At 52.7% G+C, this 43,692-nt stretch carries 35 protein-coding genes; 7 read left to right on the top strand and 28 right to left on the bottom strand.

The window, feature by feature from the left end:
- Positions 1-1,008 precede the first annotated feature (1,008 nt).
- The 14 genes from QEH52_RS14165 to QEH52_RS14100 all read right to left on the bottom strand — a co-directional run bounded on the left by QEH52_RS14165 (position 1,009) and on the right by QEH52_RS14100 (position 23,778).
- Positions 1,009-1,254, bottom strand: a complete 246-nt coding sequence (locus QEH52_RS14165; protein ID WP_308951296.1) for a type B 50S ribosomal protein L31 — start codon at positions 1,252-1,254, stop codon at positions 1,009-1,011.
- 55 nt (positions 1,255-1,309) lie between these two features.
- Positions 1,310-1,435, bottom strand: coding sequence for a type B 50S ribosomal protein L36 (ykgO, locus tag QEH52_RS14160; protein ID WP_110129775.1), 126 nt, complete (start codon positions 1,433-1,435; stop codon positions 1,310-1,312).
- An 89-nt stretch (positions 1,436-1,524) separates the two neighbouring features.
- Entirely contained in the window at positions 1,525-2,097 is a 573-nt protein-coding gene (locus QEH52_RS14155) for a YqgE/AlgH family protein (protein WP_308951295.1), read from the bottom strand.
- A gap of 11 nt (positions 2,098-2,108) precedes the next feature.
- A complete protein-coding gene (locus QEH52_RS14150; RefSeq protein WP_345785476.1) occupies positions 2,109-2,564 on the bottom strand; it encodes a deoxycytidylate deaminase in 456 nt (151 codons plus the stop codon).
- A gap of 52 nt (positions 2,565-2,616) precedes the next feature.
- The gene (locus QEH52_RS14145; RefSeq protein ID WP_308951293.1) at positions 2,617-3,375 is read right to left on the bottom strand and encodes a hypothetical protein; all 759 of its coding nucleotides are present in this window, start codon (positions 3,373-3,375) and stop codon (positions 2,617-2,619) included.
- Positions 3,375-3,929: an ExbD/TolR family protein gene (locus tag QEH52_RS14140; protein WP_308951292.1), complete on the bottom strand. Its 555-nt coding sequence runs from the start codon at positions 3,927-3,929 to the stop codon at positions 3,375-3,377. The genes QEH52_RS14145 and QEH52_RS14140 overlap by 1 nt, the downstream gene beginning before the upstream one ends.
- Before the next feature lies 1 nt (position 3,930).
- Entirely contained in the window at positions 3,931-4,608 is a 678-nt protein-coding gene (locus QEH52_RS14135) for a MotA/TolQ/ExbB proton channel family protein (protein WP_308951291.1), read from the bottom strand.
- Positions 4,609-4,639: 31 nt separating this feature from the next.
- Positions 4,640-7,267, bottom strand: coding sequence for a tetratricopeptide repeat protein (locus tag QEH52_RS14130; RefSeq protein WP_308951290.1), 2,628 nt, complete (start codon positions 7,265-7,267; stop codon positions 4,640-4,642).
- 187 nt (positions 7,268-7,454) lie between these two features.
- Positions 7,455-16,634, bottom strand: coding sequence for a hypothetical protein (locus QEH52_RS14125; protein ID WP_308951289.1), 9,180 nt, complete (start codon positions 16,632-16,634; stop codon positions 7,455-7,457).
- A gap of 142 nt (positions 16,635-16,776) precedes the next feature.
- A complete protein-coding gene (locus tag QEH52_RS14120) occupies positions 16,777-19,518 on the bottom strand; it encodes a type II secretion system protein GspD (RefSeq protein WP_308951288.1) in 2,742 nt (913 codons plus the stop codon).
- Positions 19,519-19,580: 62 nt separating this feature from the next.
- Entirely contained in the window at positions 19,581-20,471 is an 891-nt protein-coding gene (locus tag QEH52_RS14115) for a hypothetical protein (RefSeq protein WP_308951286.1), read from the bottom strand.
- A 5-nt stretch (positions 20,472-20,476) separates the two neighbouring features.
- Positions 20,477-21,457, bottom strand: coding sequence for an Amuc_1100 family pilus-like protein (locus QEH52_RS14110; RefSeq protein ID WP_308951285.1), 981 nt, complete (start codon positions 21,455-21,457; stop codon positions 20,477-20,479).
- Between the two features lie 5 nt (positions 21,458-21,462).
- Positions 21,463-23,130 carry a pilus assembly protein PilM gene (gene pilM, locus QEH52_RS14105; RefSeq protein ID WP_308951284.1) on the bottom strand — a complete coding sequence of 556 codons (1,668 nt, stop codon included), beginning with the start codon at positions 23,128-23,130 and terminating at the stop codon, positions 21,463-21,465.
- A gap of 60 nt (positions 23,131-23,190) precedes the next feature.
- Entirely contained in the window at positions 23,191-23,778 is a 588-nt protein-coding gene (locus QEH52_RS14100; RefSeq protein WP_308951283.1) for a hypothetical protein, read from the bottom strand.
- A 239-nt stretch (positions 23,779-24,017) separates the two neighbouring features.
- Here QEH52_RS14100 and QEH52_RS14095 point away from each other — a divergent pair, with 239 nt between their 5' ends.
- The gene (locus tag QEH52_RS14095) at positions 24,018-24,515 is read left to right on the top strand and encodes an NUDIX hydrolase (RefSeq protein ID WP_308951282.1); all 498 of its coding nucleotides are present in this window, start codon (positions 24,018-24,020) and stop codon (positions 24,513-24,515) included.
- Here QEH52_RS14095 and recF read toward each other — a convergent pair.
- From recF to QEH52_RS14080, 3 genes are all read right to left on the bottom strand, one after another.
- Positions 24,505-25,575: a DNA replication/repair protein RecF gene (gene recF, locus QEH52_RS14090; RefSeq protein ID WP_308951280.1), complete on the bottom strand. Its 1,071-nt coding sequence runs from the start codon at positions 25,573-25,575 to the stop codon at positions 24,505-24,507. The two genes, QEH52_RS14095 and recF, sit on opposite strands and share 11 nt — an antisense overlap.
- Before the next feature lie 19 nt (positions 25,576-25,594).
- Complete coding sequence (locus tag QEH52_RS14085; RefSeq protein ID WP_308951279.1) at positions 25,595-26,752, bottom strand: cysteine desulfurase family protein; 1,158 nt, start codon at positions 26,750-26,752, stop codon at positions 25,595-25,597.
- A 68-nt stretch (positions 26,753-26,820) separates the two neighbouring features.
- Positions 26,821-27,612 carry a Cell division protein CpoB gene (locus tag QEH52_RS14080; RefSeq protein WP_308951278.1) on the bottom strand — a complete coding sequence of 264 codons (792 nt, stop codon included), beginning with the start codon at positions 27,610-27,612 and terminating at the stop codon, positions 26,821-26,823.
- A gap of 117 nt (positions 27,613-27,729) precedes the next feature.
- Here QEH52_RS14080 and QEH52_RS14075 point away from each other — a divergent pair, with 117 nt between their 5' ends.
- Positions 27,730-28,107, top strand: a complete 378-nt coding sequence (locus QEH52_RS14075; RefSeq protein WP_308951277.1) for a Crp/Fnr family transcriptional regulator — start codon at positions 27,730-27,732, stop codon at positions 28,105-28,107.
- Between the two features lie 60 nt (positions 28,108-28,167).
- A complete protein-coding gene (locus tag QEH52_RS14070) occupies positions 28,168-28,668 on the top strand; it encodes a peroxiredoxin (RefSeq protein ID WP_308951276.1) in 501 nt (166 codons plus the stop codon).
- Positions 28,669-28,704: 36 nt separating this feature from the next.
- Here QEH52_RS14070 and QEH52_RS14065 read toward each other — a convergent pair whose 3' ends face one another.
- The 3 genes from QEH52_RS14065 to QEH52_RS14055 are packed head-to-tail and all read right to left on the bottom strand — an operon-like array spanning position 28,705 to position 31,738.
- Complete coding sequence (locus QEH52_RS14065; protein ID WP_308951275.1) at positions 28,705-29,691, bottom strand: glucose-6-phosphate dehydrogenase assembly protein OpcA; 987 nt, start codon at positions 29,689-29,691, stop codon at positions 28,705-28,707.
- Positions 29,692-29,738: 47 nt separating this feature from the next.
- On the bottom strand, positions 29,739-31,292 hold the full coding sequence (gene zwf / locus QEH52_RS14060) for a glucose-6-phosphate dehydrogenase (RefSeq protein ID WP_308951274.1): 1,554 nt from the start codon (positions 31,290-31,292) through the stop codon (positions 29,739-29,741).
- Complete coding sequence (locus QEH52_RS14055) at positions 31,289-31,738, bottom strand: YraN family protein (RefSeq protein ID WP_308951273.1); 450 nt, start codon at positions 31,736-31,738, stop codon at positions 31,289-31,291. The genes zwf and QEH52_RS14055 overlap by 4 nt, the downstream gene beginning before the upstream one ends.
- Before the next feature lie 956 nt (positions 31,739-32,694).
- Between QEH52_RS14055 and QEH52_RS20750 the strand changes: the two genes are divergently transcribed.
- The 4 genes from QEH52_RS20750 to mnmM are packed head-to-tail and all read left to right on the top strand — an operon-like array spanning position 32,695 to position 35,148.
- On the top strand, positions 32,695-33,012 hold the full coding sequence (locus QEH52_RS20750) for a type II toxin-antitoxin system HigB family toxin (RefSeq protein WP_425609290.1): 318 nt from the start codon (positions 32,695-32,697) through the stop codon (positions 33,010-33,012).
- A gap of 3 nt (positions 33,013-33,015) precedes the next feature.
- Complete coding sequence (locus QEH52_RS14050) at positions 33,016-33,438, top strand: helix-turn-helix domain-containing protein (RefSeq protein ID WP_308951272.1); 423 nt, start codon at positions 33,016-33,018, stop codon at positions 33,436-33,438.
- A gap of 58 nt (positions 33,439-33,496) precedes the next feature.
- Positions 33,497-34,582: an NAD(P)/FAD-dependent oxidoreductase gene (locus tag QEH52_RS14045; RefSeq protein WP_308951297.1), complete on the top strand. Its 1,086-nt coding sequence runs from the start codon at positions 33,497-33,499 to the stop codon at positions 34,580-34,582.
- Positions 34,583-34,584: 2 nt separating this feature from the next.
- Positions 34,585-35,148, top strand: a complete 564-nt coding sequence (gene mnmM / locus QEH52_RS14040; RefSeq protein ID WP_308951271.1) for a tRNA 5-(aminomethyl)-2-thiouridylate-methyltransferase MnmM — start codon at positions 34,585-34,587, stop codon at positions 35,146-35,148.
- 437 nt (positions 35,149-35,585) lie between these two features.
- On the opposite strand, the gene QEH52_RS14035 is transcribed toward mnmM, so the two are convergent.
- The 8 genes from QEH52_RS14035 to QEH52_RS14000 form a co-directional block, all read right to left on the bottom strand.
- Positions 35,586-36,158, bottom strand: a complete 573-nt coding sequence (locus tag QEH52_RS14035) for a PEP-CTERM sorting domain-containing protein (RefSeq protein WP_308951270.1) — start codon at positions 36,156-36,158, stop codon at positions 35,586-35,588.
- Between the two features lie 84 nt (positions 36,159-36,242).
- Complete coding sequence (locus QEH52_RS14030) at positions 36,243-37,298, bottom strand: TIGR02597 family protein (RefSeq protein ID WP_308951269.1); 1,056 nt, start codon at positions 37,296-37,298, stop codon at positions 36,243-36,245.
- Positions 37,299-37,426: 128 nt separating this feature from the next.
- A complete protein-coding gene (locus QEH52_RS14025) occupies positions 37,427-38,527 on the bottom strand; it encodes a hypothetical protein (protein ID WP_308951268.1) in 1,101 nt (366 codons plus the stop codon).
- A 78-nt stretch (positions 38,528-38,605) separates the two neighbouring features.
- Positions 38,606-39,256: a hypothetical protein gene (locus QEH52_RS14020; protein WP_308951267.1), complete on the bottom strand. Its 651-nt coding sequence runs from the start codon at positions 39,254-39,256 to the stop codon at positions 38,606-38,608.
- Between the two features lie 147 nt (positions 39,257-39,403).
- Positions 39,404-39,766: a four helix bundle protein gene (locus tag QEH52_RS14015; RefSeq protein WP_308951266.1), complete on the bottom strand. Its 363-nt coding sequence runs from the start codon at positions 39,764-39,766 to the stop codon at positions 39,404-39,406.
- Positions 39,767-39,856: 90 nt separating this feature from the next.
- Entirely contained in the window at positions 39,857-40,888 is a 1,032-nt protein-coding gene (floA, locus tag QEH52_RS14010) for a flotillin-like protein FloA (protein ID WP_308951265.1), read from the bottom strand.
- Positions 40,885-41,349: an NfeD family protein gene (locus QEH52_RS14005; protein ID WP_308951264.1), complete on the bottom strand. Its 465-nt coding sequence runs from the start codon at positions 41,347-41,349 to the stop codon at positions 40,885-40,887. Before QEH52_RS14005 ends, floA begins: the two co-directional genes overlap by 4 nt.
- Complete coding sequence (locus QEH52_RS14000) at positions 41,346-42,995, bottom strand: NfeD family protein (protein ID WP_308951263.1); 1,650 nt, start codon at positions 42,993-42,995, stop codon at positions 41,346-41,348. Before QEH52_RS14000 ends, QEH52_RS14005 begins: the two co-directional genes overlap by 4 nt.
- Positions 42,996-43,692: the final 697 nt, after the last annotated feature.

The following is a 43,692-nucleotide window of genomic DNA, read 5'->3' as shown; positions in this document are numbered from 1 at the left end:
GCAGAAAGTGCGCAAAGTACTTCGTACGTTCAAGTACTTTTTATCAAAAATTGCATTTATTTTACCCTAAAGTCACAAGATGCTAAAAACCAGTGTATTACGGTACCACTTTTTTCACACTTTTCGCTGTACTAACGACGATTAACCCAACAATTTCGCACAAGCCAGCGTCGCTAGCCACGTTTTACGCCAATAATCTCACCTCGAAATGACTTGGCTAATGCGGGCGCGACAAGTCGCAATGCCATTGCATAATTCAATGTGCCCCCTCCAGGACCGTAATTAGAACTGGTTGCCTGGGTTCGCTTCTTATCCTGACTTTGGGCCAATGGCTGACGCTTTGCCTTACTTTCCTGGGGCATTTTCTCCGGACTGAGCCGATTGCCTTGCGCTTTTTTTCGTGGATGCGTTGCCGCTCGCGCGCAACAAGCGCACTGGCCCAGACCATGGACAGGATTTCAATCTGAGTAGTTTCCAAGAGTTGGGAACTGAGGTATTTGTGTTTCTTCATTTCAAGCTTTAGCTCTCGACAGTCGCCTTCGTGCTCCCAGCGAGTCACCGAACAGGAGAACTTGTCTGCGAATGGAAGACTTTTAGTAAAAATGCACCGCATGGGCTCGTGCCTACGAGTTAATGCAAGAACCAGCCAACACCATAAAGACAGTCGCCCATTAGCATGTCGCCTGGCCCGAGCCCAGCCAGCAGGCTGGTCGCTAGACTGAGTTCACAATCTCCACCAGCAGCGACGGACACTGCAAGTGGGTTGCGAGCGCCCAACTCGACCAGCGAACTTGCGTAGATTTGCGGAAAAGCCCCTTAAGCCCGTGCAATGCTAGCACGACAGTGATAGCCGCAGCCGATCATACGATGCCCACGCAAACACCGGCTCCCGCCAGGCCCCGCATTTCAACACACACACACACACACACACACACACACACAAAAAAAAAAAAAGGCCCCACTCGCAAGAGTGGGGCCTTCTTAGAAAATAATCGATCCGATGCGCGACTAGCGGCGACGGCTGAACTTGTTCTGGAACTTCTCGACACGACCTGCAGTATCGACGAAACGCTTCTCACCCGTGAAGGCTGGGTGCGAGTCCGCAGTAATGTCGCAGATCACGACTTGATATTCAGTGCCGTCGATTGTCTCAGTCTTGCTACCACGCATGGTGGATTGCGTCAGGAACTTGTGCCCAGTGGAGACGTCGACAAAAGCGACAGGATTGAGCTTAGGATGGAGATCAGCTTTCACGGTAAATGCTTTCTAATAAAGTTATTGCGGATTGGCGCAGTTTTTCTTGCCCAGTTTAACCCTGACGCGCTTTGAAGCGAGGGTTAGACTTGCAGATTACGTAGACTCGGCCCTTACGACGTACGACTTGGCAGTCAGGGTGGCGGTCTTTAAGTGATTTGAGTGAAGATACGACTTTCATAGCGAAAAATTGAAGAATGGGAGAAAAAAGGGCCCACGCTCGCGCCTGTCAATGGCAAAGGCTAATTATTTCACCGAATCGTAAATCGTTTAATTCAACGAGGGATCGTCGGGGGCGTCTGCCAGTAAACGAAGTTCAGGTCGTTCATGGCAAATCAGCTCATGCCAATCAATCTCCTCTGGCTTGCCATCTAAGACTGGCAGGCAGCCGGACACCACCCACGATTTTTGCTCAATTTCTGCATCTAACTGCCCCTCGCTCCAACCGGCATGGCCCAGATAGCCACGCAGTTGAAATTCGGGATCATCCTGCAAAATTTGCTGCGCTTTCAAGTGGTCGATTCCAAAATACAACTTAAATACACCGGCCTCTGCAGACAACTTCCAAGCCACTAAAATCAATTGATCCCGTGCAACGGGTCCACCGATAAAGAGTGGCACATCAGCAAGCAAGGAGGTGCTCAGTTCCGGATCGTATTCACCCAGCGTTTTCCCAATCGGACGATTCACAACCACGCCGATCGAGCCTTCCGACTCTCCATAGGCTGTCAGTAAAATCACACTGCGCCGGAAATTAGGATCAAGCAAACTGGGATGCGCCAGCAATAAGCTACCCGCGTGTGCTGCGAGCTCATTTGAATGACTGCTTCGATTCATCCGCATACGATCCATACTTAAAGTTGCACTAATTCGACTCCACTCTCACCGAGAATATCTTTTACCAGATCATCGTTTCGGTAATCCCGATGGTATTTAATACAGTGTATCCCCGCCGCTGCCAAGATTTTGGCACAGTTGATACAAGGAAAGTGTGTAATATAAATTGTTGCGCCTTCCAAAGAGACCCCTCTTCGCGCCGCATCACTAATCGCATTCTGCTCTGCATGCACAGTTGCTTGCTCATGCCCATCGCGCATGCGTGAGGTATGTGAGGCCCCCGGCAGAAAGCCATTATAGCCAGCAGCCACAATTCGATTACGTTGTGCGCCGCCTGACACAATGACGCAGCCCACATTCAAGCGCTCGCAACTAGAACGCGACGCCATCAATAGAGCAGTGGCCATAAAATAGGCGTCCCAAGAAGGACGCTCCGCCCAGGACTGCGTCAAAGCTTCCAGCTGATCTAGCATTGCGGCATCCTTATTGGCATTGGTTTCAGTCATAAGCTTAACTTGATATCAATTAAGGATAAATCCGAACCTCAAAAAATCCAGCCTGTAAATCAGCCGGAAAGCCCGCCTCAAGGAGCCAAGTATAAGCCACCGCATCGAAACTAGTATCCCCTGAGCTGGCTGAAAGTGTCGGACGCCCGACGATGCGTCCCCCTGCTTCCACTCGCAAATAATACGTCGCAGGCTGCACCGCCTGCATCGAAAGTAAATCGACCGCAGTTGGCAACACGCGCAATACATGCCCATCGAGAGATCTCACCTCGGCAACACGCTCCAGCGCCTGAAAGGGCTTTGGCGTCAGCGCGCCTTGGCCGAAGTAACGAAACAAATCCCAGTAGCGCAGATCCAAGAGGTCGATCGGCTCTGAAACCGAAGCATCCAATCCATCCATTAAATCGGGCGGAACCAATGCTGTGGAAAAGTCGATCTTCGGCTCGTATGCTGGAAAGCGCAGTTGTCCGCGCTCCAACGAGGGTGGATTTAAATTATGCGCCGCGTTCCACTGGCCAGGCACAAAAAGCGGGGCCGAGTCAAACAAGGCGGCCTGCTCCTCAAGTGCAGCCCCTGAAAGTAGGCGATCCTGTGAGACATACTGCACAAAAGGTGGACTCGCTTCGCGCTTCGGCAAAGGATTCGAAATAACATGAAACAGCAAAAAACCTGCTAAATGCACACAGACTCCAACTAAGAGGGATATGCGCAACAACGGCGACAGAATACGCCGTGAGAGACTCGCACCGACGCTCGACTGTGCTTTAACAACAGGCATTACATTACAGATAAGAAGCCCGAATCGCCGCCGTCACTGGCTCCGGGAGCCGATGGCAAAGACGAATTTGGGCTGGGTATAGTTTCATGCTCCCCCGCAATTTGCACCTGCACAAAGCCTGCTCGCTGCGCCATACTACAGAGCTTTAAAAAAAGCTGCAGATCCATGGTCCCCTCCGTTTTGACCAATAAAACGACATCTTGCGTGTTGGCATCCTCGATATGCTGCTGAAAGCCGCGTTCAATTGAGCCCAACTCGAAGACTGCACCATCAAAAAAAAGCATACCACGGTTCCCAATCGTAAGCACAGCCACGGGAGAACTGCTCGGTTGCATCTGCATATCCGAATCGGGCAAATCGACCCGCACACCGGGCACCATCACAAAGCGCGTAAAGACCAAGCTAAAGAGTAGTGCGATCACTAACAAATCGAGCACCGGCACCACATCTAACTTGATCGATGGACGCTGTAATTGCTGCATCAAGCCCAGCGGCTCCGTATAGCCATGCTCTTGCGAGCGGACAGGCAGCTTGTCTGAATTTGGCGCGGCCATCTTAATTCGGGGCACTCTCCTCGGCACTGTTGCTAGCTTCTCCAAGCTCGGCCTGTGTCTGTAATGCCGGCTCCGTACTTAAAAACTCGTGGATATCATGGCCGACCCACTCGAAATCATGCACCAGCGCTCGTACACGCCCTGTAAGAAAGTGGTAAGCCAACATTGCCATCACCGCGATCGCTAAGCCGGAGGCCGAGGTCACTAACGCCTCCGCTAGTAAACGGCTAAGCACACCGCTATCCCCATTAAAAGATTCTAAGGCATACAAGGCCTGCAGCGCGGCAATCAAGGTGCCCAAAAAACCAAGCAAGGGTGCCACTCGAGCAAGCGCGGCAATTGTTGCAATGCGACGCTCCAAAGTAGGAATCTCCACAATTGCAGCCGACTGGATCGCAGAGCGAACCGAATCGCGCGACTCCCCGTAGTGCAACAGCGCTGACTTCACAATACGTGCCATCGGGCCGGGCGTATCCTCACACAAGGTTAAGGCTTCCACTAAGCGCTTCTTACGCACCAAATTCTTAATACCACTCAAAAAGTCTTCCGTACCAATTTGCCCCTTATGTAAATACAAAGCACGCTCAATAAAGAGCACAAAGCCCAGCAAGCTCACAAAAAGAAGCGGGTACATCACAGGCCCGCCCTGTAGGATGAAATTATTTTGAAAGTAATCCATATCTTAACACCAATCTCTTTTTCTTAATATACTATTCAACATCAAGCAAGCGATCTGCCCGAGAGATCGCGATATGCCGCCCCGGTAAGTCGTAAGCAATGATCATCCGATAGACTCGTCGTGCTTCAGACGCAGCACCCTCGCCTTCCAGGATTTCCCCTAAGTGCAGCATCGAACGCGCCACCCAATATAGCCCAGTAGGCCCCAAGTCTTCCACTTTTTCTCCATTAGAGAGGAAGCGATCCACACTTAACCACAGAACTTCCTTCGCCGCTTCCAAAGACTTTCTTTTGATCAAGGCAAAAGCCCACTTGTGCGCCGCCTCAGCTTGGAAATCGAGCGGTAAATTCGGCAGATCCAATAAACGCTCCAAAATAACCACAACATCACCCAGCGCACTGGGCTCATTTCCCGCCAAGGCCAACATACAATCGGCTCGCGACAATTCCGCCACGTAGCGCAATTCATGCGCTGGAAAACCATTAATCAAATTCTCATATACAATTTGCGCCCCCGCAAAGTCATTCATCGAGCGCAAGAGGTTCCCTTGCTTGAGGCGTGCAAAATAAAATAGTGGATCGGAAGCATAACGCTCGGCCAAATCATTATGTAGCACCACCGCCTGCGGATAAAACTCCGAACCACGGCGCTCACAATACAAAGCCGCCTCAAAAAGCGCCTGCGGAGCCAATCGGCTGCTCGGGTAAGTTTCCGCTAAATTCGTGAGCGTAGCTTGAGCCGAAACAAAATCCCCCACCAAGCCATGGTAAGCAGCCTCAATCAGATACGAACGCTGCGCAGCCGCAGTCTCGGCGAATTTTTGACGTAAGCGCGTCAAAACGACCATCCCTTCATTCGCATTGCCTCCGCGCATCAAGACGTCGCCCTGCAATAGCAGTATTTCCGTATGCAATAAAACCACATCCTCTTCGCCCAGTGAATTGGCCCCGCCCTTCGGCAAGGAATTTAAGCGCGCTAACAACCGAGTCACTCGCTCAGCAAGCCCCTCAGTTTCGCCAATCTCAAGGGAGAGATAAGCCTCCAACCAGCGTAGGCGTATATCTAGGGCGACCGGAATTGCGATCGACTGAGAATCTTTCAGCAATAAACGCACCCGCGTCAGAGCGCGCTCCAATTCACCATCAACTTGCAGTGCCTGTGCCACGTTCCATTCTGCCCTCCAACGATCCAGCAAGCTGACGCTGCCACTAAAATCGACCTCATCAATCAGCTGCAAAGCAGCATCCACAGCCCCGACGCGCAATTGAGCCGAAATCAGACGCAGAAATAGCCCCCCATCCCGACGCCCCAATTCTCGACTACGCGCCGCGGCATAAAAATCCACCGCATTGGCGAAATCTCGATTAAGGAAATAGCAATCCCCAATCAAACGGTTCAACTCCACCAACTCCTGAGAATCTGTAGATTGATCCCGCAATTGGATTAAAAGATCGGCCGCCGCACGGTACTGGGGTGGATTCCGCTCTAAAGCCGCATAGGCCAACAAGCGATAGACATTGCCGATGCCACTCAGCCCAGGAAAGCGCTCCAACAAAATACGCGCATCGCGCTCCGCCAGCTCCAACATCGCGGGGTCCTTCATCGCAATTTGACTGCGTAAATAATACATTTGCCCCAGCAAGGGGTGCGGCTCAGTGCGTGAAATGATGACCTTTAAGAAATCCAGCAAGTCAGCCTCTTGCCCAGGCACCTGTGCCAGTAATTGCAAGGCGATGCGCATCGCTTCGCGATTTTTCCCATTCTGGATCAATTGCTTCAACGCGGCGCGCCCACTCTCTGAGTCCGCGCCTAGAATTAGCCCCTTCAATAAGCGTAAATGCTCACGCTCTCCCGCAGCATAGCCGGCGGTAATATTCCCCAACTCGCGCTCAATAGCTCCAACGGCTTCGGCGACACGCCCCTGACTATATAAGGTCACCGCGTATTCTCGCACATAGGGATAAGCCGCAGCCTGCCCTTCCAGCCGACCGATCTTAGAGCGCAACTCCGCCGCCAAGCCCTCGTCCGCCGGTGCCGTCAACAACTCCTGACGCAGCACTAAGCCCTCAAAATAGGAACGCAGCAAAGGCAATTTAGCCGCCTCTACGGCATCCTTATAGGCGGCAATCGCCCGTACCGGCTCGCCCTCCAGTTCCGCATTAAAGCCTTGCAACAAAGCAAACCAAGGCTGGTCCTCATCTGACAGAGCCGACTCAGAAACCGCCTGTAGCGCCGTTTGAAATGCATCCACGTCCATGCGCGCAGACCCATCTCCATAAATAGCGATGGCGCGGTAGAGTGGATAAGCCCCCGTTTGGGCTGCTGCCGGAATCGAGTCTAATTGCTCTAGAGCCGCGAGATAGCGCCCCTGCGCAATCAGGGCTTTAGCCAAACCAAGTTTTAGCAAATGCATGCGTTCTGGCAACAAAGTCGGCTGCGTCATCGAGCGCTCCAGTAGCGAGCGATAAATCGCCTCGCCCACAGCAGGTAAGCCAGCAAGTAAAGCACGCTCAGCACTGTCAATGCGCCACTCCAGTTCAATTTGATCGCTCACATCCATCTCTGCGACCTGATTGACCGTGAGCGGCGATTGTGCCCACACGCTAGCCCCCACTAGTAATGGAAAAATATAAAGGGCAAGCAGCCGAAAACGAATCATCCTATCAAAACACATACAGAGAGCTCAAAGACAAGCACTCTGCCCTCCAGTTGCAAAATGATTTTCACAGCATCTTTCCCTAGCAATTTCCATCCGAAAGGATCGCGGTGATATTCATAATAAAAAGCCCCCACTCGCGGATCGCGAAGTGGAGGCTTTGAATAAATGAGACCAACCGAACTGGAGACTATTCTAACTGTTCCGCAGGCTCGTTGACGACCAAGCGGAAGAAACAACGAGGCTCGTCATCAATTGGCTTTGTGGAGCGATAGATCACCCGCTCCAGATCCGTATCAGCAATGGTTTCTTTATCGTAATAAACTGCTTGCTTGGAACCGAAGTTCAGATTCGTGCTCTCCTGCACCGTGAATTCGTATCCGAGACCGATTGCATTTACGTTTCTCAAGAATGCGAACTGGTAGTATTCAACGCCATCGATTTCAAACACGGAGTGTTCAATAATCTGCAAATCAGCTACGGTGCGATCGAGTCCCAGCACGTATTCCGCCCAGTTTGGATAGGCATCTCCATCCAGATTATCGTAAGGATTCTCGATCGCATCGCCAGGTAGTTGGCTCGGAATCACGATGCTCCAACGACCATTGACATAATCATCTATGATAGCGGCATCGAGAACCGGATCATCGTCACCACCGATATCATCCCACTTAAAGGTATAAGGGTGGCTGCGATTATCATAGTAAATACGGATAAAGTAGATACCAGACTCCTCGACATCAAAGACTCCATTCTCAGTGATCTTGGTAGTGATGTCCTCACTGATCCCTTTGGCCTCAATGCCTTCGCTACTAAACAGATCTTCATCCGTATCGGTAGTCGAACGCCCGATCAGCACTGGTCTGCGTAAATCAGCAGTCGTTTTATCTCCGTCATTACCAGCGAGGAAGTAAACCTCAAAATCGATATCCAAGTCATCCGGCTTGTAGTCATAACCAGTATCATTATCGGAGAAGAACTCAACATCCACCGAGATTTGAGTCGCCCCCTCAGATACCACGACAGCATACCAGTCGTCAGTCGTTTGTGTGCCATAGCCCGTCGTACTGGTGAATCCACCATCTAAGCTATCGATGACGCCATCACCGTTCACATCCAGCAGATATTCGATTTGGTGCAACCAAATGCCCTCAGTGGAAACTCCATTGGCAGTGGTCAAATCGTATGCGAGATCAACGAAGTTGTTGGTATCGTTTAATGGATACTCATCTTCGAGCTCTTCATAGGCATCCTGCTTAGACACATCCCACTTCAGACTGTAGTCATTGGCACGATCATCCCCATAGACACGAATGTAGTAATTCAATGCTGCATCTAGCGGATCAATGCTAGCAATGACCGACTCAATATCATTCGTCGTTTCAGAGCGCACTATAGGATTCACCAAGTCATTCTCATCGTAGATCTCGATGTTAATATCCCCATCGATATGCATGAATTCAATCTCGGCCGACAGCCTCACATTATAATCACGCTTCAAGACCGTTACCGATTCATTACCTTTCTTGGCGGTCGCTAAGAACCAAGAAGGAATTTGAATCTTATACCAGTCATCGGCTTCTTGAATCGCATGGCCAAACGGATCCATACCAGGAACTCCCAAAGTCAAGCTACTCAACAATCCATAATCGAAAGCAAGCTCCTTGATGGGGTCCAAAGGCCCTGGGGCATCGGGATCATAAGGTGGCTCTAAACGTAAGCGGGTGAGCTCCGTCGCGTCACTAGGGGTATTGTTGTTAAAATACTCATAGTAATCGGCAATCGCAAACGGGCCATCATATTCATATTGGTCGATATTATTATAAGTCCAAGTTAGACCATAGGTCAGTCCTGATGTAGCTGTGACCTGCAAGTAATAAATACCTGCATCTGGAGCAATGACCCCCGCGCTTGAATTATCATTGCCTGCCGTGCTACGCCCTGACTCTTCAAAACCACTCGGCAACTCGGCTCCGCTCTCATCTAAAACACTTAATCCGAAAGCGATGCCAGGGTTATCAACACTAAAGTCCAAGTGCACCTGATCGGCCGGCACATAGATACGATACAAATCGATGTCGCGCGAAACAAGCCCAGTGATAGTCACACCGTTCAAGTTCTCAATAACGGCATTCACATCTGCCTCCGCTAGAGTCTCATTATCTTCGTAGTCGTCGTCAAAGTAACCGCGCATTTCAAGTGTGTAAGGCACACCTAAGTTGTTACCCACCACACGTAGATAATACGTCGTGAGGCCTTCGCCACTCGCTTCAACTGACTCTACAAAGGCATCTTCGCGGGGCGAAGAATCAATCAGCTCTCCATCTTGCGAATACAAATACAGGTCTAGATCTCCATGCAGGTTATTGTAGTAGATAGATGCGAAGAACTGATGATCGCCCCCGGTATCCACTGGAATTTCGAACCAATCCTCATCGAATTGAGCCAAATCCCTGTAGCGATAAACCGGACGATAGCTCACAGTCACTTGTTCGCCACTGTCATTCGTAGCCGTATACGTTCTACGAACTTCAGGGTCTGACACTGCAGTATCAACGACCCCCTGCTCATCGATCAAAGTAGGCACGGCCGCCTTGACTCGCGTATCATTCACGCTCGCGTCAGCTTCGTCGACCTCCACTGTGGGGTCTAACACAGGTGCCTCGAGGTCATAAATATCCTCACTCGAACTCACCCATTGCAAGGAATAGCTATTCCCCAGACCACGGGCAGTTTCTTCGGCTAAATCATAGTAATCGTCGACCCCATCTTCTTTAATCGAGTCGTAATCAGCCCAATCGAGCAGGTCCTGAGTATAGGGATCAAAATCGCCCTCCGACCAATCCTCAGAGTCCTTAGGATTCACAATACCATAGCCGTATACACAAATAAGGTAGTCTCCTGGATCCAAGTCCAACAGGACGATGCGCTCCCCATCGAGCATCCCTTCAGACTGCTTCACCAGATATGCTGGCTCCAAAATGATGCTAGGATCGCTGATATCGGTGACTGCACGCTTATAGACAGCCACATCAATGTCCCCGTAGGCATGTTCAAACTGCACATCGACAACAAAGATGTCCTCATCGGAGTTCACTTCCACGGAATACCAGTCTTCATCCAGCTGAGTCTGTCCCTCCAAAAGGAAAAACTCGAGGTCGGGTCGAGGTCCCCCGCCCATTGCCTCGTAGAAATTGGCATTATAATCGGTATCCAGCAAACGACGTGGCCAATCTGGTGTATCATTATCGGGCGTATCCGACTTCACCTCGAAATCAAACTCAGCAGCCTTTTCAAGATCATCCTCCTTGTAGCTGTTCCAAACAAGATTGTAAGGCTTACCACCGCTCTTACCGAAGACACGTAGATAATAGTCTCCAGCTCCTCCAGTATAATGGATACGCTCAACATTTGAGGTTCCAATCGAGCGTTTTAAGAACTGTTGATTCGCGTCAAATAACTCGATATCAATATTGGTGTCATCTGTATGCTCAAAGTAAGCTTCAATGACGATGCCTTCATCGCCGGAGTTAATACGCACCTGATACCAATCGTCATTCAAAGCACCGCCATAGCCGATAGTCTCCGAAATACGCTGACCTTCGGTCGCAAGTAAGGCATCAGAAGCATCTTCAAAGGTATTATTACCTGTCTCGCCTTCGAAGCCATCCTCAGGTGAGGCGAACCAAGAGAGCGAATAGCTGGTGCCGAGGTTCACGCCCGACACCTTAATGTAATAGGTGACTGCATCCGAAGCCCACGGGTCCACGCCATAAGCGATCAACTCGTTATCTTCTGTCGTATCCGCGACTACAAGCTCTTCACCGGCAGCATCGTATAAAGTCAGGATCAAATTTCCATCCGCTTGCTCATATTCTAAATCCGCAGTTAGGCTGACGTTGTCTGGTTGCACCAAGACTTCAAACCAATCCTCATCGAACTGAACCGCATGGATCACCGTGCCGGCATCATTCGTCAGGTCAGTCGCTTCCTCTAAGGAATCATTCTGCTCATACTCGTCATCCGGTGCAGTGGTCCAGAGTAACTGATAGTCACCATTGATGTTATCCCCCGTGACTTGCACGTAGTAAGTGCCGGGCCCATTTTCAATACGAACACCATCGCTATTCGCTGTAGTTGCCGAAACCTCAATTGGATTCACCAGGTCGTCACTACTGTAAAGTGCCAGATCAATATTGCCTTCGTCATGCACAAAGGTCGCGATAACTGTGATGAAGGAGTTCGCCTCGACCTCCGTAATATCGAACTTATACCAATCTTCATCGTATTGCTTTGCAGTGATGACCGGTGTTTCGGTGATATCAAAAGCATCCGCGTCGACATCATTCTCTTCGTATTCGTCATCGTCGTAGATGGCCCAAGAGATGTCGTAGGTATTATAGTCATTGTCACCAAAGACATGAATGTAGTTCCAGCCCGGCTCTACGCCCACAAAGACGGATTCTGTATCATCCGTTGAGCTCGCGGTGGTGATCACTTCACCGTCGGCATCCACGATGCTGAAATTAATCGCGCCGTTAAGCTCAATGTAATCCAGTGTTACAGACAAGTAAGGGTGCGCCTCCGTAACATTGATCTTATACCAGTCATCGTCACTCTGCGTCGGCACTTCAAACTCCGACAACGGCGATGTCTGCGAAGTAATGTCATACGCAGTGCCACGCGTATCATTCTCTTCATAGGCATCCTCGGTGCGAGCGACAAAGTAAAGATCGTATGAATTGCCAAGATTCGGACCATAAACGCGGATGTAGTAAACGCCCCCTGGAATAGTCGAGTTCAAATCTACGATTTCATTGTCGGTCACACTATCGCGACGGATGATGGGCGTGCCGAAGTCGTCGTAGATTTCGAGATCGATATCACCCTCGGCGTCAGAAAACAAACATTCAACATAGAGACCGTAATTCGCATCACCGACAGTGATTGCATACCAATCCTCGTCACTCTGATTGGCCAGGCCTGCTAAATTACTGAGACGAGAATCCGCAGACGTCAGTTCGTATGCCTCTTCGAGCGAATCATTTTCTTCATAGGCATCCTCGCCCACGTTCACCTGAGCGACTTCATCGGCGGTTAAAGCAGCCCAAGTTAGGTTGTATTTATTGCCCGCATCACCGTAGTGCACGCGCACGAAATAATAACCTACAGCAGGATTCGAAAGAACGAGCGATTCATTATCATCTGAAGAAGTGGCTCTGGCCAGAATAGCACCCGATTCATTGAAAATCTCCATATCGATATCGCCGTCCTCATGCGTGAAGCTGGCCAAGACGCGTAGCTCGGCCGTGTCGGCGCGCGCTTCAATCTTATACCAATCTTCATCCTTTTGAATGCCGAAGCCGTCCAATTTAGTCAGCAGTCGACGTTCATGCCCAAGAAGATCAAATGCGCTTAATCTTGAATCATTCTCTTCATACTGATCTTCCGCAAAGGTAACATCCCAGAACAGGTTATAGCGGTTACCCACATAATCCCCCAATACGACCACGGAGAGTGCACCCGCAAGTGGATTCTCCACAATAATTTCTTCCGTATCGCCACCATCAGTCGATTCGGCCAACACGATACCGCCATTGGCGGTTCTCAAGTAGAGATCAATATTACCAAGTGTGGAGTCTGCACGAGCAACGACCTCAAGCTTAGTGGCTCCGACTGGCACATTGATGCTATACCAATCGAAATCAAACAAGGCACCGTAGCCATCAATTGAACTCAACCAAGCACCCGCATTATTGCCGATATTGTAACGCTGGCTATAACGGTCATTCTGTTCGTAGTTATCTTCAACAGCTCCTTCGATAATAGTGTTACCAGTGACAAGATCGACAGAAAAGTCGTAGGCCGTCAAAAAGCCAATATCTTCGCTCGCCTCAACCGAGATCAAATACTCAGTCTCATCGGGACTATTGATATACAATACATGCGTTTCATTCGCGAGGAACTCGTTATTGGTAACCAGGCTATCAATCAAGGTTCCGTCTGTTTTACGCAAACGATAGACTAAATTATCATTACTGACCCCTAGGCCTGTAAAGGCAACTTGCACCTGAGTCACTCCGCTGGCGCTGATCGTAAACTTGTAAAAATCGGTATCGTTGTAGTGCGTAAAGGACTCAGTGGAAGCACTGACCGCGTAGGAAGCGGTCATGCCGTAACCATCGACTTCAGACAAAGACTTACCAATGATAGAGGTGCCCAGATCATAGGGATTTGAGAATTGATCATTCTCAATCACTTCGTCCGCCTCATCATCGTAGTCAACAGCCTCGTAGGTATCATCTTCCAGGACCCCGAAATACATGTCGTAAACATTATCGTCTGAATAATCACCGGTCACGCGAACATAATAAGTGCCTTCAGGCACGCCTTGAATGGCCGTATTATTCTTTGGCGTCCATTCATCAGCCACATCCGCGATATCCATGATCTCGAAGTAAGAAATCAAAGAACGTCCATCGAGATCGACTCCTTCACTCAACAAGCGTAAGTCTTCACTGTAGAGCTCGACTTGGACATTGCCGATGCTCTCATCGAAGTCAGCGGCAATATAAATGAAACGCGCAAAAGGATCTCTGGCGACATCGAGACGATACCAGTCCTCGTCATCCAGCGTAGCTGTGCCCAAGATATTGGAAAGCAGAGAAGACTGTGCCCGTGTAATATCGAAAGCTTCAGTTGCAGTGTCATTATCCTCATAGAGGTCTCCATCTGTGGCTCCCAAAGCGCGCGCATTCCACTTCAAATCATATGTATTCTTTAAGCTAAGCCCTTCTTCAGCTGGCTTGACTAAGATAAAATAATCTAAAGATTCCACGTCGCTGGAGATCCGATACTGCAGAGTCTCAGCCCCGGCTTCCCCGAACATGACTGCAACCAGAATAGCCTGATTACCCACGAGACGATAGAGCTCGAATTCAATCGCACCGGCCTCGAAATCATGGAAGGTTTCGATCGTAATGAGCTGATCAGTCGCTTCGACACTGAATCTATAATGATCCAAAGCATCGGTCATCCAGCCCAAGCCCTGGTAATCTGAAATCAAGACGTCTTCGTAGTCACTCAGATCAACTGAGCCGACTAAATTGGTTCCATTCTCATAGTTGTCTTCAAATTGAGTGGGAGTACAAGTGCCTCCAATAGCAAAAGTAAAGACCTCTGACTGCTCACCTTCATAAGATATAATTACCGTATCTCTATCCAAGCCATTGCTCACGGCGTCATACGCGATGGTGAGCGGATAAGTCGCGCCGACCTCGATGCGGCTTGGGACTGTTGAAGTAAGGCTAAAGACCGTGCCATTTGAGAGCGACAATTCAAAATCGGTCAGATTAAAGCTCGAGTTATTAGTCAGATAAAAGGTGTGCTCAATGACACCCGCATTAGGCTGAGTAAAACCGAAGTCAGTCCCATTGCTAACGCTAACCTCAGTATCTTCGGTCAAGACAGCTTGCAACTGCTTCGCCCCGCCATAAACCGCTAGGGGCGGTGCAGCGATGGTACCAGAAATTGTATATTGCCCCAAGCTACCATAATCCGAGAATCCGCTGCTAGGTCCAGCGCCACGACCACCACCTTCGATCAGTAGATAGTATTTACCATTGGGAACCGTTACATTGATATTGGAGGAAAGCTGCACTTCGCCAGTGTTCACCCCAGTCGCAATTTCAAAGCCCCATGAGGTGAGCAAACGCGTGTTCACTGCAAGGTTGGCGCCTTTCTTATCGGAATCAACCTCTCCTTCTTGTGAGTCAACATCCAGTGGAGCTACGGTGATATCCAACTCACCCGACGCAGTAACAAAGCTAAAAACGTCCACATCAGTATTACGCGTGATCAAGCCCGAACCGCTAATCTGGTTATTTGTCAGTGTTGTGAGAGTTCCCAGTGGCAATACATTCGAACTCAATGTATCCGCATAATCATCTTCCTTATAGCCAAAACCATTGGCTTCAGAAGCGATAATAGCTAAGTCATCCTCTTGATTGTTGGCATTCAAATATTCGCCGCGGCTCCATTGGTAAACTTCGTCAACTAGCTGGATGCTACCATCATCCGACCAAGGGGCTCCCATGATCGGAGCCCAACCAGGACTGTAATCAGTATTGTGCCCGCCATAATATTCATCGTCTCCGGTACGACCATCGTGTGATAGACCAAATACGTGACCTGCTTCATGGGAAATCGTCGCGGCACAGCCATACTCATCGGAATTAAATACCCAGCAGACTGGATCATTTGTCCGAAAGTAGCCAATATCAGCCGCCACGCCACCCGCACCGGGTGCTGCAGTATCATCCGGCGTAATCACCACTAGCAAGCGCTTATCGGAATCCGCGGCATCATACACGGCACGATCTGTAGTAACGGTAATATCGAAAGGTGCAAAGTCCTCGGCAACGCGCTGCCAAACAGCTGTCACCCATGTGGTGTTGTTCGCTTTCGGGTGTGCCGCTGCGAGAATGGTCATCACATTATCCCCATCAAAAAAGATATCGAAATCTTCGACCAGTTCACCGTCGAAGTCGCAATAGAGCACATATTCTGCGCCCGGAATACTATTGAGCTTTGGCTGCGCAGCTGTGCTAGTCGTCGCAGACGTGCTGGCAAGCGCAGGTGTGCTGCGAGAACTCGCGCTGATATTGGCGTGACGGGTGCTGCCGAACTTATCTATATTCGCAGGGCTAGACAATGGATAGACGACACCGGGAGGCGCGCAATAAAGGTCACTGACAGTCACCTCCTCCACGAGTAAGCCGTCGTTCACTTGCAATCCACTTGCCTGCGAAACCCAAAAGGCTCGGGAATCTTGGTTAAAGGCAACTTGAGCCACCTGCCGACCGTTGCCGTCTTGGCTATAAATAACACGCCCTTTGCCATCATCTAAGTTTAGAGCGTACTTACTTGCATTCGGATGCTCCCGCACACCGACCACAGTACCTTCAAATTGAACCACATCAAAATCTAGCGTCAACCGATCGCCCACCGAAGAACCTTTAAATCCTGCAAAGGTATTTTCGGACAAAAGCAGAGGTCCATGCGCGCCCACACGCTTAAAATAATGGTCAAATTCCGGCTGTTGACGCACTACGATTGGTGCAGGCACCTTTACAGGCGCCACTGCGGGAGCGGTGGTAGACGCTGTAGCTGACGGTGTCGCAGTGGCCGGCGCGCCTGGATTCGCCTCTTGTTCTGACTGCGGATCTTGGCGCTCTACCGTAGCGGCGGCACTTTGGCCGTCCCCACTGCTATGATTTTGCGAAGAGACCGAGAGATACACTCCCCCCGCAATTAAAATCGCGAGAGCGGAAAGTATCAGAAACGGAGAAGAAGACTTATTAGCGGACATGGCTATAAACGGTTATGCAACACATTACACGCGAGTTAGGGGGGCGTGATTGAAATGTATAATTTTGTAATGAATCTGATGTTAGAAAAGAAAGCCAGCCGATTGGCTGGCTTTCTTGATACTTAAAAATCAGCGAGATTGCTTATTCAGCTTCCAGCGCACCGATTGATCGCTGTGCAGCACCAGATGGTGTCATGATCATAGGGTTCTGGAACATAGAATTTGCATTCACATTGCGATAATTTTGACGTGCAGGAGAGCCGCCTGGGCTCACAAGGTTTGCAGTTACGAAAATCAGCAAGTTGCGCTTTTGACGAGTTTCACCTTCCGAGCGGAAGAGGCGTCCGAGGCCTGGGATGTCACCCAATACGGGCACCTTGTCACTGACAGTTTTGACAGAATCACGAGTCAAACCACCCATCACGACAGTTGCACCGTCATAAACAGTCACTTCAGTCGATAATTCACGAGTCGAGAAGATCGGCTGATAGAAACCAGCAGGCACAGTCACGACTGTCTCACCTGTGATCGCGACACTAGGACCACCATACTCAACAAAGCCTTCAAACTCTGTGACACGTGGCTCCAAGATGAGGCTGATGGTATCATCGTTTTCAACATTGGGAGTCACTGACATTTCAACACCGACATTACGAGTGATGAAGTCTTGAGGTGTGCCGGCTGTAATGGAGATCGCAGCACTGCCGCTGCCAGTGCTGCTGCTGCTGCTGTTGCTAGATGAAGCAGTCGATTCGATATCGCCATAGCTTTCAGGATAGCGGAGTTCTTGTGCCACAGTGATGTTGGCACGCTTACCTGAGAGAACGGTGACCTTAGGTGCACTCATAAGGTCGCTGCCGGATTGGCGAGACAATGCGCGCAGCGCGAAGTCAACATCCATACCATTAATGCTCCAGCCAGATGCGGTGAACAAGCTGGTAGCATCCGAAGCCAAATCAATCGCACTCGCAAGGTCTGGGGGTGAATTGGAGAAGCTCAAGCTGCCGGAAGGACTATCAATTGTAATAGTAGAGGAATCCGAACCAGTGGAGAAGGTGTCATTCAAAGTTCTGCCACCAGTCGATGCAGAGCGAGAGTACTCACCAGTCACGTTGCCGAAAGAATCGACAACCGAGGCACCTGTAGTGCTATCAACATAAGGCTGGAAGCCATCGGAAACAGTCCAATCGAAACCAAGCTCTTCGAGATCACCTTGAGTCACTTCAAGGAACTTCGCTTCAATTTCAACCTGCTTCACTTCGTTATAGTTACGAAGGATAGTGCGCATACGCTCCAAGTTACGACGTGTTTGAGTCACAATTAGTTGCTCACCATCGAAAGCGAGGCTGGCGCCCGGCAACTCGAAGTTCACACCCGCACTTTGGAAGAATGTTTGCAAGGCTTCCACTTCGTCATTAGCTGAGGGTCCGGATGAACCACCGCTGGAAGGAGCCGAAAAAGGATCAACTGGACCAGAGCTGCCACCACCATCGCGGAAGCCAGTCAAACGAATAACAGTTGCACGAGATACGGGGAAGAACTCAGTTACAGTTGTAGAACTACCACCAACACTGTCGCTAGGTTGAATTGTCACAGCATCCCCACCGACATCGTAAGCGAAGTTCACTTGTTGTGTCACGAACTGCAGGATGCGGTCCAGATTCAGATTACGCAGACTGATGTTCACACGTGGATTTGAATCGTTGGGATTGAAGAGAGGCACAATGTTTACACCGACGCGCTCTACATCATACTCCACAGAAAGTTCGGAGAGAGTCTCGATCACACGAGTGAGTTCCATGCCTGAGAAGTTCACTTGTGGAATCACAATGCCATTCAACTTATCTTGAATGCGGCCACCTTCATCCACGACGGTTTCATTCGTCGCAGATACATCAAATACTTTCGGACGCTCCCATGCGCGGTCCACCTCGGACAGCATTTGGCTGCGTGTCTTGTAGAGGTTTTGCTTGTGAATCGCAGTGACGATCTCGGCGATCTTAGTTTGTAAAAGCTTGGCTTCTGTATTGTTGGCATCGCGTGCTTCGACTTCTTTCAATGTGCCTGAAGCACCTTCCAAGTCGCCATTCAAGAACTGCGCACGACCACGTGCCACTAGGTCACGAATGATTTTATCCTGCGCGACGTATTCTGGGCTGATCTCGTTAATATCGAGGCTGTAGGGATCGGAGATTTGATCGTCCAATTGACGAGCCAACTTTGCAGCGGACTTAGAATGGCCACCGGCTGCGCGGTAATCTTCAATCAAGGCTTCAGCGCCCTTAGGGTCGCCTGCCTCCGCGAGTGCTTTCGCCTCTTCAAGAACGACTTCAGCCTTGGCTGCTTCAACAGCCTCAATGGTGCTAGCAGTTGCGGTGTTAAGCATCAGGCTGCTGCCTGCTGCATTCAAGAGATTCGTAGCGTCGGTATAAGCGCCCAATTCAGCGAGCTGCTGTGCTTCGTCAATCGCGCTTTTCGCAGCAGCGATCTTGGCATCTTGCGCAGCAGCAGCGGCCGCGACGATCGAGTCGGCACCGGCGGCACCGTCCTCAGCACTCATGGCTGCCTCGGTGGTTGCATTGGCGGCCTGGCCGTAAACAGCGCCCGTAGCTGAAGCGCGACGATCGAGCTCGCGGTTAATTGAAGCGAGCAAACGCTGCACATTTTCATCGTCAGGAGCGATTTTGATTAGGCTTTCCGCCTTTTCTTTCGCTAGCTCCAGATTCCCGGAGTCACGTGCACGAAGCGTATCGGCCATAAGACTGATCTTCTCCGATGCGCTTTGCGCCTCAGCCAACTGTGGCGTAGCTAAGGCAAAGGTTCCTAGCGCGCCTGCCACAAGTAGTGCGGAGACGCGTGTGCGTGCTGCGAGGTATTTTTTCATAATATTAGATGACAACTAGTTGTTTGTTAAAGTGGCTTAAGTGGCTCGTAATGCCAGTGGCATTAAAACATCAGATCAAAGACATCGCTTTGCTCTTGAGCCGGTTTTGTGTTTGTGGGGGGGGTGGATGAAGATGCGGACTGTATTGACAAGACCCGAACTTCAGGCTCCTCGTCTTCAACGGCATCTTTCTCCACTGTAACGGAGGATTCTTCAAGGTTAATTTGTTGTAAGGTATAGGTCCCCGTGGGGCCTTCAAACTCTGTTGGAACTTCAGTTAGCTCCCGCACATATGTAGCATCCTCTTCGGAGCGTATAATTACGGTCACACCCGAATCAAAGCGGCGTTCGCCATGCGTGAGCACCACTTCTTCTCCAGTGCGTTGGTCGAGAATGGTGGCCTTCGCGATCACCTCTACATTGTAATCGGCATCGCGCTTACGATCGATATCGAAGCTCAACAGTTTGAATTCAGACTGTGCTTTCTCATCACCTGGGCGGGCACGTACTTGTTTCTGTGTCTCTTCATCGAACATAAGGAGCAATGTCTTAGAAGCATCGGAACTGTCCTCTTCGATATATCCTTCGAGTTGGATGCGGTATGGCTTGCGCTCGAGGTCTGCAAGGTAAATGCCAAAGGGCACGGGTGGCGCGACCTTAACTGGTGGGTCCGCGGAAAACTCCCCCGTATCCAAATCTACATAAATCTTAGGTGGCGTGAATACGTCGTAGATCCACTTGGGACCTGCAGGCTGCGCTTCAGCTTCGGGCCAATTGGCATCCGCCGACTCGGAAGGTTGCACCGGCACCAACTGGTAAGGGTTGTCAGCAGTTTGAACGTTCACCGAAGCCGCCTGAGAGGTGGCCCCCGCTTGTTTCAAATAGAGGGCGACTCCACCCGCTAGGATCAACGCTGCGACGGCAAGTATGAGCTTATCGTAAATCTTATTCATCGAAACTAAATGTTGTCTTCAGCAGTATCCGCCGGAAGGACGATCTCGATGTATTCGAGAACGACAGTAAATGTGGAAGTATTTTCAGAGATCACCAACTTTTTGGTCACTTCTGCGGGTTCAGGCTCAGCATCTGCATTGCCTCCGAAAGCACCAAAAATAGCGTCTAAATTATTCGCATTATTTGAGCGGGCCGCAGGCGCTTTCTGCCCGGTCGGACGCTCCACCTCGATGCTGCGCACGACGATCGGCAAATCAAATTTAGCGAGGTCGTTAAGGAAAGAACGAAGTGAGCTAGTGTATCCGGTAAAGGAAAGGCTAAAGCCTAAGGTGTCGATCGCTCCCGGCACTCGTGCCGAAACGGGTGCTTCAATCCGAAAGCCCTGATCCTTACCCTTAGCATTCGATGCCAAGGGAGCCTGCTCCAGCACTTCACGCTTTACCGATTGAATGCTCACAGGGTTGGCGTCATACAAACGATCCAGCAAGTAGCCTAAAATATGACGCTGCATATCAAGCACTTTAATCTTCTCAGGATCTTCCAGCGGGCTGGCATCATCCACATATTGTTCGAAACCAAAGCCAAAGTCAGCGGGTAACTCGATCGGACTCTCAATATCATTCTCATCCACATGCGTCGCGGCCTTACGACGATACTCTGCGATAAACTGCTGAATTCCCGCCATCACGCCAATACCATCTGTCGATGCTGCAATACGGGCTCCGCGCTCAAGGTCCTCGCGAATCTTCTCAAGCTCTGCCACTAGCTGTGTCACATTTCCCTCAGAGGCCTCAACATTGGCCTTAGAAGGAGCTGGATCAGCCATGCGCAAGCCGTTGAGCTGAGACTCCGCACTGGTAATTTTTTGCTTGGCCTGGTCGATCTTACCCGACTCGGCAAACGCGAGATATGCACCGGCGCCAAATGCCAATAGACAAATGACCACAACGATGGTGAATGTTAGATTTTTCTTTAAGAAACCCATGGTGTCTAGAGTGGTTTGGCGGTATCCACGACCAAGTTAATAGTGAAAGGCAAAACGTTAAGTCCGCTATGTATACTGCTCCAATTAATCTTTGGCGGCTTGGACGAAACAATAAACTCGGAGCTCTCGAAACTATCCTGTAAACTCTTGATGCGACGAGACAGCACTTCTTGGTCGATGTCACTGCTACCATTGGCAGTTTCACGCACCAGCATCTGGCCTTCGACAACCACTTCATAGGAAGCTCCGCTCTTGCCCGATTGTCCGCGATTCACTTTGAGCGTGTCCAGCCACACATCTTGAGCAGTGGTCAGGCTATCCTGTAGTTCCGCAAAAAATTGAATCCAATTGCTCTTCGAGTTCACCAGCCCTTCGACACGACTGATCGATTCGCTCACCTCAACGGCGCGCTCCGCATTCTGACGTATCGCAGCCTGACGACTCTGCAAAGGAGCCACTTCTGCCTGGGTAGCAATGGCTGCCTTTTCGTACCCCGCACTCAATTGCTTATAGCCCACATACGCAGGCCAAGGCGCTAGCGCCAAACAAATCGCCGCCAGCATTAAATAAGGCTTCTTAGAGGAGAACTCCATCGCGCGCTGCACCTCTTCAGGCAACAAGTTCACGCCGGCACCATCTGGCACCATGCCTTGGGCGGCCGCACCAATGATTTCGCTAATCTCTAAACGCAGGGAATTCGAACCCGCGCCCACATCGCCGTCCAAAGTGACATTTTGCAGCGGATCGAAAAACTCCACAGTCACCTTTTGGGTGCTTGCCAATTGTTCTGTCAAGCCCTCCAAAAGGGCACCACGGCCGTTTAGCAAAATACGCTTGGGTGCGGCGCCACCCTTTTGACGACGGTAATTCACGATCGAACGTGTAATTTCCTGACTCATGCGGCGCATGAAGGAGTCCGAACAAGAACTGAGCAACTTGGCCCCCGAATCATCGTCGGAGTAATCCACATCGCCACTGAAAAATTTGTGCTTCACCTCTTCCGCTTGCGCAAAAGGCTTCCCGAGGCTATCAGCGATGTTTTGCGTCAACGAATTACCGCCGAGCTGAATGTTGCGAACGAAGAAGCCTTCCGGGCTCTTAAAGAGCAAGTTAGTCGAACGCGCACCAATGTTAATTAGCAAGACATCCTCATCCATCTCAGGATAAGCAAACTGCAACGCATTATAGTCCAGCACCGTCGCTGCATTGATCGTATCCACGATGAAGCCCGCCTGCGCCACTTCGCTACAGAACTCATCAATCGTGTTCGACTTACATGCAATAAACAGCACCTCTGTCTCCACGCCATCGTCGCCCACGACTTGACTATCCCAAACCACTTCATGCAGTGGATAAGGAATATTTTGCTGCGCTTCGAAGGCAATGATCTGTGCCCGCTTCGACGCCTCCACGTGTGGGATGCGTATCGTCTTCGTCAGCACCTGATTGCCTGGAATGATAAACGAAGCTTTACCTGAAAATTTATGCTGCCCGTGCAGGTCACGCAGGGCCAATCCCACTGCATCCAACCAGGCATCGTCGTTCGAGTAGTCATATTGCAGACTCTCCGTCACTAATTTTTCGACTTGAAGTGCGCCCCCGCTAGAGGAAACCACCGCTGCGGTGACTCGGCTTGCGCCGCAATTGATGATAAGTTGCTTAGAGCTGCTCATGTAGTAATCCTATGAGGAACGATTCAGATGGTTTGATGTGATTACAGTGAAAGGCTTCGCTTAATCACGAACGTCTCGACGAAGGAAAGCTGGCAAATCACTCACCCGGCCCAAATCAATTCCTGAAACGAGATAAATAGGCATCAAAAGATGCTCATTATCAGCGCCCTCAGAGTCCGCCTTGGACACAAATGAATTGAGAATATCGAGATTTGGAATATTGCTGCTCATGGCAGCAGTCTGTGGCTTCTGAGGCTCGCCGTTAACGGATACCTCCACATAATAAAAGTCAGGGTCGGTTTGCAGCTGATCCCGCTCCGCGATCAGCCCCGGCAAATAAAAATACACATTATTATCATCCCCCTTCTCCATGATAATAATTTCCGCCTCACTGGTGTAATAATCATACTCACGCGCCTTAGCGTCGCGCTCATAGGCCAGATATGCTTTGACTTTAATCGCCTCCACATAGTTGCGATCGCGCGCATCTGGTGCAGGATTTCCAGTGCAAGAAAGCTCGATCTCCATCTGAATCCAGTCATCGCGCAAAGATTTGAAATCTACACGATCAACCTTTATGGCCTCTTGCGCGTTAAGCGCTAACGAACCAGCTAGAAGAGTCAAAATGGGGAAAAAATATTTCTTCATGTTACGGGGAATAGACTAATGAACCGCTGTTGAGCGGCTTTAAAGCTTCAATTGTTATGTAGCGCTATCACTCATAGCAACCCCTTTTTTAGGGGATTCCGTCCTTTCCTAGCGCATAAATACCATTTTCCATACGCTTAAGCACGCTATTAGGGCAGGTACTTCATTTTCATCCTGAGATTAGGACGTATCGATAGAAATTCACTTGCAGAAATAGGTCACTCATAAATCCTCTTCCAATGAAGACTACGCTTCCCTTCAAAATCAGCACACTTGTATTTGTGCACAATGCACTGGGACACCAGCTGCTCATCCAACGCAAAAAAGCCCCCAATCTCGGTTGCTGGAGTCCGATTGGCGGGAAATTAGACATGAGCGCGGGCGAGTCCCCCTATGAATGTGCCCGCCGCGAGACCGAAGAAGAGATCGGCCTACAACTGTCTGACCAGGATCTGCACTGCTTCGGCTACATCTCCGAAAAGAGCTACGAGGGCACCGGGCACTGGTTAATGTTCTTATTTGAATGCAAAAAAGAACTTTCCGAGCTCCCCGCAGCCATCAATGAAGGGCACTTCGAATTCTTTGAACGCGCCGCGATTGACGACTTAGCCATCCCGGAGTCCGACCGCAGCTTACTTTGGCCCTACTACGACCAGCACAAGGCTGGCTTCGTCGGTCTACGCGCCAATTGCGACCCACAGGGACAGCTCAGCATCACTGAAGAGCTCAAAATTTAAGCGCCTTACCTGCTTCAACACGGGCAAGCGACCACTGCTCGGGCTCGGAGGGCAGCTCCGTGCCTGTCGCGACAACTTGTAGGTCGCCCGGGCAAGCGCGCCAAAACCCTTCGCGACGCACGGGATCGAGCTCCCCCAGCACATCGTCCGCGAGTAATACGGGCGCCAACCCAAGCTGCTCGCGATAGAAACTCGCCTGCGCGATGCGTAAGGCCACGCACAAGCCGCGCTGCTGTCCATCGGAGGCATATTCACGCGCGCCCCCAACATGCAGCGCGAGATGAAAATCATCCCGATGAGGCCCACGCTGCGTCGCCCCCATTATTTGATCCCGCTTGCGCCCATCCTGCAACTGACGTCGGTAAGTTTCCACATCGCGACAATCCACATTGGGTCGAAAGTCCAATTCGGGCCCTTCATCAGCCTCGGCAATCTGATCATAAACCCGGCACAGCACGGCACGCAACTGCGCCATGCCTTGCTCACGATAACTGGCGATGACACTGGCATGCGGTGCGATCTCAGCCTCAAAAGCGGACAACTCGGCGGCGCTGCCCCCGTTTTTCAACAAGCGGTTCCGCTCTGCGATGCCACGGTGAAAGTCACGCAAGGCCGTATAATAGGCACGATTCACTACCGAAAGTGTGAGATCCATGAAGCGCCGGCGCTCACTCGGCCCCCCACGTAGGAGCATCAGATCGCTCGAGCACAGCGTCACCGTCGGAAAGCGCCCAATGAACTCGACCAAACGCGTCACCTTCTCGCCATCGATCAAAACACGTCGTCCGCCCTTGCCCGAGTGGATCTCTAGCTCGATCGTCCCCTCAAGCTCATGTTGTAACTGATAGACCAAGCTATATTCTTTAAAGCCCTTGCGCGGCAAAGCCGCCATGGTTTGCGTACGAAAGGAGCGCAGCGCAGTCGCCAGCCCCAAAGCTTCCAATAGGTTCGACTTTCCCTGCCCATTGGCCCCCAAGAGAAAATGACGCTCTCCTAGCAATGGAAGCTCGGTAAATTCGATGTTACGAAAATTCTGTAGGCGTAGGTTTAGAAAGCGCATGGGGGTCCGATCTCCGTGATCAATCAATTGTGATCACTTGGCTGCTAGATGCGCTCGCCTCGCTCCGCATCCGCACATAGCTGCGGCAGATGGCCTCTGCCAACGCATCCCAATCCTCCGCCGTGGTCTCGGCCCCGGAACTGATGCGTAAAGCACGCCCCGCAGCCGCGGCCCCGATACCGAGCGCCCGCAACACGGGCGAGCCAGTCGACTTGCCCGTCGCACAAGCCGAGCCCGCCGAAACTAAGAAGCCTTCTTTCTCTAAGAGCCGTATCCAACGCACGCTCTGAAACTGCGGCATAATCAAGGATACAGTGTTCCACAGGCGATCTGCACCCACACCAACGACACGCGTATTCGGAATCCCACTACAAACTTTTTCAATAAAAGCATCCCGTAGCACAGGCATCGCACAGGGAGTCGATGCCTCCAGTGCAGCCAACATTGCCAAGACGCCGGCCACATCCTCGGTACCCGCACGCTGCCCGCCTTCCTGCGCACCTCCATACAACAACTTGCAATCCTGCGCCGCCTGCGGCAGTAGCAAGAAGCCGACTCCCTTGGGCCCTCCAAACTTATGGGCACAGCCACTCACATAGCTGCAGTCAGCCAAACCAGACAAGGGCATCTTCCCCAGCCATTGTGACGCATCACAATGGTAGGGCACTTGCGCCCGCTGACACAGCTGCGCGATCGCCTGCCAAGGCTGGATCACCCCGGTCTCATTATTAGCGGCCATCACCGATAGCGCAGCCAGGCCCCCCGTCTGCAGTTGCGCATCCAGCGCCTCCAAATCTACGCGCCCATCTGGCAACAGCGCCAGCAAGCACACTCGCTCACCGAAGGCGGCTGTGGCCGCCTCCATCACACTGGGGTGCTCGGTCGGATTCACGCCCAGCCGGGCATCGCTCGGCAGCTGGCGCGCCCAATGCCGCAGCACCATATTATTCGCCTCAGTTGCCCCCGAAGTAAAAACCACACGCTCAGCCGAGCCCTTCAGCCCTAACAGCGCCGCCAAAGATTCGCGCGCCGCCTCGTAGCGCACCCGCACCGCTGCAGCCTGACGATAGGGGCTGGACGGATTGAACCAATGCGCCTCTTGCGCCTGCAGCCAAGCCGTCCTAGCCGCAGGCGCAAGCGGTGTGGTTGCATTGTAATCAAAGTAGCGCAGCTTCATATTCTTTTACGCTATACGCAGGTGCCAACAGGTCAAACGAAGTCCCAAGCCGCAGAGCTTAGAAGCGCTTAGGGGATACGCACTTCTTGACCGACACGCAAAGCACTCTCACTGGAAAGGCGATCGCGATTAGCCTGATAAATATCGATCCAGCGCGAAGGCGTCCCGTAAAAGCGCTTGCTGATCGCGCTCAAGGTATCGCCCGACTGCACGGTGTATGTGCGCGGCGCATTACTGGGGCTCGGGGCCGTGGCGCCCGCATTGACTGTCGACGTCACAGTCCTGGTGGGCGCAAGTGTGCGCCCTGGGCTCGAAGCCCCTGCGGTGCCGCTGGCCTGCACCGGAGTCGAACGACGCGCTTGACCTAACAAATTCTCAAGTTGCTCCACGCGCGCGGTGGCCGCCATTAGGTCGCGCTTCAAACTATCATTCTCTTGCTTCAAAGTTTTGACCAGATCCATCAAATCGATCCGGTCCAATTCTCCCTCATAAGGTTGCGCTGGCAATTGACGGGCAAACTCCTTTTGCGCGGTCTCGATCAACTGCCGCACCTGCGAGGCCTGCTGCGATTGCGGCTTGAATTGCAGATAGCGGTCGAAGTGATAGATCGCTCGCACGGGATCCTTCATCGTGCGCAAGTATATGTAGCCCGCTTCCAAGTGCGACTCTGGTGCATCGCGTCGCGCATCGACCACGCGCAAAAAGGCGCTCAAAGCCTCCTCCATCCGGCCTTGGCTCTTATAATCTTGCCCCAACTGGTATTGTTTTTCGTCAGTCTCGCTGACAATCTCGACCCCACTGGGCGTACAGCCGACAAAGTGCGCTACAGCAAAAACAAGAGAGAGGTAATAACAAAGCACACGTGACATCCGTCTACTGTGTTAAATCCGCGTCAAAGCTCGTCAATGCTATTCGATCCGGAGCCAATCCGAGCTCATTATCTTGCCTAGAGCCGGCCAAGTCGCTCTGATTTCAGCATGCAAAAGGTGGAAGAATTCAGAACAGGAGAAGTCATCATCAAACAAGGAAAGATGGATAACGGATTTTACGTCTTAGAAAAAGGCGCAGTCGAAGTCTATAAAAACGACATCATGCTCAACGTGCTGATCTACCCCGGCACCATCTTTGGTGAGATCGGCGACATTTTGCACACGCCGCGCACCTGCACCATCAAAGCGCGCACCCAGACCAAAGTGATCAAATACGAGTGCCCCGACCTTCAAACTCTGGTCGAACAACATCCCGAAATCGCAGTCAAGATCATGGAAACGCTCGCCAGCCGCCTGGAACGCACCACTCAAAAACTAGCGGATTTATCGATCACATCCACTTTCTTTTCTGAAGAAAGTAAATAAGTCATCGGGTAGACTGGCGTTACAAACTCCGGCGGAAAGAAAGAACGACCGACCACACTAATGAAAACAAGCATCGCAACCCTCATGATCTTCGCACTACTGCAAAGCTTCCTCTCTGCACGCGAGCCGCTCGAAATCGGCAGCCCCGCGCCACAGCTCACTGCCAACGATGATCAAGGTGAACGCATTCAACTGGGGGAAGCCCTCTCCAGCGGTACCACTCTGGTATTCTTCTATCCCAAAGCCATGACGATGGGCTGCACGCAGCAAGCCTGCAGCCTACGCGATGCCTGGGACGAGCTGCAGACCCGTGATGTGCAAATTTTCGGCGTATCCACTGACAAAGCGGAGCTGCAAGCCGAATTTCGTGCCAAGCACAGCTTGCCCTTCACCCTAATCGCCGACCCGGAGGGCCACGTTTGTGAAGCCTTCGGAAAAGGAAAGTACAGCCGCCAAGCTTACATTTTTCATGACGGCGTGCTAGTCTGGCGCGACCTAAAAGCCGCCACCAGCAACCAAGCCGCCGAAGTGCTGGCCGCGCTCGACGAACTCAAACTGTAATCGTCGCACGAGGGCGACAGCCATGGTGGCGCACGGCTAGAAAAACAAAGCTTCGGCGATCATTTGCTCCGCAGCCAATGGCTTGACGCGAGTCGAAATCTTTTCTTCCGATTGACCCAGCAAAGCCTCAATTTCACCCATCGAGCCTTCGCAAAATTTGCGCCATTTAAAATAGCGCTCATCTGAGTAGCCGAACTCCAGCGCGAGTGAACAGCCTGCCTCCTGCTCGCCGCACTCTTCCATGCTGTAGCGTGCACTCTCCGTCGCGCAATCCTCGCTGCCTTTACAGGCAGCCAAACATTCACGCACCCAATCCATCAAGCGCTGGCCTTCGCCCCAAGTCGATTCGCCATGGCGCACAGTCACCGATTCCAGCCCGCGGCACAGATCTTCAATCGCATAGCCACTCAAGAACTGCCCAATCGCTTGACGCACTGGCAACAGACGTGCCATCGCGAGGTCGCCCACACCGGCCGCCTCCGGCCAGTTCAGCTGGTTCAAGTCCTTGCCCTCGTAGCTGCTGTCGTAAATAGAACGCCGCACGCCCATCAACAAGTTGTCGAAATAGTCCTCGATCCGCTCACCGGGCACTCCACAGAACCAATGGTAACTAGGCAGATCCGGCTCCAGCCACACCGATACCTGATTGGCCAAATAACCACAGTTCTCTGGCTGGTAGCCCAAAATCAAAGCCTCACAGCAGCACATCTCACGGTGCGAATCCCCGATATAGCACTGACTAAATAACTTCGCGCGCATGGATGCATCCTGAATCTCCCGCGAAGGGCACAGCACGATGATACGGCTCGGATAGCGCTGCGCAAAGGTCAACAAAGCTTCGAAGCGCGCATGCGCCTCCTCAGCCGTCACCCCCCAGCCAAAATGCAGGACTACGTTCATCTGCGACGCACGAAAGGCCGATGGCGAGCCCGTGGCCTCGCTTTCCCACATGTGGTCCAGACGGCTGGTCACCTCCCCAACGGGCAGATCAATACCGGGCAATACGTCGATTAAATCTTTCATAAACAGAAACTACAATTTCGATATTTGAGACAGTGCAGGCGCCCCGATCAGCCCGAGCGACGCCACTGGTGCCCACGCTCCCAAAGTAAACGTTCGCTCTCCAGCGGCCCCCAAGAGCCAGCCGTATACTCCTTCAAACCACGCTTACCACAGGCCGCCCAATCTTCCAAGACCGGCGTGACTAACTTCCAAGAAGCCTCCGTCTCGTCGCCGCGAATGAATAAGGTGCTATCCCCCACCATCGCATCCAGGATCAAGCGCTCGTAGGCCTCCGGTGTGTTCGAGCCAAAAGTGGTGGAGTAGCGGAAGTGCATTTTGACCGGTTGCGTGCGCGTCTCTAAGCCCGGGATTTTCGAATTCATCACAATCGTGACGCCCTCATCCGGCTGAATGCTGATCACCATTGTATTGGCTGCTACGTTGAACTTGTCCGCCTCCGAAAAGAGAATGCCGGGGGGGCGCTTAAATTGAATCGCAATCTCACTGGCACGGCGCGCCATACGCTTGCCCGAGCGGATGTAAAAGGGCACCCCTTGCCAACGCCAATTGTTGATCGCCAAGCGCATCGCCGCATAGGTTTCCGTCGAAGACTCCTCTGGAATGCCCTGCTCCTCTGCGTAGCCCTTCACCGGATCGCCCTTGACCAAACCATTGGTGTAGCGAGCGCGCACCACATCGCCGCCCTCTTCATCCAAGTTCAGAGGTTGGATCGCCTTGATCACCTTCACCTTCTCGTCGCGAATCGACTCCGGGTCCAGCGAGACGGGCGGCTCCATCGCCGTCAGCGCGACCAGTTGCATGGTATGGTTCTGAATCATATCCCGCAGCGCCCCACTGGTATCGTAGTAACCACCGCGCGTGCCCACTCCCAAGCTTTCCGCCACGGTAATCTGCACACAATCGATGTATTCTCGATTCCAAAGCGGCTCAAAGATCGAGTTACTGAAGCGCTGCACCAACAAGTCCTGCACCGTCTCTTTGCCCAAATAGTGATCGATCCGGTACACTTGTGGCTCCTCAAAGACACGATTGATCGCCGCATTCAACTCGCGGGCCGAGTCCAAGTCGCGCCCGAAGGGCTTTTCAATCACCACCTTCGAAGCCAACTTAGTGTGCACGTGCGCTTGCGCCATGCCACTGCTGCCCAAATTCTTAATGATCGGCTCAAACACGCTCGGCGGTGTCGAAATATAGAACATCCGCTGCACATCACGCCCCAAGCCTTGCTCGATCTGGTTAATTTTCTCGGCCAATGAGTCGAAAACCTCCGGATCATCATAACCACCGGAGTGGTACGACATGTTTTGCCGCACACGCTCCCAAATTTCCTTATTCAAAGGACGGCGCGAGTGTTCCTCGATCGCCTCATCCATCATCGCACGGAAATCCTCGTCCTCAATCGGCTTACGGCCAAAGCCGATCAGATGAAACTCGCCTGGCAGCAAGTTATCCACCCCCAGATTAAAGATTGCCGGCACCAGCTTGCGCGCAGTCAAATCGCCCGAGGCGCCAAAGATCACGACCACCGTAGGCGGCGCGCCGCGATGGTTACTTAATCCCTTCAAAAAAGGGTGTCTCGCTTCATCTGTTTCAGGACTCATGCTTGGTAGGTGTAATGTTTAGGAAAAAGTGGCACATTGCCATAATGGCGAACGCGTCCCTCACCCTCATCGGGGAGCAACACATCAATCACGTCAAAACGGACGTGTTTCGGAGGATTTTGCAACCGATTTATATAGGACTTACATCCCCGCAGCAAAACTCGCTTCTTATGAGCGTCGATTGAATGGAAGCCATCCACCAGCGCATCCTCGGCCCGTGCGCGCACCTCCACAAAGACCAGCACCCCCGAATCCCAACAGATGATATCCAGCTCATCCCGCTTATAGCGCCAGTTGCGGGTGATTATACGGTAGCCCAGAGTTCGCTTACAATAGTCCGCCGCCAAGTCTTCGCCATACTGTCCCCGCTGCGCCCGCGAACTCCCCGCCGCCAGCTTTCGCGGCTTGCGACAAAATAAATCACTCAAGCTATTAAAAATACTCATCAATGACACAGCGATCTCCAAGCGCATTTCTAAAGAAAAAGCGCCCCCAGTGAAAGCGAGAAGTTCGGGAGAGAGAGGGGGGGAACGTCGAACGTTCAACGTCCAACGTCGAATGGTGAATGTTACGTGACGCCCCCCCCCACAAATCATTCGAAGTTCAATGTTGGACGTTCGATGTTCGACGTTCCCAGCGTTTTCACAAGACTAGCGTGACGGACCGAACACCAGCGAGCTCTCCGAAGCTCAGCCCGACGCGCCGGCTAAAGCCGGGGCCATGAAATCGCCAAAGCATCCATTCGTTTGGAGTCCCGCTTTTAAGCGGCCGCGTTGATTCAGAACCTGACTCCCCTCACCTCGCGACGAAATCCATACCACTTCGCGAGCTCTCCGGAAGCTGGCCCGACGCGGCCGGCTGAAGCCGGGACTCCAAACCTTGGAGCGCGCAGCGATTCGACGTTGGACGTTCCCCGCGTTCCCAGTCGAACGAGCAAAACCTGAATCCTCCAGTCCCCAAAGCACCGAAAACAGAACAAACATCGAACATTGAACATCGAACGCCCAACGTCGAACGCCCAACATCGAATGAAACGTGGCGTGTGCCCTTGGGCGCGCCGGTGCTCAAACACAAGCGCCGGTTCGCCCGACACACACAACATCCGCACACCTGAATCCCTGACTACGCAGGGCAAGCAATTCACCATTGCACGTTCGACGTTGGACGTTCCCCGCGTTCCCAGTCGAACGAGCAAAACCTGAATCCTCCAGTCCCCAAAGCACCAAAAACAGAACGAACATCGAACATTGAACATCGAACGCCCAACATCGAATAAAACGTGGCGTGCGCCCTTGGGCGCGCCGGGGCTCAAACGCAACCGCCGGCTCTCGCGTGGAAGCGAAAGGTCAGAGAGTCAGCTATATAATTGACAAACGACCACATTGTTTACATCTTGCAAACAATGCGAGTCATTACCAAAGTGAGGCTACTGGAGCTAGCGGCTGCGCATGCGGACAGCGTACCCACCGTGAAACAATGGCTTTCGACCGTAGAAAGCGCGCTCTGGAGCAATTTCTCAGATATACGAAAGACCTACAATTCAGCGGACATACTTCGCCTGAACAGCGGGCGAACAGTCTATATTTTCAATCTTCGCTCTGATCGACTTATCGCAGCGATACATTTCACACCGGCGAGTCCCAGCCGAGGACGTGTCTATGTGCGAGAATTTCTCACGCATGCTGCATACGACAAAAACACTTGGAAAGAAAGGAACTAAGCAATGATCACACTCTCCCCACAAAACACTGAGCTCCCCGAAACCTACAACGAACTCATTACAGCCTTCATGCCACGTCCGATCCATGATCAAGTCGGGCACGAAAATGCGCTTGCTGTGATCGATCGCTTGAGCGGGCTTGCGCTCAACGATGAGCAAGAAGAATACTTGGATCTGCTATCCACCCTCGTCGAGGCTTACGAAAATGATTTGCTCAAAGAAACGCTCACATCACTCCCCAAAGGCCTGCCAATGCTCCGATACCTGTGTCAGGAAAACAGCATCAATGGGGTCGAACTCGGCCGCATCCTAGGAGTCGGCCGCGCGCAAGCATCTTTATTACTGAAAGGCAAACGACAACTCACTGTCGCGCACCTGCAAAAGCTTTCGGCGCACTTCAAGCTGTCTGCCGACCTATTCATGTAGAGCAGAAAGCAGCAGATGTTGTCTTGCGCCGGGGCGGCGGGACGATGCAACATGAGGCATCGATTCCTCCACTCACCATATTCCTTATCTAATCGTCGGTGCCGGGCTGGCAGGCTGCTTGTTGGCTTGGCGCTTACAGCAAGCGGGGCAGCCCTTTCTGCTGATCGGCAGTCGCCGTATGCCGGCGGCGGTGGATGTCGCCGCGGGCGTGATTAATCCGGTCACGGGGCGCTGGATGACGAAGACCTGGAACTGCGAGCAACTGCTCCCCACCGCAGAGGCCTGCTACCGACAGTTGGAAGCGCAGTTGGGCCTGCACATCTACCACCCGATCCCAGAGCTCCGCTTTTGCCAAAACCCGGACGATCTTAAACGCCTCGGACGACGCCTGCGCAACCCTCGCTATCAGGATGTACTGAGTCGCTACTACCCGGCCGGCGATGCGGCTCCCGCATTTAACGATCCGCACGGCTGCTTCGGCATCGAACAAGCGGCCTACGTGGAACTTCCCAAATTAGTCCATGCGCTGCGTTCGGCATTTGAACAGGCTGGCCTTTTTTGTGATCAAAGCTTTCAACACGCCGAGCTCCTGCCCCAGGGCACGCACTGGCGCTATCAGGAAATTTGCGCCCGGAAAGTGATCTTCTGCGAAGGCGCGGCCGCGCGCAACAACCCCTTCTTTCCCGAGCTCGCCTTGCAGCCCGCCAAGGGCGAAACGCTGCTCTGCCACAGCCCCACGCTACAACTGCCGCGCAAACTCTACCACCATAAGAAGTGGCTGCTGCCCTACCCCGACGGCAGCTTCCGTCTCGGCGCGACTTACGATGAATCGGATCTGAGCGAAACGCCCACCGCCGCACGCCGCGCGGAACTACTGACAGCCGCACAGGCCGCCCTGAAAGATCCGCACCCCATCGAAGTCACGGCCCACTTGGCGGGCATTCGCCCCAGTAGTCGAGACAGTCGTCCGCTGATGGGGGCGCATCCCAGCCGCCCCGGCCTCTATCTCTTAAACGGTCTAGGATCCAAGGGAGCCTCCACCGCCCCCGCAATGACAGAACAACTCTGCGCGCACCTCCTGCAAGGCCGCCCCATCCAGCCCGAAGTGGACCTCGGACGCTTTCAGAATCAGCCCCTCGATTAAGCATGCAACTCACTCAAAAAGTACACCAGCAACTCGCGGAACAGCTCACTGCCGGCGATCTTGTGATCGACGCCACCGCAGGCAACGGCCACGACACCCAATACTTGGCCGAAATTGTGGGCCCACAGGGCCAAGTGATCGCCATCGACATTCAACAAGCCGCCATCGATTCCACTCGTGCAAAGCTGGAACACGCCCAGCTCAGCCAGCGCGTGCACTTAATCCAAGGCGACCACGCCGCGCAGCTGCAGGCACTCAGCCAGCAACACAGCGGGCAAGTCGCCAGTATTATATTCAACCTTGGCTATTTGCCCGGCAGCGACAAGCGCGTGCAGACCCAATCGACCAGCACCGCAAAAGCCCTGACAGCCTCACTAGAGCTACTCGCCCCCGGGGCCCTGCTCTCTGTGACCGCCTACCGCGGCCACCCCGGCGGCATGGAAGAAGCCCAAGTCGTCGCCGACTGGATGCAAACCCAGCAAAGCGCCGGCCACGCTGTGGAATACCACGAACCCGCATCGAAAAACACCCCTCCCGTGCTGTGGCTGCTATGGAAAAAAGCATAATGGGAAATGGGAACGCCCAACGTCCAACGTTCAACTTCCAATGGTGAATGAAGGTATGCACATTCGATGTTCCATGTTGGACGTTCGATGTTCGATGTTCGATGTTCCCTCGGTTTTATAGAACTCGACTCTCCTCACCTCACGACGAAATCCATGCTTCTTAGCGAGCGCTCCGGAGCGCTGGTCCGAGCGGGCCGGCTGATGCAAGGCTGCGAATGCGGAGATTCGCGATCCCGGAAAGGCGATTCGATGTTCAGAGAGACGGCTGCCCGCCCCGAAACTAAACATCGCCCACTCCTCAGCGCCGCCGAACAGCCAGCATCCATTTCAAACTTCCCCCTTCACCCTTCACTCTTCACTCTTCACTCTTCTTCCGGGTACACAAAAAAGCCCTCCAGCATCCGCGGAGGGCTTTAGTAAAAGAATTGTGGCGAGTTTTATCCGCGACGGCGAACCATCACGAAACCAAGTGCCATCAAACCAGCCATTGCCGCGAATGCGGAAGGCTCGGGAACGACGGTGCCTGAAGCGTTTGACGCAGTTGTGAGTTGTGGAAATTCAGAAGCAAATGTAAATGCACCTCCTAGATCAGCTGGCACTAGCCAACTTCCATCAGTCCAGATCTGATAACTATCGCCGCTCAAGGTATTTGCAGTGGAAGTTTCAAAAACTAGAACTCCAAAAGCATCATTTTGATCGATTCCATTACCATGTGAAAAGTCAAAACCCGAGCTTAGAAAAACACTACCAAACGAAGTAACAGTATTATGACCTATATATTCGAAAGAGCTACCATAAGTCGAGCTATCTGTCAAAGAAGCCCCTGCAGAAAGACTAGACAAAGCACCTGAGGTAAATGGAGTACCATCAGTACTAACCAAATAGACGCCAACTTGACCAGCAACTAAACTTGGCGCGTTTGACAAAGAAGTACCATTAAAAGTAATAGTTGCAGATGCATATGAGACCAATAGCAAGGAGACTAATGCTGAAATTGTTTTAATTTTCATGTTAGTTGATATTTTATTATGTGTTTATAGTTAAGATGTTAAATATGTTACTAAAGACACCTAATTTACGATTGATAAATTAAGTTAATAAGGTGTTGCAGGCGACCAAACAACTTTAGCATCCGACGATGCAGACTTACGAATAACTAGTGCTGCTGAAGCCGGAATTTTGTAAGAATTAATAAGCCCCCCACCAATGTCATTTAAGTCATACCAGCCAGCAGGTCCTTGCTCCCCGCTATGATAGATTACGGATTTCACAGGAGAGGGATTTTTAGCACTAGGAGTGTCTTCGTAAATCAACAACTGATCTACAGGATTTGTGACATCTGGAGAAGCTGCCAAAACTCCATCAGAAAATAAACCTGAGTTCTGAAGCTGAATACCTGCAGGGTAAGGGTTTGTAATCAAATTATCTTGTGAGGAACTGGAATAAGATATCACATTATTAGACAACGAATCTACAGGAACATTCCCTGCAACAACGACTTTTGCTGCACTCCCTGATTCGTTTCTAATCGTTATAAACGACTCGGGACTAATTACCGCATCGCCAACAAGTCCACCGCCGATATTGTTAAGATCATACCAACCTGCAGGCCCCTGCTCACCACTATGATAAATATAAGAAGCTGCAGGACTTAAATTAATCCCAACACCTGCTACATTACTAAAAAGAACTTGAGCAACGGGATTAGTAACATCACTTGAAGCAGGAATATTCCCACCATCGGGAAAAAGGGTATCTAATGTCCAAAAAGGTATAATTTTAATTGTATCAAAAACAGTCAGCCCGGCTGCTTCCAGATCTTCTGAAACAGTCACAGATGAACCACTATTTGAAACGATCTCATACCACTGCCCCAACAATCCATTATCACTCGTCACTAATAAAAAGTGAGGTAACGTTGTCAAATCCGGAACAACCTCAGAAAAAGACACTACTCCAGAAGTAACCCCCGAAGGACTCCCAGCAAATTTAGGCGCTTGAAATAAAGAAATACCAACCTTAGTATCGGCACCACTATTAACATTGATCGTAGTATACCCCACTGGATCAGTCGAAACCGCGCTCAGGCTGGAAATTGTTAATAGGGTAGCCGAAGCCAGCAGAGAAAAAGTTTTAATGGGTGATTTCATAAGAATAATTTTTGGTCCAACCTAATAAAGTACTAACTGCTTACAAGTACAAAAAAGTGACGACATGCCGCCTCCTGAAAACGTAACATGGCGCGAAAATGTCACAAACGTTACTAAACTGGCAAGTCTTAATTCGCATCGGCTTCAATTTCTTGCACTAGATCTGCGGCCTCCTGTTCGGAGAGGGCGTTGGGGTCAATTTCGAAAGCTGACTCAGTGGACCAAGGGTCGGCGGTGGCCCCGCCGAAACGGAGGCTGGCCTCTGCAGGCATCGAAGGAATCTGCGGCAGCTGATTGGATCCCGCTTTCATGCTCTGAGGATAGGAACCGCCAGGTAGAGCGGCTCCGGAGGAGCGGCTAAACATCCAAGGCATCACGCCTAGGTTGACTTGAACCCGATCGATGCGGGATTGGTGCATTTGCTCCCCCTCCACCGTCAAAGTGCTCACAAAGGGGAAGCGGACACCGTCGATCTCACGAAAATCGCTATGCGTAATCACCTCGGTCTGCCCACTGACATGATTCACGGTGGTCTGCTGGGCCTCGGCATAAGTCGTCATATCCAGCAACGAGCGGATGGGCTGGCCATCGGGCAAAGTCACCAAGAGCTCATAGTGCCGGCGTCCATTCAAGCTGGCAGCACCGACGAGTTCGATCTGCTTGCCAGGAATCAGGGGGTAGAGCAAATGCCCGCCAGTGGTGGCATCCCGAATAAAATTGAGCGCTTCGAGTGGATCCAAATCCGTTGGCTGCGCGTCGGGCTGCAAAGTGTTGAACTGCCAAGCGTCCTGCCCGTCGTAGGCCATTACGATGCGCCCCCCATTGGGGGCAAAAATCACAATCTTGCAGTAGTCGGGCTTTTTCTTAAATGCGGTGAAACGCAGCGGGCCGTTGGGCAGCTCCAGTGTGCCATCGAAACGAATGCTTTCGATCAGCTCCCAATGCTGCTGGCTGGTAAAACTGTTGCGGTAGTAGCCCGAGAGCACGGTCACCAGGTCTGGATTCAGCCCGGTGGTGTCCATGGGCTCCAAGCGCGCGATGGAGGCGGCGTAGGCAGACTGCGACTCACTGACCGCAACAGCGGCAGGCGGCGGGGGCTCAGAGCTCGTAGAGCCTTCGGCAGTCGCGGCGCCTTGAGGCTCGGCTGCGCACAGCACGCGAGCGAGAAGAAAAAAGAGAGCGAGTCTGACTGGAGCTCTACTAAAACGTGGATGGACTCGAAAGGACACGGATTTGATAAAGTTGCGGGCTTGGTTGATGTGAAATGAGCGAAGAACCGAGGCGACTGGACTGCCTAAAACCAGCGCCTAGGCGAGACCGGGGACGCTTTGGCTCTTCTTTTGACTGACGGGAGGGCCTAAGACTTCTCCAGAAATAAAGGCGGCACGCGCGGCGGCGGGGTCTTTGAGTCGACTGCGGATGGGGCCGCGGGCGCGATAGGTGGACCCGCTCGGGCGCTCGGCCTGCGGCGACAACTTTTCACGAGAGGCTTGGGCTTGCTTCTTGAGCGTTTCCGCCTGGCGCTTGGTGGCCTCGATTTGCTGCAAGCGAGCCTGCATTTCGTCCTGATAAGCATTCGCCTGCGGACGCTCGGGCTCCAACTGGGGACGATACGACTCAGGCTGTGAGCGGCGAGCGGCCGCCTCTCGCCGGCGGCGCTGCTCAGTGGCCTCGCGCTGCGCAGCCTCGACGGAGTCGGCCGGCCGCATGTTTGGCGCCGGCGACTGCTCAAATGAGCCGGCACCGCCCTGCTCGGTTTGACGACGCTCTAAGATCTTGCGGCGAATCTCATCCTGTATGCGCCGCTGGCGCTCCGCAGCCTCAGGGTCCGACTCGGAACTACGCCGAGGCGCCCCGGGCGCGGCCTCATCCTCGTCACCATTCTTAGAAAGCAGGTTTCCAAAGAAATAGATGGCCGCGAAAATAACGGGTATGATGTACTCGAGTAGGTTGTCCATTTAGGGATGGCGGATTAGGGATGAATGATGGTGGATCTGGGATGAAGGATGGTGGATGAATGATGAATGATGGTGGATGAATGATGAATGATGAATGATAGTGGATCTGGGATGAAGGATGGTGGATCTGGGATGAATGATGGTGGATTACTTTTTACGTAGATGTTTAGCAAAGCCGCCTAATTGCCGAGAAATGCTTTTGCACTGACCGCGGCGCTGGTTGGCGGTGGATTCCTCCACGAATTTCAATCGCTCTGCTAGATGATACATGCTCCTGACTTCGCCGGTAGATCCTTTGGCTATATCGAGAAATCTGGCAAAGTCCGGTTTTGTCGAGCGCTCGGCGCCCTCTGCAATATTGTTAGAAATCGACACAGCAGCGCGCTTAATCTGATCGACAAAGGTAAAGTCACGACAGGCACGAAAGTCGCCATAGACATCGACAGCCAAGTCCTGAGCATCCTGCCAGACCTCCATCTGCTCAAAGTCTAAGAGTCCTCCATTCGCCATGATTCATCCTCCATCATTAATCATTCATCATTAATCCGCCATCATTAATCCGCCATCATTAATCATTCATCCTCCATCAAAAAAAAAGCCCTAACTCTTCTCGTCGCCTTTGGAGATGCTGTCGCGCATGTCGGTGTCGGCTTTGATGTTGTTGAGGCGATAGTAGTCCATGACTCCGAGGTTGCCGCTGCGGAAGGCTTCGGCGAGTGCGAGCGGCACTTGTGCTTCGGCTTCGACGACCTTGGCGTTCATCTCTTCGACGCGGGCCTTCATTTCTTGCTCGAGAGCGACGGCGGCGGCGCGACGCATTTCGGCCTTGGCCTGGGCGACGTTCTTGTCGGCTTCGGCTTGCGACTCTTGTAGTTGGGCGCCGATATTTTGTCCGACGTCGACGTCGGCGATATCGATGGAAAGGATCTCAAAGGCGGTGCCGACATCGAGGCCACGCTGGAGCACGACCTTGGAAATGCTGTCGGGGGATTCGAGCACAGTCTTATACGAATCGGCGGAGCCGATGGTGGTGACGATGCCCTCGCCGACGCGGGCGATAATGGTCTCTTCCAGCGCGGAGCCCACGTAGTTGTCCAAGTTGGAACGCACGGTCACGCGGGCGCGGGCTTTGACCTGAATGCCGTCCTTGGCCACGCCGTCGATGGTGGAGCGTCCGCCTCCGGCGGCGGGGCACTCGATGACTTTAGGATTGATGGAGGTGCGCACCGCTTCCAGCACGGACTTGCCGGTGCCCTTAGTGGCGAGGTCGATCGCACAGGCGCGCTGCCAGTCGAGGGCGATGTTGGCCTTGTCGGCGGCGATGAGGGCTTGCACCGTTTGGATGACGTTGCCCTCTGCCAGGTAGTGGGCTTCGAGGTCGTTGGCACTGATCTCGATGCCTGCTTTGACAGAGGTGATGCGAGCGTCGACTACCAGCGAGGCGGGCACGCCGCGTAGACGCATGGCGACCAAGGTCGGAAAACCGACGGCGGCGCCCGAGAGCAAGGCACGCAGCCAAATGCTAAAGAAGCTGATGACGATAAAGAAAGCAATCAGCAGAATGAGTCCGAGAATGGCGGCGGCGCCGAGCTGCCAGCCGGCGAGGGCGAGTGGGAGTGTAATGGAGGTCATATTTTTTTGATGATGAGTTTAAAACTGTCTTGTGCGATCACGCGGATGGCTTGATCGGCGGCAATATAGCCGTCCTGCGAATAGGCTTGGTAGGTTTGGTCGTCGATACGAACCTTCCCACTGGGATTGAGCCGCGTCAATGCAAGGCCTTCTTTACCTATAATCGAAGCTTCGGCGGGGGCAACATTGGAGTGCCCACTCACGGAAGACTTGAGAAAAAATCCGCGCCCGAGGGAAGTGCGGGCCAGTAATTTGAACTCGATAAAGATCAGCAGCGCGATGGCCAGGGAGGCTAGAACAAAAGTGAGCACCGCCACGCCAGCGCCGAATTGCGCGCCTGTCAGCCAAGTGGCCAGCAGCAGGCAAAGCACGGCGAGGACGCCAAGGACACCGCCGGGCAGCAGAACTTCGAAAAAGACCAGCACTAGCGCGGCGAGAATGAGGCCAAGAATAGTGGTCATTTGGAGGCCTCCTGGGATGTGGGATTGGACGTGGCCTCACTCGGGGGCGGGGTGTTCACGGGATCGCGAATCTCCGTATTCGCTGCGGTGGGCGGCGCTGAAGGGGGCAACTCAGGAGAGTTGCGATCCCGGGCGGGCTCGACGATTAGACTGAAGGCACTGGTCTGGACCACTTGCACCTGGGCGCCGCGGTCGATGCTGCCGAGGGAGCTGCGGGCGTCGTAGCGCTGGCCATCGATTTCGACGCGGCCGCTGGGGAAGAGATCGGTCACAGCCACGCCCACACTGCCGGGGGGCGGCATGCGCGAGGCACGCTCGGCGCGCAGGCTCTGACTATTGCCGCCTGCCGCGGTGGCGAGCACCAGCGAGCGCTCCATCCAGGAGCCTGGAAAGAAGCGTGAGAGTGCCAGAGCGCCCGCCACGGCGATCGACATGCCAAAGACTAGGTTGACCAGCGGCTCGGCCAGGAGTTCGGGCGAGAGCTTGAGCGGCTCATTGGGCCAAATATCGACCATCGCCCACAGCAGTGAACCAAAGATCAGCGCCAGCCCGGTGAGCGCGGCGATCAAGGTGCCTGGAAAGAAAAAGAGCTCGGCCAAGACAAGCAGCACGCCCAGAGCGAAGAAGAAAATGACTTCGTTGCCCGCCAGACCGGCGATGTATTGACTAATGAAAAAGATGCCCAGCAGCACAATGCCCGCAATGCCGAAGATGCCAAAACCGGGCGTCTTGAACTCAAAGAAAAGCGCCAGCAAACCGATGCCCAGCAAGCCGGGCGCAAAGGTATTCATCCACTTGGCCAAAACCTCGGAGTAGGTGATATGGAAGTCTTTGATCTGGTATTGATCGGGGCCCAAGCGAGCATCCAGCAGCGCGTCGACGGAATCGTAAATACCGCTGGCGAGCAGCGGCTGGGGCGCGGCATCGGGCAGGGCATATTCGCGCATAGCCTCGCGAGCGGTCAGCGTGAGTAGCTCGCCGGCAGGCTTGATGACTTCGTCACCGATTTTGAGCTCAAACTCGGCATCCAGCATCGCGCGCAAAACATCGGAACGGAAGGGATAGTCCTCGGTGATGCTGCGGATATTGGCGCGCAGGTAGCTTTCCATCTTCATGCGGGCAGTCTCCGGCACATCCTGACCGCCACCTTGAATGACGGCGGAGGCGCCCATTTTACCTTGCGGCGCAAAATAGATCTCTTGCGTGGCGGAGGCGATAAAGGAGCCAGCCGAAATGGCGTCCGGATTCACAAAGGTGGCAGTGATGCCATCGAACTTGGCCAGCATCTCCATCATTTCGATGGTGTAGTCCACGCGCCCGCCTGGGGTGTCCATGTCCAGCAGCACCATATCCACCTGGTTGGTGATGGCCTCTTTGAGGCCACGCCGCAAAATGTAGAGATTGGGCTTATTGATCGCTCCCGTAATCGGGATCACATAGACGTCGATGCGCTCCCCGGCCGAGGCGACAGGCTCGGCGGCGGGCTCGGCGGCCGAATCGGCAGGCTCGGCGGGCTCGGCGGGCTCGGCAGACGAATCGGCAGACGGTGCGGGCTCTGTTGCAGAGACAGCTACAGGCTCTTGCGCCGAGGCAATCAGCCCGAGCGTGAGAAAGAAAAATAGAGCCATCAATGGACGAAACGACATGGTAAGCGCTATCTTGAAAGACTTGTCGACAAACGCAAGTACGGTTGGGCGATAAACGCGAAGAGGGAGGGAACGTCGAACATTGAACGTCCAACATCCAATGGTGAATGTGACACGGTGTGATCTTGGACGCTCGATGTTCGACGCTCGCGAGCGAGCGAGCACGCCACCTTTGATGAGCAATGTAGCCGAGTCCTTTAGGCTCGGTTCTGGCGGGCCGGGATCCAGTCCGAGCGGATCTTAACCGCAGAGTTCGCAGAGGCGAACGGCAGAGCGAGAACGCACGCACACCATGCAGAACGGGGTCTAAAGAGCCCCGCTACGTAGCCAAATCATTCATCATTGGATGTTCGACGTTCGACGTTGGACGTTCCCAGCCTGATGCTGTTCGTCGAGCCGGCGCCTACGAGACAGCACCGACGCTCGCGAGCGAGCACGCCACCTTTGACAAGCAATGTAGCCGAGTCCTTTAGGCTCGGTTCTGGCGGGCTGGGCTCCAGTCCGACGCAAATCTTAACCGCAGAGTTCGCAGAGCACGCACGCACACCATGCGGAACGGGGTCTAAAGAGCCCCGCTACGTAGCCAAATCATTCATCATTGAATGTTGGACGTTCGACCTTGGACGTTCCCAGCCTGATGCTGTTCGTCGAGCCGACGCCTACGAGACAGCACCGGCGCTCGTAAGCGAGCACGCCA

This window comes from Thalassobacterium maritimum (assembly GCF_031127805.1).
Taxonomy (GTDB): Bacteria; Verrucomicrobiota; Verrucomicrobiia; order Opitutales; family Coraliomargaritaceae; genus Thalassobacterium; species Thalassobacterium maritimum.
The sequence above is the reverse complement of the archived record's forward strand: the minus strand, read 5'-3'. Positions and strand labels throughout refer to the sequence as shown.

Excerpts from the sequence above, each read along its gene's own strand:
- recF (WP_308951280.1), bottom strand. The coding sequence starts at position 25,575 with ATGCGCTTTCTAAACCTACGCCTACAGAATTTTCGTAACATCGAATTT.
- ykgO (WP_110129775.1), bottom strand. The coding sequence starts at position 1,435 with ATGAAAGTCGTATCTTCACTCAAATCACTTAAAGACCGCCACCCTGAC.
- QEH52_RS14020 (WP_308951267.1), bottom strand. The coding sequence starts at position 39,256 with ATGGACAACCTACTCGAGTACATCATACCCGTTATTTTCGCGGCCATC.
- QEH52_RS14015 (WP_308951266.1), bottom strand. The coding sequence starts at position 39,766 with ATGGCGAATGGAGGACTCTTAGACTTTGAGCAGATGGAGGTCTGGCAG.
- QEH52_RS14050 (WP_308951272.1), top strand. The coding sequence starts at position 33,016 with ATGATCACACTCTCCCCACAAAACACTGAGCTCCCCGAAACCTACAAC.
- QEH52_RS14065 (WP_308951275.1), bottom strand. The coding sequence starts at position 29,691 with ATGAAAGATTTAATCGACGTATTGCCCGGTATTGATCTGCCCGTTGGG.
- floA (WP_308951265.1), bottom strand. The coding sequence starts at position 40,888 with ATGACCTCCATTACACTCCCACTCGCCCTCGCCGGCTGGCAGCTCGGC.
- QEH52_RS20750 (WP_425609290.1), top strand. The coding sequence starts at position 32,695 with ATGCGAGTCATTACCAAAGTGAGGCTACTGGAGCTAGCGGCTGCGCAT.
- QEH52_RS14140 (WP_308951292.1), bottom strand. The coding sequence starts at position 3,929 with ATGGCCGCGCCAAATTCAGACAAGCTGCCTGTCCGCTCGCAAGAGCAT.
- zwf (WP_308951274.1), bottom strand. The coding sequence starts at position 31,292 with ATGAGTCCTGAAACAGATGAAGCGAGACACCCTTTTTTGAAGGGATTA.
- pilM (WP_308951284.1), bottom strand. The coding sequence starts at position 23,130 with ATGAGCAGCTCTAAGCAACTTATCATCAATTGCGGCGCAAGCCGAGTC.
- mnmM (WP_308951271.1), top strand. The coding sequence starts at position 34,585 with ATGCAACTCACTCAAAAAGTACACCAGCAACTCGCGGAACAGCTCACT.
- QEH52_RS14005 (WP_308951264.1), bottom strand. The coding sequence starts at position 41,349 with ATGACCACTATTCTTGGCCTCATTCTCGCCGCGCTAGTGCTGGTCTTT.
- QEH52_RS14135 (WP_308951291.1), bottom strand. The coding sequence starts at position 4,608 with ATGGATTACTTTCAAAATAATTTCATCCTACAGGGCGGGCCTGTGATG.
- QEH52_RS14035 (WP_308951270.1), bottom strand. The coding sequence starts at position 36,158 with ATGAAAATTAAAACAATTTCAGCATTAGTCTCCTTGCTATTGGTCTCA.
- QEH52_RS14070 (WP_308951276.1), top strand. The coding sequence starts at position 28,168 with ATGAAAACAAGCATCGCAACCCTCATGATCTTCGCACTACTGCAAAGC.
- QEH52_RS14115 (WP_308951286.1), bottom strand. The coding sequence starts at position 20,471 with ATGAATAAGATTTACGATAAGCTCATACTTGCCGTCGCAGCGTTGATC.
- QEH52_RS14085 (WP_308951279.1), bottom strand. The coding sequence starts at position 26,752 with ATGAAGCTGCGCTACTTTGATTACAATGCAACCACACCGCTTGCGCCT.
- QEH52_RS14075 (WP_308951277.1), top strand. The coding sequence starts at position 27,730 with ATGCAAAAGGTGGAAGAATTCAGAACAGGAGAAGTCATCATCAAACAA.
- QEH52_RS14125 (WP_308951289.1), bottom strand. The coding sequence starts at position 16,634 with ATGTCCGCTAATAAGTCTTCTTCTCCGTTTCTGATACTTTCCGCTCTC.
- QEH52_RS14145 (WP_308951293.1), bottom strand. The coding sequence starts at position 3,375 with ATGCCTGTTGTTAAAGCACAGTCGAGCGTCGGTGCGAGTCTCTCACGG.
- QEH52_RS14110 (WP_308951285.1), bottom strand. The coding sequence starts at position 21,457 with ATGGGTTTCTTAAAGAAAAATCTAACATTCACCATCGTTGTGGTCATT.
- QEH52_RS14000 (WP_308951263.1), bottom strand. The coding sequence starts at position 42,995 with ATGTCGTTTCGTCCATTGATGGCTCTATTTTTCTTTCTCACGCTCGGG.
- QEH52_RS14055 (WP_308951273.1), bottom strand. The coding sequence starts at position 31,738 with ATGAGTATTTTTAATAGCTTGAGTGATTTATTTTGTCGCAAGCCGCGA.
- QEH52_RS14120 (WP_308951288.1), bottom strand. The coding sequence starts at position 19,518 with ATGAAAAAATACCTCGCAGCACGCACACGCGTCTCCGCACTACTTGTG.
- QEH52_RS14100 (WP_308951283.1), bottom strand. The coding sequence starts at position 23,778 with ATGAAGAAATATTTTTTCCCCATTTTGACTCTTCTAGCTGGTTCGTTA.
- QEH52_RS14155 (WP_308951295.1), bottom strand. The coding sequence starts at position 2,097 with ATGCGGATGAATCGAAGCAGTCATTCAAATGAGCTCGCAGCACACGCG.
- QEH52_RS14095 (WP_308951282.1), top strand. The coding sequence starts at position 24,018 with ATGAAGACTACGCTTCCCTTCAAAATCAGCACACTTGTATTTGTGCAC.
- QEH52_RS14130 (WP_308951290.1), bottom strand. The coding sequence starts at position 7,267 with ATGATTCGTTTTCGGCTGCTTGCCCTTTATATTTTTCCATTACTAGTG.
- QEH52_RS14150 (WP_345785476.1), bottom strand. The coding sequence starts at position 2,564 with ATGCTAGATCAGCTGGAAGCTTTGACGCAGTCCTGGGCGGAGCGTCCT.
- QEH52_RS14030 (WP_308951269.1), bottom strand. The coding sequence starts at position 37,298 with ATGAAATCACCCATTAAAACTTTTTCTCTGCTGGCTTCGGCTACCCTA.